Origin of the sequence: Collinsella aerofaciens (genome assembly GCF_902501475.1) — a bacterium.
Lineage (GTDB): Bacteria > Actinomycetota > Coriobacteriia > Coriobacteriales > Coriobacteriaceae > Collinsella > Collinsella aerofaciens_AL.
In genome coordinates this window covers 1-56911 of the sequence record NZ_CABWIF010000006.1, presented here as the reverse complement: position 1 = coordinate 56911, position 56911 = coordinate 1, and the positions used below count along the sequence as shown (strand labels likewise).

Here is a 56911-nt window from a genome sequence, read left to right as displayed (position 1 = left end):
GGCCGAGGCCTATCCCGATCTTAAGGCAAACACCAACTTTACGCAGCTGCAGGCATCGCTCGAGGATACCGAAAACAAGATTAGCTATGCACGCCAGAGCTACAACGACTGCGTGCTCAGCTACAACAACGCCATTCAGACGTTCCCGGCTGTCATCTTTGCTGGCATCTTCCAGTTTAAGGAGCGCCAGGGCTTCGAGGCCGCCGAAGCAGCCCGCCAGGCCCCGACCGTCAAGTTCTAGTAGTTTGGCAGCGCATCCTTAATCGGCCAAATGCATAAACCGCCCCGTCGAATGCATACTTCGACGGGGCGGTTTCCTTTTTCGCGAAGGTCCCCCTCTAAGCGCCGTGCATTTTTAGGAGTATTCAACATAACCAAGAGCTTCGGGCGCCACGATAAATGCCAAAGACCGCGAATATCCCTGCAAATCAAACGCTGTCAGCCCATAACCCCGCCCATCATCCGTAGAAAACATCGAGAAATCCCGATTTTTTGCCCGAGGTCGGTATGCAGGGGCCTTCGATTGCAGAATACTCGCAAAAATGCACGTCGCCACCACCCCCACATGGCGCGAAGCAAAGCAAAAGCGCGGCCTAAAAGGCCGCGCACCATCTTTATTCAGATTAATCATTGCCCGTTGTGACATCGCCGAACCCGCAGGGCAGAGAACAAGTTCCCTCCCGGCGCACTCCGCAGGACGCAAGAAGCCCTCGCCGCACGAAGTGCGCAGCGAGGGCTTCTTGCATGTCCGAGGACGCGCCGGGAGGGAACTTGTTCTCTGCCCGGATAGGTAAGACAAATTACGCGACGGTGTAAACCCAGTTGTGCTTATCCTCGACAGCACCGGACTGGATACCAGTCAGGGTCTCGCGAAGCTTCTTCATCACGGGGCCGATCTCGGTGTAGCCAGCCGGGAAGGTCACGGTCTCGTCGGCACCGTAAACCTTGTTGTCAATCTCGCCAACCGGGGAGATGACGGCAGCGGTGCCGCACAGGCCGCACTCGACAAAGGTACCGGCCTTGACCTCGGCCCACTCGACGGGACGTTGGTCAACGGTCATGCCCAGGTCCTGAGCAACCTGAACGAGCGAACGACGGGTGATGGAGGGCAGGATGGAGTCGGTGTGCGACTGCGGAACGACGAGCGTGCCGTCCTCCTTCACGAACAGGACGTTGGCGCCACCGGTCTCCTCGACATAGGTGCGGGACTCGGAGTCGAGATACAGGTTCTCGGCATAGCCCTCGCGATGGGCCTCCATCGTGGGCTTGAGGGACATGGCGTAGTTCAGGCCGGCCTTGATATTGCCGGTGCCGTGCGGTGCGGCGCGGTCATACTCGGAAACGCGCAGCTTAACGGGCTTGAGACCACCCTTAAAGTACGGACCGACCGGGGTCACGAGAATGCGGAACGTGTACTCAGGAGCGGGAGCCACGCCGATCACGTCACCGGAGCCGATCATAAACGGACGCACGTACAGGGTCGCGCCGGAACCGAAGGGCGGAACCCAGGCGGCGTTGGCAGAAACGACCTGCTTGACGGCCTCAACGAACTTGTCCTTGGGGAACGGGGGCATCTCGAGGCGCTGGGCAGAGTTATACATGCGCTCGGCGTTCATGTCGGGACGGAAGCAGACGATGCTGCCGTCCTCGGCGGTGTAGGCCTTCAGGCCCTCAAAGACCTCCTGGCAGTAATGGAAGATGCCGCCGCACTCGGAGACATGCAGGGTGTGATCGGTGGTCAGGCCACCCTCGTCCCACTCGCCGTCCTTCCAATGGGCCTCGTAGCTGTAATCGGTCTTCATGTAGCCAAAGCCGAGGCTACCCCAATCGATATCCTTCTTCTCGACAGTCATATGTCGCTCCTTACATACACAGTTGCAAACTCGCGAACCCGCACGCAAGGACCGAGGCCGACCGCGTCGCAACGTCGCACGCCCGGAGCGTAGAGCCGGACGGGACACGCGAGCAGCATCAAAGCCGATGGCACGTCGATTCGCATGCACGAGATTGTACTCCGCACGCGCGTCGGATAAAACGTTTTTCTTTAACTAACTAAAGTATTTTCATTTGACCGAAGCAAAAAGGCCCGCCACCGTAAGCGGTGACGGGCCTCAACTGCACGGTTTGCGCGCTGACTCGAGCTACGCGTTCTTTTTGCCCAGCTTAGCCTTAACCAGACCGACCACGGTCGGGATGATCGACACGGCAACGATGCCGACGATTAGCAGCTCAAAGTGCTCCTGCACAAAGGGGATGCCGCCAAAGAAGTAGCCCAGCAGTGTGAAGAGCGTCGACCAGGTAATGCCGCCCAGCACGTTAAAGATGACAAAATTGCGCCAGTGCATGCCGCCCATGCCGGCGATAAAGGGCACAAAAGTGCGGATAAACGGGAAGAAACGGCCCAGGAAAATAGCCAGGTGGCCCCACTTGTCCAAGAAGTCCTCGGACTTTTTAATGCGCTCGGGCGTCATGGCCTTGACCTTGCCCGAAGCGATGATCTTTTTGCCAAAGAAGTGACCGATCATAAAGTTGCACTGATCACCCAAGATGGCAGCCGCCCATGCGACGGCCAGCAGGGCCACGATGTTAAAGCCACCGTTGTGGGCAAAGAAGCCCGAAGCAAACAGCAGTGAATCGCCAGGAAGGAACGGGAAGAACACCACGCCCGTCTCGATAAAGATGATCAGGAACACGCAGCCGTAGGCCATAAGCGGGCCGGCGGCGATCCAGCTGGCGATCGCGGTGCGCGGATCCTTAAGCAGCTCGGCGATAAAATTGATGAAACCCATGAAGTAAAACCTCTCAGTTGTGGGCGCGGATACGTCCAAGTTGACCAGTATACGGTTGCGGTGCCCCCTCGTGCGCAACCCCACAAAAGCATGACTCCATTACCAGCAAGTTTGCATAACTGACATCTGTAGCGCAATGGCGCCAAGATTGTCCTTCCTAATCCCTAGCAAATCGCTATACTTTATTGAATCGCATTGCCATGGCGCTAAGGGAGGGCGGCCGGTGAGCTTTATCAATACCATTCGCGAGGATATCAAGACCGTCCAGGCGCAAGACCCCGCTGCACAAAACGGTCTGGTCATCTTCCTTTCCTATCCTGGCCTGCACGCCAAGTGGAACCACGTGCCCGAGCACTGGCTCTGGGAGCACGGTCATCGCTCGCTCGCCCGCGTGCTCTCGCAAATCACCCGCCACATCACCGGCGTCGAGATTCATCCCGCGGCACAGATCGGCAAGCATTTCTTTATCGACCATGCCATGGGCGTCGTCATCGGCGAGACCACCATTGTGGGCGACAACTGCGTGCTCTACCAGGGCGTTACGCTCGGCGGCACCGGCAACGAGACCGGCAAACGCCACCCAACGCTCGGCGATAACGTCACCGTGGGCACGGGCGCCAAGGTGCTCGGCAACATCCGCATCGGCAACAACGTCAAGATCGGCGGCAACTCGGTCGTCGTCAAGGACGTGCCCGACAACTGCACCGTCGTGGGCGTGCCGGGACGCATCATCAAGCGCAACGGCTGCCGCGTGTTCGAGGAGAGCTTCGACGCCAAGCAGCATCGCGAGTACATGCCCGATGACGCTGCCGAGCAGAGTGCCCTCAACCGCCAAGGCATCACCGAGAACGCCCGCCGCGTCAAAGAACTCGAGCGAGAGGTGGCCGAGCTCAAAGCCCTCGTCGCCAAGCTCGTGGACGAACGCTAGAGGCGGACGACCACCGACAACATTGACGCCAACGCAAAGGCGCGCCAGGGAATTCATCCCCGGCGCGCCTTATTTGTGATGTGGCAAAGAGACTGTCCCTTTGTCACATTATGCGAACTGGCTCAGATAGAGGTCGGCGTAGGCACCCTCGGCAGCCAGCAGCTCCTTATGCGTGCCCTGCTCGATAATGTTGCCGTGATCCATGACCAAGATCAGGTCGGCGTCCACGATCGTCGACAGGCGGTGTGCGATCACAAAGCTCGTGCGCCCGCGCATAAGCGCATCCATGGCACGGCCGATGGCAAGCTCGGTACGCGTGTCCACGCTTGAGGTCGCCTCGTCCAGGATGAGAATCGCCGGGTTGTTGAGCAGCACGCGTGCGATGGTCAGCAGCTGACGCTGGCCCTGGCTGATGCTTTCGGCATCGTTGGCCACGCGCGTGTCGTAGCCCTGCGGCATGGTGCGCACAAAGAAGTCGACCTGCGCGGCACGAGCCGCGGCCACAATTTCGTCGCGCGTTGCCTCGGGGCAGCCGTAGGCGATGTTTTCGGCAATCGTGCCGTCGAACAGCCAGGCGTCCTGCAGCACCATGCCAAACTGCTGCCGTAGCTCGCCGCGATCCATGCGGCTCGTATCCACGCCGTCGAGCGTAATACGCCCGCCGTCAATCTCGTAGAAGCGCATGAGCAGGTTGATGAGCGTCGTCTTGCCTGCGCCCGTGGTTCCCACCACGGCAATCTTCTGGCCCGGCTCGGCGGTAAACGACACGTCGCGCATAAGCGGCTTGTCGGGCGAATAACCAAAGCGCACATGCTCAAAGGAGACGCGGCCCTCCACGCGACCCGGCAGCTTGGCGGCCTTGTCCGGCAGCGGATCGGCCTCCATCTCGGGCTCATCGAGCAGGTCGAACACGCGCTCGGCGCTCGCCAGCGCGCTCTGCAGCGAGTTAAAGGTAAACGACAGCTGCGTCATGGGCTCGGACGCCTCATAGATAAACTGGAAGAACGCCTGGAACACGCCGACGGTCATATGCCCGGCAACCAACATGCTGCAGCCCACAAGCGCAATAACGATCTGCGCCAAACGGCCGATAAAGCGCACTGCGGGGCCGACAGCATTGATCATAAAGTCGGCCTTGGTGCTCACACGAGCCAGTTCCTTCGAAGCCTCGTGCACCTCAGCGGAGCTCTGACGTTCGCGGTTAAACGCGCGGATCACCAGACGGCCCGAATAGCCTTCCTCGACCGCACTCGTAATCTTGGACACCCACTCCTGGCGCTCGCCCGTCACATCGTGTGTGCGGCGCGAGACGACCTTCGTCACCAGCAGCGACAGTGCCGTAAAGAACAGAAAGACGAGCGTAAGCTGCACGCTGAACACGAACATCACGCTCACAGCACCAACAACCGTGCCGATCGACACGAGCAGCTGCAGCAATCCGCGCTGCATGCTCTCGGACATCTTGTCCAGGTCGTTGGTCGCGCGGCTGACGACCTCGCCGGGACGATGCGCGTCAAAATAGGCGAGCGGCAGACGGTTGAGCTTTTGCGCGATGCGGTTGCGCAGGCACAGATTGAGGCGTTCGGCCACGCTCGACATCAAAAAGCTCTGGAGCGCGTAGAACGAGGCAGCGGCTGTCCAAATCATAAAGTAGACGAAGATGGTCTTGCCGCAGTTCTCCCAAGTGATGTTGAAGGTGGTTCCGTTGGCAAACGCCACCTGAATGTGGCCCCACAGCTCATCGATCACGCGGGCGCTATATGCCGGCGCAGCGGTGTTAAAGATGGCGTAGAACACAATGCTCACGAACACGATATAGAAGCGCCAATGGTCGCCGGCAGCCTCGCTCCACAGGCGGCGCACCGTCGCCCAGGTGTCGTGGGGTTTCTCGTCCTCGTCCTCGTCGTCCACATCGCGCATGCGCTCTGCCTCGGCGCGGGCGCGCTCGTCCTCGGCGCGCTCGTTTTCCTCGTAGAGCGCTTGGCGGCGAGCCTCGCGCTCGGCTGCAGCCTTGGCGGCGTCATCCAGCTCGGGTGCCACGGCAGCCGTTTCCTCGACCAGTCTCGCGGCAACGGCGTCATCAAGGCCGCCCTGTTTCTTGAGCTCCTTGGTCATGCTACTCACCTCCCTTCATTTGCGATTCCGCGATGGCACGGTACACCTCGCAGGTTTCCATAAGCTCGCCATGCGTGCCCAGGCCCACAACCTCGCCATCCTTGAGCACGACGATCTGGTCGGCGTGCAAAATCGTCGAGATGCGCTGCGCGATGATGAGCACCGCGGCATCGCGCGTCTCGTCTTGCAACGCATGGCGCAGGGCGGCATCGGTCTTAAAGTCCAGGGCCGAGAAACTGTCATCGAAGATATACAGATCGGCATGCTTCATGAGCGCACGGGCGATGGCCAGACGCTGGCGCTGGCCGCCCGAAAAGTTCGTGCCACCCTGCGCCACCGGGGTATCGAGCCCCTGCGGCCGATCGAGCACAAAGGTGCTCTGGGCAACCTGGAGCGCATGAAGCATGTCGGCCTCAGTCGCGTCTTCGTTGCCAAAGCGCAGATTGCTTGCCACGGTGCCCGAGAACAGCCATGCTTTTTGCGGCACATAGGCAATGCGCCCGCGAATCTCACCTTGCGAAAGCTCGCGCAGATCGACGCCGTCCAGGCGAATGGCGCCCTTGGTGGCATCGTGGAAGCGCAACAAGAGCTTGGCCACCGTCGACTTGCCCGAGCCCGTCGAGCCCACAATCGCGGTCGTCTGACCGCGACGACAGGTAAAGTTCAGATCGCACAGCGTGTCCTCGTCGGCGTCGTCAAAGCGAAACGACATATGATCGAACACGGCGACCGCATCGGCCCCGTCCTTTGAGTCGGACGCGGCCGCATCAAGCGTACGCTGGCCATCGACGATGCTCGGCTCAATCTCCAGCACTTGCTGCGCACGGCTTAGGCATGCCGCGGCGCGTGGCAGCGTTAGCACCACCATCTGCGCCATCATCACAAAGAACAGGATCAGGATTGCATACTCCAGCACCGCAGAGATGCTCGCAATCTGCATCGCATGGGCGCCCACGCGGTTGCCGCCCACCCACAGCACCGCCACCTCGGCGATGTTCATCAAAAAGAAGCTGGAGCTGTCGAGGCCCACAAACAGGTGGTTGACCTTGATGGCGTTGGCGGCGTAATCGCTAAACACCTCGTCTAGGCGTTGCTCCTCATGGCGTTCCTTGTTAAACGCACGGATGACGCGCACGCCCACGATGTTTTCGCGCAGCACCACGTTCATGCGGTCGATAAAGCTCTGCAAGCGCATAAAGATCGGAGCCGCGTTGGCAACCGTAAAGACCGCCGCTACCAGCACAATCGCAACGACTACGCCCAGGAGCGTGCCCATGGCAGGATCGATAAACCAGGCGAAGATGATGCCTGCCACAGCCAAAAACGGCACGGGCAGCACCAGCTGAATCGTCTGCAGAATAGCCTGCTGAATCACGTTGATGTCGTTGAGCGAGCGCGTGATCATCGATCCGGTGCCAAAGCGCTCAAAATCGCTGGCCGCGAGCTCGAGCGATTTGTCGTACACGGCATTGCGGATATCGCAAGCCACGTTGGCGGCCAGGCGCGCCGAAAGATAGCAGCCCAGCACCGTGCCGCCGCTAGCCATGCTGGTCGCGATAAACATGTATAGGCCGTTGCGTAAAATGTAGTCGACATCGCCCGTGGTAATACCGGTGTTGACCATGTTCGCCAGCATCGTGGGAACCAGCAGCGTACCGACGTTATCCACCAGCAGCACCAGCAGCGTCACTGCGACAAGCCCTCGATAGGGCTTCAAAAACCTCATTAGCAGTCGCACGACTCCCCCTCACCTTGATTCTCGGCTTGGCTCTCGGCAGCGATATGCTGCTTAAATGTCTCGCACTCCTCGCCGAGCACCTGAGAGAATTTGCCGATCAAGCGCATAATCTCGCGCTGCTCACACGGCTCAAGCGCGCCAAAGGCTCGCTGCTCGGCCTTGAGTGCCGGCAGCGCATAACGCTCGGCAAATCGCCTGCCCTCTTCGGTCAGGCTCACAACCTTGTTCTTACGACTGCCTTCGGCAAACTCCAACGTTGCGAAGCCCCGCGCCGTCAAGGTTTTAATTGCCGAGTTGATGGTCTGCTTGCTGTAGAACCATTCGCTTGTCAGACGGCTTACGGCAATACTGCCGCCCGCCGTGCTGGTATCGACGAGCATCCAATAGGCGCAGTCCGAAAGGCCGCAGGCGCGCGAGAACTCCGAATAGATATGGTCGAGTCCATTGAGCAACCGATCGAAGTCGACCAGCGTAACCGCACTATTCATCTATCCCACCATTCAATTGTCCGATTTTTGACCAATTATGTGTCTCTAGATTAGTCCGAGTTTTGGCTATCGTCAACAGGCTCTCCGCAAATGCGTGCACTTTTATGGCCTGTCGGCAGAAAAAGACCGCCGGCGCGGGGGCGGCGCCAGCGGTCACGTGAAAATCGGGTTTTATTGCCTGTTAAGCGGCGACGGCCTCATAGACCGTAGCGCCCGAGAAGCTGTCATGCAGGCTTTTGCCGGCAATCCACGGCAGCTCGACGACCTCGCAGATCGTGTTGACCAGCTCGGAGCAGTCAGTAAAGTGGCCCTTGTCGTTGAGGGCCTCGCAATCCTGAACACGCCAATAGCCATCGGTGTGCGTGATGTAGTACTCGTGATCGTTAATCGACACGAAAGCGCGCGTCTTGGAACGCAGCAGCTTCAGAAATCCTTCGAAATCGGTCTCGACGACATCTCCAGCCTGGAACATGATGTTACCTCCTGCCCCGGCGCCACCACGGCGCATTGATAAACGTTGGTACTCCTTTAGTAAAACCTTTATCAGAGGTTATGCGTTCGTCATTTAGGCAAGTGGTAAAAAACCGCAGGGTAGACGGGATAAAACGTTTAACCATCCCATTTGTTTGTCACATTCTGAAGGTACTTTTATGCAAACCTACTTTCCCAATTGGAATCTATCCTTTTGGCCAGGCAATTGACCGTCTATCGTTTGAGCCCGACGGGTATGAACGGGGCATCTGCAACGCCACCGCAAGGAGACACCATGGAGACTATCGAAGCACTCATTCACCGCCGCAGCTGCCGCAACTACAGCGATCGTCCCGTCGAGGCCGAAAAGCTTGCACGTATTATCGAAGCCGGCCAATATGCACCGAGCGGCATGGGCCGCCAGCCGGTGACGTTTGTCGCCGTCACCGACCCCGCGACCGTCGAGCGTCTCTCACAGCTCAACGCCCAGGTCATGGGCAGCAACGGCGATCCCTTCTATGGCGCCAAGACCGTTGTGGTGGTGCTGGTTGACCGCAGCGTGCCCACACATCTGGAAGACGGCTCGCTCGCTATGGGCAACTTGCTCAACGCCGCCTATGCACTGGGTGTCGATTCGTGCTGGATTCACCGCGCGCATGAGGTCTTTGACTCGCCCGAGGGCCTGGAGCTGCTGGCCAGCTGGGGCCTGCCCGCCGATGGCAGCCTGCGCGGTGTCGGTCACTGCATTCTGGGCTATGCCGAGGACACGCTACCCGAGGCAAAGCCGCGCCGCAACAACGTGGTGTACGTGAAATAGTACAGGAACGTCAGCAGGGGTAGCTAATTTGGGACGGGGCTATTTTAGCTACCCCACTCGCAACTTATATTGACGTCGCCGTTGTCGTCGTTTCGTTCGTCTGGGTCGTTTCGGCGTCGTCGCCTTGCTTGTCTTCGTCCTTTTGTGCATCGGCGATGGTGGAGGCCGCCGCGACGATACCGCGCTGGGGCGCGACGCCCGTCTGGGTCTGAGCGCCCTCGACAACTTCTGTGCCTGCATGCGCGAGCTCGGGCGATTTAAACACTGCGTCCAAGTTGGCGCCACCGCCGGCGTAGCCAAGCGCAGCGAGTGCGATGACGATCACTGCAACGACGACCGCGATCGGAACATAACGATGCCAACCAGCCGGATTGAGTCCGCTGCGGCGAGCCGCCCCGCGGCTGATGTAACCGAGCGTTCCATCGTGCTTGAGCTTTGAGCCCACCACGCGTTTCCGGCCCCATAGCGAGGACTCTGCCTGCATTGCCAAGCGGGCGCTTGCCGAAGGGTAGCCGTATTTAGTACGCTTGAACGAGCCATCAAACCCCGAGGCGTGTTTGCCCCACGTCACCGATGTTGTGCGTCGGTTGACCGGCGCGGCACTCCGCCTTCTGCGGCTCGGTTTTGAAGTCTCAGCCATATGCCCTCGCACGCCGTAACCAAATCGAAACAATAACGCTTTGGACTGTAGCACACGCGTCGCGCGCGGTCACGGGCGCCTCGCTCAACGGTCATCGTCCTTCAGCAAGCGCCACAGCGTTGTACGGCTTATGCCCAGCACCTCCGCCGCACGGGTTCGGTTGCCGTGGAGATGATCTACAACCAGATGCGCGATATCTCGCTCGGTATCGGCCAGCGGTCGCAGGATATACAGGTCACTTTCGAGCGTCGGGGCGCCAAAGGTTGCGGTCTTAATCACGTCCTCTTGGGCGAGCACTTCCTCCGCCACAGCGCGGTCCACCGTGCCCGCCCCCACCAATATATACAGTCGTTCCGAGACCTCGCGGAGCTGCAGATAATTGCGCGGCCAGCGGTAAGCATCGAGCGTCTTCGCCGCGGCGGCGGACAGCGCGGGCGCTGCCGTCCCAAATGCATCAGCGAGATACTCCAAATAGCGCGCAACCTTCGTCGACGCGGCTCCCTGCTCGGCGATTGCCGGCGCCACGCTCACCGCACAGGCGAAGCGCTCGGTCACAAAGGCGGCTTGATCACTTTCGCCGCCGCCCGGCATGTCATTCGCTGTCAGCACCACATGGCAGCGCGTCGCCAACGCGGTGTCGGTCATCGTGGAGACCAGCTCGCGGAGGCGCTGGGGGCCAACCGCGTTCCAGCCCTCAATGCAAAGGGTCAGCCCCGTTTGGAACAACGGCGATTCGGCGCTTTTGAGCATATGGCGCCAACCGCGCTCGGTGAGCTCATCGAGCGCAACGGAAACAAAGGGCTGACCGACAAAAGGACCGTCCAGATAGAGGCGCTTGGCGATCTCGACCTGACCCGCTCCCAGCTCGCCCTCGAGCATAAGGGGCACACCGCGCGCGTAACTCTCTGCAACCGGCGCAGCCACCGAGGCCGCCCCCTCAACGATGCCGTACGCGCTCGATTCGTAGCGGGCCTCAACTTCGTCGGCGTTGAGCCACTCGATACCCGCATGCGCCGCGGCACCGCGCACCTCGCGGACCACGACGACCCAAAGGCCCCCGCCCTCTTTGTCGGTGGGGCGAACGGTCAGGCTCAGGCGCGCACCCGCACGTCCCATAACCAGACGCGCGCCGTCTCCTATACGGTCGAAGCGCTCAGCTACAAAAGCCGCCACATCCCGCTCAAGCGACGCGTCATTCATGGTTGAGATCGCGACGTCCCCATGCGCATCGATTGCCAATGCCGAGGCCCCAGCGGCAGCTAGGACATCGGTCAAGATGTTCAGTTTGGCATCGCTATCCATGATTTGCCCCTGTCCGCGGCGACGTGCAACCGCCGACGGTCGCACGACCGAGTGTTTCAAAATTGAACGATATTGCTCATCAAACACTATAGGGCAGAAAGCGCCGTCCTGCGAGTATAGGTGTTGCCCCGCATCGCCATCCTGGCGGGGCGATAAGAGCTCTTCGGGACTTATAAACCTGCGGACAAGCCATACCCGCAAGAGCTCCTATCGCTCCACCGCAGGCACGTGCTCACCAGCACGCAGCACGCAAATAAGCTACTTCTCTACCAGATTCCCAGCACGTGTTGCATTCCCAAACTCATGCACGCAATGCCAATCCAGCAGCAAAAGCCCAGCGCGATGGGCTTGCCGCCCTTTTTGACCAGCTCGACGATATCGGTATTAAAACCAATAGCCGCCATGGCCATCACAATAAAGAACTTCGACAGCTCCTTGATGGGCGCCGTAAAGGACGCGGGAAGCTGAAGCACCGTGGTGATCACGCTCGCCAGCACAAAGAACAGCACGAACATGGGAAACGCGCGTTTAAGCGAGAACGTGCTTTTGGCGTCGCCGCCGGCTTTGCGCGCCAGATGCATCTGCCAGCATGCGAGGACCAACGTGATGGGGATAATGGCCAGCGTCCTGGTGAGCTTGACCACCGTGGCGCTCTCGAGCACATTGGCGCCGGGATGCATGCTGTCCCAGGCACTCGCCGCAGCCGTTACGGACGAGGTGTCGTTGATGGCGGTGCCGGCAAACAGGCCAAAGCCCTCGTTGGTCAGCCCGAGCATGCCGCCGAGCGTCGGAAACACGAGCGCCGCGATAACGTTAAACAGGAAGATGACCGAAATGGCCTGGGCAATCTCGCGATCGTCGGCATCGATGACGGGTGCGGTCGCGGCAATGGCAGAACCGCCGCAAATCGACGAACCCACGCCCACAAGCGTCGCGATCTTGCCCGGCACGTTCATGACGCGGCAAAGCACGAAGGCGATGACAAGCGAGGTCGAGATCGTCGCCACGATAATCGGCAGCGACTGGGCGCCCTTGGACAGGATCTGGGAGAGGTTCATGCCAAAGCCAAGCAGGATAACCGCGTACTGCAAGACTTTTTTGGACGTATAGGTGACGCCGGCGGCGAGCTGTTCGCGACGATTCTTGGGAAAGACGAGCGCCAGGACCATGCCAAAGAGGATGGCAAACACCGGACCACCGACCACCTCAATTTGTTTGCCGAGCAACGTCGCGGGAATGGCGACGATCAGGCAGAACAAGACGCCTTTCCAGCGCTCGCGTACGATATTTGCCAGTTGCATATGGGATTCCTTCTTTCTATTTCACGTTTGCGACGGCTTATGATACGGCAACATTGAGCGCAGCCTTGCGCAAATACAGACTAAGATGCCGCAATCGTTCTTGAGCAACAGCCGAATTACCCACCGCGGAGAGCTGATTCGCGGCATAATTAACAACTGACATATGAGTTTGATAGAACAGTTGCGAGGCGCTATGGAAGAATCGATGCACGTCGGCGAGCAGGAAACGAGCCTACAGGACCAGTCCTACCACACCATTCGACGCAAAATCGTCTACCTGGACTACAAGCCGGGCGAAAAGCTGGGCGTCAAGCAGCTTTGCGATGACCTGGACATGGGTCGCACGCCCGTGCGCGAGGCTTTGGTTCGCTTGGCGCAGGAAGGCCTGGTGCGCACCGTGCCCCAGAGCGGCACCTACGTCTCACCCATCAACCTCACCCTTGCCGAGAGTGCCTGTTACATCCGCGAGCATCTGGAAAAGCAGGTGATCGTGGAGTGCTGTGCGCGCGCCACCTCGGCAGGCATCGAGCAGCTCGACCGCGCCATCGTGCTGCAGGAAAAGGCCATGGCCGAAGAGGATCGCATCGGCTTCTTTTTGAGCGACAACCTCATGCATCACATGATTTTTAGCATCGCATGTCGCAGCACCGTGTGGTCGTGGCTCGAAGAGACCAATGCCGACCTGGAGCGCTTCCGCTGGCTGCGCGCCGCAACGCAGGTTCTCGACAATCAGGACATCGTGAACGAGCACAAGCAGATTCGCCGCGCTATCGCCGGTCGCGACCCCATCGAAGCGAGCTTTTTGGTCAGCAAGCACCTGCACATGATGTTCCGCAACCAAACCGAGGTTCTGGACCAGTTCCCCGAGTACTTCGAGACCAGCAAGCTCCGCTAACCTGCCAAAAAGGGACAGGTTTATTTTGGCAGGTTTTATCTGGGCAAATGCTGAAAAGGCCCGGCTCCGTCTTGATGCGGAGCCGGGCCTTAGTCGCTAGAACGGCGGAACCAACTACTCTACCGTGACGCTCTTGGCGAGGTTGCGGGGCTGGTCAACGTCGCAACCGCGCAGGATGGCGACCTCGCGAGCGAGCAACTGCAGCGGGACGCTCGCCGTGATGGGGCTGAACACGTCACGGACTGCCGGCACACGGATGATGCAGTCGGCGATCTTGTTGATCTCCTCGTCGCCCTCGGTGGCAACGACGATGACCTTGGCGCCGCGCGCCTTGCACTCCATGAGGTTCGACACGGTCTTGTCGTAGGTGGCACTCTTGGTGGCCACAGCGATGACGGGGAAGCCCGGGTCGATCAGGGCAATGGGGCCGTGCTTCATCTCGCCGGCGGCGTAGGCCTCGGCGTGCAGGTAGCTGACCTCCTTGAGCTTGAGCGCGCCCTCGTAGGAAATAGCGGCACCCATGCCGCGACCCACGAACAGCGCCGACTGCGCGTCCTTGCACAGCAGGGCGGCCTCATGCACGGCCTCGGTCTGGGTATCCAAAATCCACTGGATCTGCTCGGCCGTATCGGAAAGCTCGCGGAACAGCATGCGCGCCTGCTTGGTGGTCAAGCGGTACTTGACCTGCGCCAGCAGCAAAGCCAAAAGCGTGAGGCTCACGACCTGGCCGATGAAGCTCTTGGTCGAGGCGACTGCGATCTCCTTGTTGGCCTTGGTGTAGATGACGCCGTCGCTCTCACGCGCCACGGGGCTGCCCACCACGTTGGTGATGCCGAAGACCTTGGCGCCCTTGATGCGCGCGTCGCGAATGGCGGCAAGGGTATCGGCCGTCTCGCCCGACTGGGACACGGCAACGACAAGCGTCGTCGGCGTAATGATGGGATTGCGATAACGGAACTCGCTGGCTGCCTCAACCTCAGTGGGGATGCGAGCCCAGCCCTCAATGAGATTCTTAGCAATGAGGCCAGCGTGATAGCTGGTGCCGCAAGCGATCACGTAGACGCGGTCGATGTCGTTGAGCTCCTCGAGCGAAAGGCCCAGTTCGTCGATGTCGAGCTCGCCGGCCGGCGTCATACGACCGACCAGCGTGTCGCGCACGACGCGCGGCTGCTCGTGGATTTCCTTGAGCATAAAGTCGGGGTAACCACCCTTTTCTGCCATGTCCAGGTCCCAGTCGATGTGGGTGACCTTGGGCTCGATAACGTTGCCGGCCTCGTCGGTATACTCGACGCCTGCGGGCGTGAGCTTGGCAAACTGGCCGTCCTCGAGCACCACGACGTCGCGGGTTGCGTCGATGAGCGCGATGACATCGGAGGCGACATAGGAGCCGGTTTCGCCCACGCCGACTACGATCGGGGAATCCTTGCGGGCCACGGCGATCACGCCGGGCTCGTCAGCGCACACGGCGGCCAGACCATAGGCACCGACCACGTGGGTGCACGCCTCGCGCACGGAGGCCATCAGGTCGTGCGTCTCGGCATAAGCCTCTTCGATCAGATGCGCGAAGACCTCGGTATCGGTCTCGCTCTTAAAGTGGTGGCCGCGACCCTCCAGCTCTTCGCGCAGCTCGGCGAAGTTCTCGATGATACCGTTGTGGACGATGGCGATACGACCGTCGCAGCTGGTGTGGGGGTGAGCGTTAACGACGGAGGGCTTGCCGTGGGTGGCCCAACGGGTATGGCCGATACCGCAGGTAGCGTCGCTGTCGATGTTGGAAAGCTCGCTCTCCAGGCCCGCGACCTTGCCCACGCGGCGGATGACGTCGAGGTGCGCCGCGGCGCCCTCGCCCACCTCGAGCGCGACGCCCGAGGAATCATAGCCGCGATACTCCATGCGCTTGAGGCCCGTGACCAGGATGTTCTTTGCAATATCAGAGCCGGTGTAGCCGACAATTCCGCACATAGGATAAATCCCTTCGTTCGCGTGACTGCAAGACGTCCACGCACAGGGGGCGCTGAGACGTATAACGTTCGAGTATTATACTCACGCAAGCGCAAGCTGATATACCAGAAGTGGTATCTCAACTTAGATACCACCCGATGCACACATGCCCAGCCGGTCCAAACCACCGCAAAGGTGCCTGTCCCCTTCGTGGTGGTCGCGCTGGCAACGGCGTTTCCCCAGATAAAACCTGCCAAAATAAACCTGTCCCTTTTTGGAAGGTTTGGGATGCTACAATCTGGCTTGTACTTGAAACGCATCAAAGGGGCCGCTATGGCAAAGGTAAAAATCAGCGACGTCGCGCGCGAGGCCGGGGTTTCGTTGGGCACGGTTTCCAACGCGCTCAACCATCCCGAAAAGTTGCGTCCCGAGACCCTCAAGCTCATTAACGAAACCATCAATCGACTGGGCTACCTGCCCAACCAAAGCGCTCGTCAGCTCGCGGGCGGCGCCACCAAGTCCTTTGGCCTGGTGCTCCCCCGTCTCGACCACGGCTTTTCACTCCAAATCGCCAGCGGTGCCCACAACGAGGCCCGCAAGCACGGCTACGACCTGCTCATCGCCAACGCCGATAACGACGATATTCTCGAGGACCATTACCTGCGCTACTTTATGGGCACCCAGATGTCCGGCGTCATGGTTCAGCCCATGGCATCCCCCGACTGGCACCCCGCCATGACCAAGATGCCCGTGCCGATCGTCCACCTGGACATCCATTGCTCCGAGCCCGGCTACTACGTAGCGGCCGACAACGAGGCCCAGGGTCGCATCATTGCCGAACTCGCCATCGCCCGCGGTGCACGCCATATCACCGTTGTGGGTAGAGCAGCATTTATGCAACTCACCCTGCGCGTCCTTGGCATTCATAAGGCACTCGCCCTACACCCCGATATCAAGATCGAAGTCATCGACGCCGGCGAATGGAATACCGCCGCCGACGGCTACGGCATCGGCGCCCAAATCGCCGCGCGCCCCGCCGACGAACGCCCCGATTTTGTCGTCGGCCTGACCGACGTGTTGGCCTCGGGCGTTATCTCGGCGCTGGTCGACAAGGGCATCTCTGTCCCCGGGCAAGTACGCGTAGCAGGTTGCGATGGCAACCCGCTCGCTTGGAGCGGATCGGTCCCGCTCACTACGGTAGCGCCCCCGGGCTACGAGATTGGGCGCAAGGGCGTTCAATTGCTCATGGAGCAAATCGAGAACAAGGCCCCGGCGAAGACCAAGCACGTCCACATCGGCTCTGCCGCGCGCACCGTCACCGCAGTCACCGCCGCCGAGGATATCAACCGCCAAGAACTGGTACGTCCGTTCCTACTGGAGCGCGCCAGCACCCAGGCAAGCACCCAGACCGACGCCACGGCCATCAACCTAGGCGCATATCTGTAGCACGCCCGCAAGTATGCTATGTCGCCGCTTAAGCAAAAGGGGCCCGACCATTGCCGGGCCCTTTTGCTTAAGCGCAAACGTGAGCAATTGCTCGTTTCAACGCCGCAATTGTCTAGCGCGCGGCTTTAACTGCCGCCGAAAGGTCGAACAACGTATCGAGCACGGCCTCGCAGCCATCCACCACGTCCTGCGGCAGCGGAACAATGTCAGGAACGGCAAAGACGTGGCAGCCGGCCGTAATGCCCGAGACGCAGCCGTTGCGCGAATCCTCGACCACGGCACATTCCTCGGGAGCAAAGCCCGCGCGCTCGCAGGCGAGCAGATACATCTCGGGGTCGGGCTTGCCGTGCACGACGTCCTCGCCGCAGGTCACGGTCTCAAACTTGTCAAAGAGACCGAATGCTTTAAGGTTGCGCTCGGCGGTAACGTGGCGCGACGACGTCGCTAGACCCACGTGATAGCCCGCAGCCAGCAGCTCGTCTAGGCACTCGGCGGCGCCGGCCTTAAGCTCCAGCTCGGTCTTGACCATCTCGTCGCGAATCTCCTTGTGGCGGACATAGATCGCCTCGGCGGTCTCGTGGCTGCCGTAATGCTTATCGAGGATGTCCATGACATCGGGTAGCGTGCGACCGATAAACTGATGGATCAGCGCATCGTCAATCGCGAGCCCCAGCTCAGCGGCGCCTGCCTTCCAGGCCCTAATCCCCAAACGCTCGGTATCGACCAGCGTTCCATCCATGTCAAAAATAACAGCCTTGATCATATCGGTCCCCCTCGCCGGATTGCATTACTGCCACTCTACCGCACTTTACAAGCTTGTATATAACGTATATAGCATATTGCACTTTCGTTACATAGCTGGAAGTCTTATGACAAGCAGCTCGGTGGGATTATAGTTTCATCCGAGCTTTAATATCTGTAAGGAACTTTCATGCTTTCAGACACCGCCGCACCCGCAGAGGAGCTTCAGGACAAACTCGCAGCACTCGAGCAGCTGCTTTTGGCATACGGACGCGTCGCCATCGGCTTTTCCGGTGGTGTCGACAGCAGCTTTTTGGCCGCGGTCTGCGCCCGCATCATGCCTACCAATACCCTCCTCGTCCATCTCACCACGCCGCTCATCGGCACGCCCGAACAGACTTCGTTTGAGCAGTCCGTTGATGGACAGGCCAATGAGGGGCCGCATTTTAAGCTCCCCGTGCTCAATCTTTCGGTGGATCAGCTGCAGCTCCCCCAAGTAGCCTGCAACGATGCTAATCGCTGCTACCACTGCAAGCACGCCGGCTTTACCGCCATCGTCAACCACGCCAAGTCGCTCGGCTTTCCCACCGTCATCGATGGCAGCAATGCAAGCGATCGCGGTGACTACCGTCCCGGCATGCGCGCGGCAGAAGAGCTCGGCGTACGATCCCCTCTCATGGAGGTCGGCTTTACCAAGGACGAAGAGCGCGAGCTGCTGCGCGCATGGGGTTATCCCGTTTGGAACCTGCCGGCGGGAGCATGTCTTGCCACGCGCGTCCCCACGGGCGAGGAGCTTACGCGCGAGAAGGTCGATTTAATCCGCGCCTGCGAGGATTACCTGTACGATCTTGATCTGGCACAGGTACGCGCGCGCTTGATCGGCGGTTGCATGCATATCGAGGCCGCACCCGCAGATGTCGCCAAGATTGCCGCCCTCGGCGGTGCCGCCGTCGACGACAAGGGCAAGACCCCGCTGCCCGCCGTTATCGAGTCCGCGCTGCGCGAGCTGGGCTGCGACCATATCTCCCCCGAGGTCACCCCCTACATCCACGGCAACATGAACCTTTAAGTTACGCCGTTTTACAAACGGCGTAACCGCTCGGCGCTGCGCAGGCCCCGGGCACGGCAATCTGACGTTCAACTGCACGGGCGCGACCAAAAGGTCAGCGCCCGCTTGTTTCACGTCACCTTGCCGCACCCGGAGCCCGCTCGCTCGCATATGCTCAACCTGGACTGCGTTAACTGACCTGCCAATAAGGGACAGGTTCATTTTGGCAGGTTTTATCTGGGGAAATATCGCAAGACAATCACCCCTCTAGCACCCATCCAACTTCGAGAGACGCTAGAGGGGCGACTCGGCTGCATCTACTTCTTCCGATATCGGCGATTGCGGCTCGTCGATGAGCCCATTACCTCAATGAGTCCTTTATCTGCCATTTTTGGCAGATAAAGGACGGATGAGATTTGGCATTCCGTCTCTCTAAAACAATAGATTTATCTCTCTAAAGTTTCGTATATCTCTCTAACTTTAGAGAGATAAGCACCTTGTTTTAGAGAGACATTTAGAGAGATGTATCGAATTCACTGCTAGATTACCTAAGACTATCTCTCTAGCCTACTTTCTCTTTAGAGAGACATTTAGAGAGACGAGCGTAATCTCTCTAACCATGGGTCCTGCTCTCAAAACGCATACACCCCCAACCGCACCCTAAGTTGCGGTGGAATAGTTCCTTTTTTGCAGCCTATCGGGCATAAACAGGAACTATTCCACCGCAACTTCGTTTGACGGGCATTGACCCGCAGGCCTGCCAAAAAGGGACAGGTTTATTTTGGTAGGTTTTATCTGGGGAAACGCAAACAGGGCCGCGACACCTATATGGCGTCGCGGCCCTTTTCCTTGGAGAAGGATCGATTGATTGAACGGGACGACCGTTCTAGTCTTCGAGTCCGCTATTGATGAGCTCCGCAATCTCAACGGGATCGGTGCTCGCGCGCACTTTGTCACGGAAGTCGGCATCCATCAGCATCACGGCAGCCTTGGAGAGCAGACGCAGGTGCGTAGTTCCAGCCTCGCCGGCGGGCACGTACAGCGCGAGCGCAACATCGACGGGCACCCCATCGAAGCTCGGCCATTCAACGGGCTCAACCAGCTTAAGCACGGCAACGCCCGGCGTGTGAATCGCGTCGCTTTTGGCATGTGGAACGGCAAAACCGGCGACAAGGCCGGTCTCGGCCTCGTTCTCGCGAGCAATAAAGGCAGCCTCTACGGCAGACGCGTCATCGGCAAAGCCGAGCTCGATGGCCTGCTCGGACAAATAATGCAGGGCGTCCTCGCGCGAGGCGGCGGTATACCCGATCGTCACTTGGTTGGCAGATACAAATCCCATGGAAACCTTCCTTACAACACAGACCTGACCGCAGCTTCGATGCCGTCGGCGTCCAAACCGTACTTGTGCAGCAAATCGACCGCAGGGCCGGATTCACCATACACATCGCGCACGCCGACGCGTCGCATCGGCACCGGATGCTGCTCCGCGAGCACCGAGGCCACAGCCTCGCCAAGACCACCGATAATCGAATGCTCCTCGGCGGTGACCACGCGACCGGTCTTCTTGGCGCTGGCAACCACCAGGCGCTCATCGAGCGGCTTGATCGTGTGCATGTTGATGACCTCGGCATCGATGCCATCGGCAGCGAGCGTCTCGGCAGCCTCAAGCGCCTCGGCGACCATAAGGCCGCATGCGACGATAGTCACATCGGACCCCTCGCGCACGACCACGCCGCGACCAATCTTGAACTCATAGTCCTCGTGATCGTTGATGACCGGTGTTGCCAGGCGGCCGAAGCGCATGTAAACCGGGCCCTCAAACTCATAGGCGGCGCGCACACAGGCGCGAGTCTCGACGTCGTCGGCGGGAACGACCACCGTCATACCCGGAATCGTGCGCATGAGTGCGATATCCTCGCAGCACTGGTGCGTGGCGCCGTCCTCGCCCACCGAAATGCCGGCATGGGTAGCGCCAATCTTGACGTTGAGGTGCGGGTAGCCAATGGAATTGCGGACCTGCTCGTAGGCGCGACCGGCGGCAAACATCGCAAAGGTGCTCGCAAAAGCAACGCGGCCCGTGGTCGCGATGCCGGCGGCAAGACCCATCAGGTTGCTCTCGGCAATGCCGGCGTCGTAGAAGCGCTCAGGGTGCGCAGCCTTAAACTTACCGGTCTGCGTGGCGGCGGCCAGGTCGGCATCGAGAACCACAAAGTCATCGCGCTCATTGCCCAGCTCGACAAGTGCCTCGCCATAGCTAACGCGCGTGGCGACTTTCTTGACGTCTGCCATTAGAGCTCCTCCCCTGCTGCTGCGAGCTCGGCCATGGCCTGCTCAAACTGTTCATCGTTGGGTGCCTTGCCGTGCCAGCCCACCTGGTTTTCCATAAAGGAGACGCCTTTGCCCTTCACCGTCTCGGCGATAATGGCCACGGGCGAGGCGCTCACCTTGCGAGCCTCGGCAAAGGCGGCGGCAATCTGCGCCATGTCGTTACCGTCGGCGAGCTCGATCACATGCCACTTAAAAGCGCGGAACTTGTCGGCAAGTGGCATAGCCGAGTTAACTTCGTCGATACTGCCGTCAATTTGCAAGCCATTATGATCGACGATAGCGACGAGGTTATCCAGGTCGTGGTTGCCGGCGAACATGGCCGCCTCCCACACCTGGCCTTCCTCGCACTCACCGTCGCCCAGCAACGTGTAGACACGGTAGCCGTCGCCCCAGTGCTTAGCGGCAAGCGCCATTCCAACTGCAGCAGAGATGCCCTGACCGAGCGATCCGGTGGACATATCGATGCCAGGGGCGTCGTTCATGTTGGGATGGCCCTGCAGTCGGCTGCCAATATGACGGAGCGTCTCGAGCTCTTCGACGGGAAAATAGCCGCGATTTGCCAACACCGAATACAGGCCCGGCGCCGCGTGACCCTTGGAGAGCACAAAGCGATCGCGATCGGCCTTGTGAGGGTCGGCAGGATCGATATTCATTTCCTCAAAGTACAGATACGTCATGATGTCGGCAGCACCGAGCGATCCACCCGGGTGTCCCGACTTGGCCGCGTGAACCGCAGTCACGACACCCTTCCTGACCTCATTGGCGACCTTCGCCAGCTCCTGGTTGGTCATACGAATTCCTCTCTTGAGAACAACCCCGGCACCGGATGACGCGATGCCGGGGCAATCCACTCGTTAAGCCTGAGCGACGACCTTCTGCCAGTCAGCCTCAAAAGAGGCGAGGCCCTGGTCGGTCAGCGGATGATGCAGGCACTTCTTGAGAGCGGCCATGGGCACGGTCGCAATATCGGCACCGAGTAGCGCGGCCTGGGTCACGTGGTTGGGCGTACGAACCGAGGCGGTGATGATCTCGACGGTGTCGTCGACGTTCTTGCCCGTCCAGTCGTAGTTCTTAATGCAGGTCACGACGTTGTCGAGCTGCGAGATACCGTCCTCGGCGATGTCATCGAAACGACCGACAAACGGGCTGATGTAGCGAGCACCGGCATTGGCGGCCATAAGGGCCTGCGTCGGCGAGAAGACGAGCGTCATGTTGACGCGCACGCCAGCATCGGCCAGCGCACGGCAGGCGGCAAGGCCGGCCTCGCACACGGGAAGCTTGACCACGATGTTGGGGGCGAGGGCGGCAAGGCGCTTGCCCTCCTCGATCATACCCTCGGCAGTGGTAGCGGTAGACTCGGCGGAAACGGGCAGGCCCTCGCAGAGCTCGGCAATCTTGAGCATATGCGGCTCAAAGTCGGCAAGCTTGCCGCCGGTCTTGGCGTACAGGGACGGGTTGGTGGTAACACCGGCCAGGCAGCCCCAGCTCTTGGCCTCGGCAATCTCGTCCAGATTGGCGGTATCGATAAAGAACTTCATGGTGAACCCCTTCAAAGGAAGCTAAAACTCAAAAGAATGGGACAAAGGGACTGCCCCTTTGTCCCATGTGCCGGGCCTGCAGCTGGGACATGCCCCAGGCCCGGCGTCGCGTAGGAAAAGCTACTTACTCGGCAAGAGCGGCCTCGATGCGGCTCGTGACGCCCTTGAGGTTAAGACCGACGACGTACTGCTTGATCGGGCGCTTGATGTGCTCGATCACAAAGCGCTTGCCGTCGATGTCCTGGGCAGCGAGGTTGCGATAGAGCTTCTCGACCTGCTCCTTGACCTCGGGATCGTTGAACGCATAGTGGCCGGAGACATCCAGGATCTTCAGGCTGAGCTCATCGTCGGCAAGGATGTCATCGACCTGCAGGTTGACGTCGTCGCCAGTCATCCACTTGCGCCAGCGCTCGGTCTTGATAGCCTTGACCAGCAGCGTGTGATACAGGTCGGAGGGGTCATCGCACAGACCGTTGTCGACCAGGATCTGCTCGGTGGCGCAGAGCTTGAGGTAGGCGCGGGTCTCCTCGGTGCCATACTGCGGAGCGACGTTGGAGGCGGTCACGTGTGCCGGGATGTGCTCGAGCAGCGTCGCGTCGTCCAGATAGTCGGCGTTGTGCTCCTTCAGGCCCACGCCATAGCGCTTGGCCATATCGGCAAGCTCGCGGGCGTTCTTGAAGTTGTAGTGACCGACCTGCTCCGTCCAGCGGGTAAGGGTGCCGGTCTGGCCGACGATAAAGGTGGGCATGGGGCAGCCGCGCTTCTCGAGCTCGGGCTGCAGCTGAGAAATGAACTCCTCGTACTTATCGGTAGAGGTCAAGCCGCCATTGGTCTCCTCGGTACCGACCTCATAGGCGACCTCGGGCAGGTTATGCTCGCGACGGTACTGCTCAAGGTAGTCGATAAGATCGATCGTGCGGCGAAGCACCACGTCGAGCGGAATAACCTTGCCGATCTGATAGGGATCCTTGGTGGGGTCGACCATCAGCAGGTCAAAGCCTGCCTCCATGTCGGCGACGAAGGACTTGCGGGCGAGCTCCATGGCCTCGTCCTCGGGCAGGTGGGCGTTACGCTCCTCGTCGCGCTGCCACGGACCGCCGTGATCTCGGCACAGGTAGTACGGACCGGTGTAACCCACCTCGTCGGCGACCTTCTTGATGTCGGCGGCAAAGCGCGTCTGGTCCCAACCGTTGACGTAGCCGGCGCCCATCTCGTCCATATCGACCTGGTTGCGGCTGGCGATAAACATGGGCGGGAAATCCTCGTCCTTGGCAAGCTCGAACACGGCCTGAATCAGGTTGGGGCTCATGGGGCCAATGCCGACCATGGTTGCGTGATCGCCGCTATCCTGCAGTTTGAGCATGCCCTGAACGGCCTGGCGGATGGTGAGGTTGGACATTTTGTTCTCCTTCTCCAGAGGATTTTTGACAAAAGTTCCCTGGGACCCAGATGTGGGCCCTATCAGTACGGATGGATTTTGTTGTGTAGGGGCGGTTGTGCGGAGTCAAATCCATCCCTCCGCACAACCGGAGTCCTTAAAGGTTTACTTGGCCTGCTTGTCGAGCGTGGGCTTCATGGCAATCAGGATTGCAGCGGCGACCACGGCGCCAATCACGATGTCCAGGCAGAACAGCGCGACGTTGTTGGTGGCAAGGGCGACGATAAAGCCACCGTGCGGGACGTAGCAGTCGATACCCTGGAAGGCGGCGAGCGCCGCGCCCACGGCAGAGCCGATGCAGATGCCGGGCAGGGTGTGGCCAAGGTCCTTGACCGCGAAGGGGATAGCGCCCTCGGTAATGCCGATGCAGCCCATGAACAGTGCGGAGATACCCATCTGGCGATCGGCGTCATCGAACTTGTTCTTGGCGATGAGCGCAGCAAGGCCGCAGGCAATCGGGGGAATGGCGACGGCGACGCGGAACATACCGTTGGGGCCATAGATGCCGGAGGCCATGATGGCCATGGTGAAGGTCGAGGCGGTCTTGTTGATGGGGCCGCCCATATCGAAGGCGGTCATAACGCCAATGACCAGACCCAGGACAACTGCGGAACCGCCCTGCAGGCTGCCGAGCACGCCGGTGAGCCAGTCCATCACAAAGCCAAGCGGCGTGGCCAGGATGTAGATATAGGCCATGCCCAGGACAAGCGAGGTCAGAATCGGGATGATCAGGATGGGCATGATGGTCTGGATGGTGTTGTTGACCTTCCAGGTCTTCATCCAGCGGACAAAGTAGCCGCAGATGACCGCCATGATCATGGCGCCCAAGAAGCCGGTCGAAACGCTGTTGCCGTTAGGGGTAACGACTGCGTTGTTGACCAGGTAGCCCAGGACAAAACCGGGGGCGAGCGCGGGCTTGCCAGCCATCGAGTAGGCGATGTATGCCGCAAGCACCGGGATCATCATGGAGATGCCGGCCATGCCGATGGTGTTAAGACTCACCATCAGCGGGTTCGTAACCTCCATGCCGTTGGCGCCGGCGGTACCGGATGCCAGCGAGAAGGCGAGGAACACGCCGCCGATAACGACGATGGGGATAAAATAGGAAACGCCGGTATTGAATGCATTGAGCAGCGTCTTGCCAGGATCGGCAAAGATAGACTGCTTGGACGCCGGTGTCGGGGCCTGCGGGGCAGCGGAGACGGCCTTCTTCTCTGCCTTGGCCTCGGCCTTGGGCGCGTCAACGGCGCCACCCGTCGCCTTGATGATCTCAATGGCCTGGTCGATGATCTTTACCGGATCGGCGATTACATCAGAGGTGCCGACCTTCAGGAACTTGCCCTCGGCCATCTTCTGCTCAAAACGGTCCTCGTTCTCGACACCCACGTCGACGGACTCCAGGACCAGGTCGGCGGAGTCCACGTCTTCCTGCGTGAGCTCATTCTCGATACCCAGGCCACCCTGAGCCTCGACCTTGCACTCGATGCCACGGGCGGCGCATTCATCCTGAATCGCCTTCTGGGCCATATACGTGTGGGCGATACCCACAGTACAGGCGGCAACGCCTACGATCTTCATTGCTTCCCTCTTTTCATAGAGTTGCGTGCGCAAGACACCGTTTGCGGAGGCCTCCGGAGCATCCCCTGCCGTTTGGACTTGCTGTCTTTTCGACAAGAACAATATAGGTGCTCGTTTTTCTTAATGCCAGCTTATTTCGGTAAACGCGCAGGTCAGAGCGTTGGTTATGCGATTTAGTTATGCGTTTAACCAAAAATGAATCCTGCGATTTTGCCCTCGATTTCAAAAGTCAAGAAGTATTTGATTTTCTCGGTAGACGGCAGATGCGCATGCCGGTCACAAATTTCGACCCCACCCGTATGCCGCATTTGTTGCATACTCATATGAAAGGAAAAAGCCGCTCACCGAAGCGTATCCTTCACCAAGACTCAAAGTCATCATGTTGGAAAATGCTCATCTGTCGGAAGGAGTCGCTGTGGCAAAACAGCGCGTTACGATCGCAGACGTCGCTCGAGAGGCGGGAACCTCGACGGCAAGCGTCTCGTATTACCTCAACGACAAACGAGAAAAGCTTAGCGAGAAGACGCAGAACAAAATCGCGCGCGTCATTAAGGAACTCGGATACGTTCCCAACGCCCAAGCGCAGACGCTCACCGGCAAGCAAACCCACGTCATTGCCATCATCATTTTGGATAACACCAACAAATGGGCGGGGCTCGTTCTCAATGGCATGGAGCAGGTCATGCTCCCCGCGGGCTACCAGACGGTCGTTTGCACGAGCAACTTTAACCCCGAGACCGAGCTCATGTACGTCGACAAGATGCTCTCGCTGGGCGTCGATGGCTTTATCATCCAGCCCACGGCAAACTTCAAAGCCGTGCATGACCGCATTAGACGCGCCGGCAAGCCGGTCGTCTTTTTCGATGCGGCCATCTATAGCCCAGGTACCAGCTGGATCAAAACCAACCTTTACGACGGCGTGTACAACGCCACACAGGCACTCCTCGACGCCGGCTACGAAGATTTCTTTTCCATTGCCGCCAACATGACCGAAATGCGCACCCGCATGGAGCGTTTTCAGGGGTATGCCGAGGCACTGGCAGCGAACGGGCAGCTCTACAAAGCGATTCCCATCGATCACAACAAGCCGTCAATCAACGAGCTCACTGAATACTTTAAATTCAAGTTCAATCCCGCCAAGCGAACCCTTATCTTCGTGCAAAATCAGTGGGCACTTCCCCGTGTCTACAAGGCCCTCCAGCCAATGGCCCATCTGCTTCCGCAGCAAATCGGCCTTTTGGGACTCAACTGCGAAGACTGGACTAATCTCACCACACCGACCGTCTCCACCATCATCGAGCCCGTCGACCAAGAAGGTCGCGAAGCAGCCGAGATGCTGCTCGCCCTACTTGACGGAAGCAGCGAACCCGGCGAGCAGCGCATTCTCGAGTGCAAGCTCAACTGGCTCGACTCCACCTCGATCTAGACCGCGGGACAAATGAATCAGTAGCGTTTGTCTCAAATCTTAAGTATTTGTTCGACAGAACGGCCCTTGCCGGCTCCTGCTAGACTGGTAGATTCCCAACCGTCCATCCAGGAGCCTCAATGTCGCGCAAGCCCGCCTACAAGCAAGCACTTTCCATCGGCACCGCCGTGGTGCTGGGGTTTGCGCTGTTTACGGGATCGCTCGACGGAGCGCCCAAGTTGCTGTCGCCGCAAGGCGATGAGCAGGCGGCGGCTCTGGCCGAAAAACAAAACGAGAGTCCCAGCCGCACCGACGACGAGGCAGACCTGGTCGCTCGGCTCGAATCGGGAACGGCGAGCGCGGCGGACCCTCAAAACAGCCAGGACTCTGGCGATGGCTCCGATTCCGCCGCGACCGACACCGATGACGACGTTTCCGCGGGCAGTGCCGCCACCCCCATCGACGAGGTCGAAAACCCCGACCTCAACCGCGCCCGCGGTGTTTATCTCAGCAGCATTCCCGACTACGCCGGCAACCCCTACGTTGCCCTTCGCGCCGACAGCACGCACCCGCTCGGCACACCATCATTCACGCTCGATGAATACGAGCGCGCTACAGAAGAGGGCTGCTTTAAGAAGTTCTCCAAGCTCGACAGCCTGGGCCGCACCCGCAAAGCGCTCGCCTGCGTGGGCCCCGAATCACTCGGTCAAGGCGAGCGCGGCGATATCTCGCGCATCCATCCTGCCGGTTGGCACCAGCAGCGCTACGACTTTATTCCGGGCCAGAGCCTCTACAACCGCTGCCACCTTATCGCCTGGTCGCTCTGCGGCGAAAACGCCAACCGCAAGAATCTCCTCACCGGCACGCGCTATCTCAACGAGACGGGCATGCTGCCGTTTGAAGAGCAGATTCTCAACTATATTCGCGATACGGGCAACCATGTGCTCTACCGCGTCACGCCTATGTATAACGAAGAGGAACTTGTCTGCCGTGGCATGCGCCTTGAGGCGCAATCGGTCGAGGACCACGGCAAGACCCTCTGCTTCCACGTATATTGCTACAACCTGCAGCCGCACGTGCAGATCGACTACACCACCGGCCGCAATCAGGCCTCGGGAGACTAGGACCGACCAAGCTGCCCCAAAGCCTAAATGATCCGTTTTCCTCCGTCCCCAAGGAATCAAAAAGAGCCGCCCCGGTTACCCAGGGCGGCCCTTTCGTCAGCACCTACATTGCAGACAAAATCACGCGCTACTTGGCACGGCCCTCCTCATAGCGCTCGACCAGCTTGGCCTGAACGTCATAAGGCACCTGCTCATAGCCTGCGGGCTTCATGGTAAAGTCACCCGTGCCGCGCGTGATAGAGCGCAGGCGCGTCGAATAATCCGTCAGCTCTGCCAGCGGCGCCTGGGCAATAACCACGGTATCGCCGCGCTCATCGGTCTCCATGCCCGTCACGCGACCGCGCGATGCCGAGATGTCGCCCATCACAGCGCCGGCGTAGCTCTCGGGGATGGTCACCGTAATTTCCTCAATGGGCTCCAGCACCACCGGGTCGGCATCGGCACATGCCTTGCGCAGGCCGATGCGAGCTGCCGCGCGGAACGCCATCTCGTTGGAGTCGACGCTGTGATACGAGCCGTCGTACACAGCCACGCGAATGCCCGTGAGCGGGTAGCCGGCAATGATGCCGTCCTTCATGGTCTCCTGGACACCCTTGTCCACGGCAGGGATCAGCGAGCGCGGAATACGGCCGCCCACGACCTCGTCCACAAACTCATAGCCATCGCTCGTGCCGTCGGGCCCAATGAGCGGCTCCACGCGCAGCCAGCAGTCGCCGTACTGACCGGCGCCGCCGGTCTGCTTCTTATGGCGGCCCTGGGCACTTGCCGTACGGCGAATGGTCTCGCGATACGGAATGCGGATCGGCACGCTCTTGGCCACGACTTTGGTGCGATCCTCCAAACGGTTGAGCAGCACCGAAACCTGCGCCTCACCAACGGCGGAGATAATGGTCTGGCCGGTCTCCTCGTCGCGGTCGATGCTCATGGTCGGATCGGCCTTGCAGGCCTTCTCGATAAACGTGTAGAGCTTCTCTTCGTCGCCGCGATTCTCGGCCTCGATGGCAATGCGGTACTGCGAGTTGGGGAACTTAAACGCCGCGGCCTCGACCTTACCGGTAATCGAGAGCGTGTCGCCCGTCTCGGCAGCCAGCTTGGGCGCCACGATGATGTCGCCGGCATAGGCGTGACCGACCTCGGTCATATCGCGGCCGCACATCACATACAGGTGAGCCAGACGGTCGCCCTTGCGGGTACGCGCGTTGATCAGCTCAAGACCCGGCTCAAGCGTACCCGTCAGCACCTTGATAAAGCTGATGCGACCCTGCTGCGGATCGGCCAGGGTCTTAAACACAAACGCCACCGGACGGTCATCGTCGCTCGAGATTTTGAGCGAATCACCGTCGATAAGCGGCATCTCGCCGTAGTCGGTCGGCGCCGGGAAGTATGTGGCGATGTCGTCCATCAGCGAGTTGACGCCCTGCTCCTTAATGCAATCGCCCGCAAAGACCGGCACAAAGATGCGCTCGGCGATCGCCTTCGACAGCAGGCCTTCAAGCTCCTCCTGCGTCAGCGTCTCCTCGCCTTCCAAGTACTTCATCATCAGTTCATCGTCAGCCTCGGCCACCAGCTCGCACAGATGGTCATGGGCTTCCTCGGCCTGGGCACGATACTCCTCGGGAATCTCCGACTCAACGGCTTCGGTGCCGTTGCAATGGCGCGCCTTCATGCGCACCAGGTCGATGATGCCGTCAAAGTCCTCGCCCTCGCCCCAGGGAAGGGTCACGGCGCCCAGGCGCGTGCCAAAGCGCTCTTGCAGCAGGTCCATCGTGGTCGCAAAGCTGGCCTCGGAGCGCGACAGGCGGTTTACGAACACCGCACGCGCCAGTCGCAGGTCCTCGGCGGCATACCAGAGCTTAACCGTCGTAGGCTGCGGGCCGGCCTCGGCGTCGACCGCAAACAGAGCCGTCTCGCAGACGCTCATCGCGGCAAAGGCGTCGCCGATAAAATCGGGGTAGCACGGGGCATCGAGAACATTGATGCGCGCGCCCTTCCAGTCGATCGGCGCGATGGTCGTCGAGATGGAAAATGCACGCTTGACCTCTTCGGGGTCATAGTCGAGCGTGGGCTTGGTGCCGTCGTGGCCGCCCAGGCGGGCGGTCTTGCCGGAAAGGTGGAGCATGGCCTCGGCGAGTGAAGTCTTGCCCACCCCGCCTTGGCCTACGAGCACCACGTTCCTTACGTTACCGGTCTTGGGAGCACCCATGATGACCTCCTTGCAGGGCCGCGCGCAATGCGCGACGCCAACGGGGAGAGTTCGCGGTCGGTGCCATCCCGGGAGCAGCATGGTCGGCAGCCGAGCCGACTCACCCTCCAAATGTCCTATGCCACCACCCTACCCTCACGGGCGGCTGTCCATGCATACCTTTCGGCGCACGTATGAATACAGGCGGCGAGAGGACAGAGCAAGTATGCCAGGCGATTATTAAACCCCATCGATACAAATAAAAGCCGCCGCAGTCCATAAGACCCGCGGCGGCTTCTTCTCAATACATAGCTGAGCTTAGCCCTCGATACGACTCAAGAACTCACGGGTACGTTGCTCACGCGGATGATCGATAACCTGCTCGGCCGGGCCCTCCTCGACAATGCGGCCTCCGTCCATAAAGACCACGCGATCGGCAACATCGCGCGCAAACTGCATCGCATGGGTCACGATCACCATCGTCATATTCTGCGCCGCCAGGTCTTTAATGACACGCAGCACCTCGGCCGTTAGCTCGGGATCGAGCGCCGAGGTCGGCTCGTCAAAGAATAAGATTTCCGGATCGAGCGCCAGGGCGCGGGCGATACTCACACGCTGTTGCTGACCGCCCGAAAGCTCACACGGCACCTTGTTCTCGTTGCCCGTCAGCCCCATTTGTGCAATCAGCTCGTGAGCGCGGGCTTCCGCCTGCTCGCGCGGACGCTTAAGCACGCGAATCGGCGCATCGGTGATGTTTTTCATCACCGTATAGTGCGGGAACAGGTTGTAATTTTGGAACACCAGGCCGAATCGCGAGCGCGCCTGCTTGGGCACATCGCCCTTCGCATAGACCGCGCCCGAACCCGCATCCGTCGCAACGGCAAGGTCGCCAAACGAGAGCGAGCCTCCGTCGAGTGTCTCGAGCAGCGTGGCACACCGCAGCAGCGTGGACTTGCCGCCACCCGAAGGCCCGATAATCGCCACGACCTCGCCACGCTTCACCTCAAGCGAGATATCCTTGAGCACCTCATTGCCGCCAAACGCCTTACGCGCGTTCGATATATTCATTACCGAATTAATCATGGTAGTAATCCAATTTTTTCTCGGCGGCGCCCAGCAGCATCTCGACGACGATATTAAAGACCCAGTAAATCAGCGCCGCGATCGCAAACGGCACCATGCTCACCTGCGAGGCGACCAGCGCCTTGGCCGTCGAGAACATCTCACCCACGCCAATGGCAAACGCCAGCGACGTGTCCTTGACCAGCGTGATGATCTCGTTGCCCATCGCCGGCAGAATACGCTTGGCGACCTGCGGCATCACGATATACAGAAACGTCTGCACGCGCGAATAGCCCAGCACCTCGGCAGCCTCGTATTGACCGCGCGGAATGGACTGCAAGCCCGAGCGATAGATCTCGGCAAAGTAACCGGCGTAGTTGATGATGAACGCCACGACGCACGCCGTCCACTTGGAATCGGGCGTGAGCGAAATGCCAAACACGTAGTACGGGGCAAAGTAGATGGCAAACATCTGCAGCATGAGCGGCGTACCGCGCATGACCGAAATGTAGATGCGCGCAATCCAGCGAAGCGGCGCGATTTTGCTCATGCGCATAAACGCCACGGGGATTCCCAGCGGAATCGACCCCAGCAGTGTCAGCACAAACAACTGCAAACTGACCAAGAAACCCTGGCCAAGCATCTGCATCATGACCTGAATAGACAACCTAAGCTCTCTTTCGCGACAACAGAACAGCAAACCCAATGCTAAAGCGGGTTTTCCAGGTGCTCGAGTTTGCCGTGAAAGAGGAGCGCCGCGTACTAAATGTACGCAAGCGACGGTTTGAACGGCAAAATCGGGTGCCTGGGAAAGCCGCTATTTCAGAACCCAGTTGTCGAAGGAAAGACCGTAATCTGCATACTTGTCGCACAGGTCCTTGACCGTGCCGTCCTCGTAGAGCGCCTTGAGCGACTCGGTCACGGCGTCGGCCGACTTGGTGTCGCCCTTCTTAAAGCCAACGGCGTAGTGCTCGCTGGACAGCGGCTCATCAAGCTGCGTATAGGCATCGGGCTTGGCGGCAAGCTGATACTGGGCAATCGAAAGATCGCACGCCACGGCATCGACCGCGCCGCTCTCGAGCTGCATAAAGGCCGTGTTGTACTCGCCGATCGTGTCGAGCGTGGCAAACGTCGCCGCCAGATCCTTCTGGTCACTCTCGAGCACATCCTGCGCAGCGGAATCGGTCTGGGTAATCACGGTCTTGCCGGCAAGATCGTCCCAGCTCTTGATGCCTGCATTCTTCTTTACCACCAGCACCTGCTCGTTGAGCATGTACGGCTCGGAGAACGTGTAGTCGTCCTCACGGCCCTCCATGGTAAAGCCGTTCCAGATGCAGTTGATGGCGCCCGAGTTAAGCAGCGTATCCTTGGCATCCCAGTCGATGGCCTCGTATTTGACCTCCCAGCCCTGCCTATCGGCAACAGCCTTGGCCAGATCGAGATCAAAGCCGGTGTACTCGCCATCGTCGCCCACAAAGCCGTACGGAGGATAGGACTTATCAAAGCCCACCACGAGCTTCTTGGACTCCGCAGCGCCCTTCACATCCTTGGCCGCGGCAGAGCCAGCAGCGGAGCCCTTGCCGGCACCACCGCCGCAACCGACAAGACCAAGGCCCAGCACCGTGGCGAGCGAGCCGGCTAGACCAACAAATTGACGACGAGACATATCGGTATTCATGGTATTCCCCCTTGATGGCACTTTAGTTAGGTAAAGTGAGTCATGTAACGTTCAGAATCATACACTCTACCTTGATAAAGTACAAGGGAGGGTTTGCCCGGCATGAAATGGGCGCTTGCATATCGCCCGTTGGCTTGGCAAGGTACAATGCTTGCAGCTTTTAATTCATGAATTAGTGGAGTTATTGATGGCAGAATCTCGTGCGGAGCGTAAGGCTCGTCGTGCTTTGATCGAGGCGGCTGAGGGCTCAGAGGAGAAAAAATCTTCTCAGAAATCCAAGTCGTCTCAGGACGCGAAGGGTAAGTCGGCCAAGGGCAAGGCTAAGGCCAAGCGTCCCGGCTCTCGTCGGAACGAGGATAAGGCATCTCAGACTCGCTCCAAGCGCTTGCATAAAGATCTGGCTTCGTCTGCGCGTAAGGCTGTGGACCCCAAGTCTCCTTGTTCCATCATGAAAGCTTGCGGTGGGTGTACGGCGCTCAATCGTCCTTATAAGAAGCAGCTCGCCGCCAAGCAGGCTGCTATGGAGGAGCTTTTTGCTTCGCTTTGTGAGCGTGAGGGCATTGCTGTAGATCCTATTCGTGGCATGGGTGTCACCCTGGGCGACCCGGGCAAATATCCTGCGCCGCGCGGTTTTCGCCATAAGGCCGCCACTCCCTTTGCTCCCGGTAAGGAGGGCGCTGTCCGTTGCGGTTTCTTTGAGCGCGGCACGCACAAGATCGTTGCCGTACCCGAATGCCCCGTCGAGGCACCGGGCGCCCGACAAATTCTTAACGGCATCGCGCGTGAAGCTGAGCGCCTGCACATTCCCGCCTTTAACGAGGACAAGCATCTGGGGCTGCTTCGCTATGCCGTCGTTCGCTGCGGCTGGCGCACCGACCAGATTATGGTCACCCTCGTGACCGCCCAGCGTGACTTACCGCATGCGCAGGAGTTCTTTGAGGCCGTCGCGGCGCTCGATCCGCATATCGTCACCGTTGCCCAAAATATCAATGGCCGTCCCGGTAACGCCATCTTGGGTGAGGAGACTCGTATCGCCTATGGCGCCGAATGCATGCGCGACCAGCTGCTCGGTTGCGAATTCGATATCTCCCCTACCGCGTTCTATCAGACCAATCCGCAGCAGACCGAGCTGCTCTATCAGCTCGCGATTGACGGCATGGATCTGCGCCAGGGCGATGTGCTTATGGACGCTTACTGCGGCAGCGGCACCATCGGCCTGTGCGCAGCCAAAGCCGCCCAGGACAAGGGCATCGGCATTATGCTGCTTGGCGTGGAGCGCAACCACGCCGGCATCGTTGACGCGCGTCGCAACGCCGAGCTCAACGGCCTCACCCGCAGCGCTTGGTTTATGGCCGACGATGCCACCGACTACATCCTAGATGCCGCCGACAACAACGAGCGGGTCGATGTCCTTTCCATCGATCCGCCGCGCGCCGGCTCTACCCCCGAGTTCCTCGAAGCTGCCTGCGCGCTTAAGCCGCGCCGCATCACCTATATCAGCTGCAACCCCGTGACTCAAGAGCGCGACCTGCATCAGCTCCTCGACGGAGGCTATCGCCTGCTCAAGATCACGCCGGTCGACATGTTCCCTCACACCGACCACACCGAGACGGTAGCAGTCTTAACCCGAGAAAAATCGGTCAAGAGCTATGCCTATGTGAACATCTCTCCGTCCGAGCTTGGTATGGGCGGCAAGGTAAAGGAGCCGACGTATAAGCAGATTCAAGAATACGTTCTGAAGAATCATGGCTTGAAGGTCTCGTCGCTGTACATCGCAAACCTCAAGGACGAGCTTGGCTTGGATAAGCAGTTCTCCTACGAAGAGGCGGAAATGTCAGCCGAGAAGAGACCGAAGTGCCCACCTGAAAAGCGCGAGGCGATTCTGGATGCGTTCCGTCATTTCGGACTTATAGGAGAAGACGAGACGGAGAAGTAGAACACTGTATTTTGCGTTCTAAGATGTTATAAGCCCGTTGGGGTACTCCGTGTACCCCAACGGGCTTTTTTCGTGCCTTAAAACGCCTCTGAAGCGGTTTGAGGGATGTTCGAGCGCCCATGTGCATCTCGCATCCGCTCGATGCAAGGGTGGCCGCCCTGCGGGCGGCGGTCGGATGTGGGTGGACGTACAGAAGGGATGCGGCATGGGCCTCGTTCATTAAAGCCTATTAACGTATAGAAGGTTTGTTCCAGTTTTGAAATTCGATTTAATGCTCATTTATGAGGGTTTTTTCCTGAAAACTGCCCATTTGTTCCAGTTGTTCCAATTCGCAAAATCGGAGTTGGAACAAGTTTTTCCTGTATTTACCAGGCATTTCTAGTGAATGTTCCATTTGTTCCAATTATTTTCAACCCAAAGCGCGAGAGAAAAGAATATAGGAAGGAGTCTTTGTATATGTATGTGTATATATAAGACTTGTTGAAAACTGGAACAATTGGAACAAATGAGCATAACCGCAGGTAAACACGGAAAAATCCTGTTCCAATTCGAAAAACGGAGTTGGAACAAGATTCAGCGAATCGCGCAAAATCGCAGGTAAATACGGAAAAATCTTGTTCCAACTTTTTTGGAACAAACTGGAACAGACCCCGCAATCCTTGGCGTACGTCCTCTTCCCCCGCCGATGCGTTCGGGGCGCGGGCAGAAGATTTTTTGAACCGATTTCTGCCCATAAATGAGCGGAAATAGGCTCTGACCTGCGGCGACGGGGAAATTGATATTGCTTTAATTGCCCTAATGGCGTATAATGTAATACATATAGATAAATGGCTCAGCACCCGTCCCGTCTTTGATGCGGGGTTGCTATCGGGAATAGGAGCCGAGCGCTCGGTCGAATAGGCCGTGCGTCACGGGCGAAACAACGAACACGAAGCTCCCGTGGAAACCGAGATAGGCAAGGCTTTGCGCCTCTGTCCTTCTTCGGTTTCCACGGGAGCTTTTTTTGTTTCGCGAAAAGGACTTTGAACATGGAGGTGGCTGGTTATGGCTAAAGGAAAGAAGCAGGTAAAAGAGGTGAATCCCCTGTACAAGACGACGCGTGAGGTGGCGGCGTTCCTCGGTTTGAGCGCGGGGACGCTCTGTGTCTGGCGCTCTCAGGGCAAGGGTCCGAGCTACTACAAGGTCGGAAACGCGGTTCGCTACAAGATTGACGACGTCGAGGCGTGGAAGAACGCGAACGTGAAGCACGTCGAGCTGACGAATTAAGGAGGTGAGAGCATGGAGGCAAAAGAAAACCGCCCCGATGCCTGCACAGCTTCCGGGACGGCCAACTCAATTTATAAAGATTTTAGCACGGATGCGCCTGATATTCAAGAGGAAAAGGGCTGGCTGTGCCTGCCCGAGGATTGCGTCGATATGGTCGCCGTTTGCGAAGAGCAGAGCATCGCGTACGACAATCTTCTCGCGTACGCCGCCCTGTCCTACCTTCAGGGCATCGACGCCGAGAATCCGCCCTCTCGTGACACTATCAAGTTCGAGCTTCTGACGCTGACGAACTGCTGCATCGACGCGTACAACCTGGGCAAGCGCGACCCGAACGCGGCACCCGGAGCGAAGCATAAGGATGCCTATCCTGACGAGAAGCAGGGCGCTGAGCGCTACAAGCGCCTGTCGGGTCTCCATTTCTTGCAGATTGCCATTGTCCTGCGCGAGCTGCATCACGCTATCGGGATACCCTGCAACAGGGCTGACGACGACGGCAACTTCGACATAGGCGTCTATCAGGAGAGCGGTCCGAACAAGGGGTGCTATGACACGACCGAAGAGGTCCTGACGCGCCTGATTCGCAGCTACAACATGGCAATCACCACGAAGGGCGTCACCGAGACGGTCGCCACCCTTCGCGACATCTGCGAGAAGAAGAGGGTGTGCACGGACAAAGACCTCGTTGCCGTGAACAATGGCATCTATGACTACGGGCACAAGATTCTGATGGATTTTGACCCCGAGCTGGTCTTTCTGGCGAAATCCCATATTGATTTCGTCGACCATGCGCCGAATCCCGTCATCCACAACGGTGAGGACGGCACCGATTGGGACGTCGTCTCTTGGATGAACGAGCTTTCCGACGACCCGGAAATCGTCAAGCTCCTATGGCAAATCATCGGAGCCGTCATCCGCCCGAACGTGAGCTGGAACAAGAGCGCATGGTTCTATTCGACGCTGGGCAACAACGGCAAGGGCACGCTGTGCGTCCTGCTGCGCAACCTATGCGGGTCGGGCGCTTGGGCATCCATTCCCCTGAAGAACTTCTCCGAACCGTTCATGTTGGAGCCTCTGACCCGCGTGTCCGCCGTCATCACCGACGAGAACGACACGGGTACGTTCGTGGACGACGCGGCGGCGCTCAAGAGCGTCATCACGGGCGACCCCTTCCAGCTGAATCGCAAGTTCAAGGCACCTCGCAACGTACTGTTTCGCGGGTTCATGATTCAGTGCGTCAACGAGCTGCCGAAGCTCCGCGACAAGTCCGAATCCATGTACCGCCGCCTGCTGGTGATTCCGTTCGACAAGCGATTTCAGGGATGCGAGCGCAAGTACATCAAGGACGACTACCTGAACCGTCAGGACGTTCTTGAGTACGTGCTCTACCGCGTGCTCGCCGAGACCGACTATTACGAGCTTGCCGAACCGGATGCCTGCTCGGCGCTTCTGGATGATTTCCGCGTGGCGAACGACCCCCTGCGCCAGTTCGCCGACGAGATTTTCCCTGCGGCGTCTTGGCATCTGCTCCCCTGCAAGTTCCTGTACGACCTGTACCGCCATTGGTTCCAGCGCAATCAGCCCTCCGGTCGCATGCTCGGCCGAAACGCTTTCTATGAATCAATCGGGGGCCTTGCCGAGGAACAGGGCTGGCAGTTGCAGGAGCGTGTCCGGAGCACCGGGCGTATGGATTTCCCCGAGCCGCTGATTCTCGAATACGAGGTCAAGGAGTGGATGAAATCGGGTTTTCGCGGGTCGAATCCCGACCATCTGTGTTCCCCGGACCTGAAAGACAGCTATCGCGGATACGTGCGTATCTCGACCGCCTTCTTCGACGGCGGTTATGACATAGACGATTCAACGAACAAGGAGGAATAGATTATGGCAACGAAGAGGTTTGATGACGTGGCCGAGAAGGCACGTGCGTTAGAGGCTCAGGCGAAGAAGCTGCGCCGCGAGGCGCAGGCCGCGAGGACGAAGGCTTACGCCGACGCGCTCGTGGCGGTTTTCCCTGAAGTGAAGGACATGGGTTCGGCGGAAGAGGTCCTTGACTTCGTCAAGGGGCTGAAGCCGGGCACCGGACACGGAATGCAGGATGCGCGCGCCGCTGGCGCTGCGGATTCCGCGTATGCCCAGACCGCAGAAGCTGGAGAGTCGTCGGAAGCGCACGGCGGTTTTTCCGGCGCGGCCTACCGGGGGTAGCCGTGCCGGGTTCCACCGAGGGATTCGGGTTCCATGTCGGACAGGGGGAGTCGTTCCCGTGTCCGACATGGACGGGCGAGGCTCGGTGGACAAAAGGCGGGGGGTTCGAAGGGGACGGCGCAGCCGCCCCCTCGCAAGCTGACGGAGTAGGGCAAATTGCGAGAATCGCAATTTGTACGTACGAAGTCAATGCTTGCTCTTTTCCCCTTTGCGCAGAGACGTTGTGGGATTAGCCGAAAACGGCATTTCGGATTGTCCGCCGCAGGCGGGCGTTTCGGATAGTAGCAAAGGAGGTGTTCCGCATGGCGGAAACGTATGAAAAAAGAAGCGGGAAGGCGACGCGCCAGAAGTACGTGAAAGACCGCCGCGACAAGGTGGTTCAGGTGCGTATGAACGACGCGGAGCTTTCCCTGCTGGACGAGCAGCGCGGGACGTGCTCGCGTTCCAATTTTCTTCGCGGTGAGCTGTACGCGAGTCGGTACGCGCCGCCCAGCCGCGAGGTGGTTCTGGACGTCCCGGCCCTGGACCGTGTCCGTGTCGAGCTGAACCGCATCGGCGTCAACATGAATCAGATTGCCCGCGCGCGCAACCGGCGCTTGAGCGGCATGGGAGTGCTCGACGCGGCGCGTGAGGAAATGAGGACGAAGGACGAGGCGGAAGCGTTCCGCGAGTTCCGCGATTCGGTGGACAAGCTCCGGGCGCAAGTCGATGGACTGCGTGCGGATTTGCAGGCGTACGTGGAGACGGGAGGTGGTGTCTGATGTCAACGACGCATGTGCAGTCGCTTCCGAACGTGCGCGGGCGCATGTCGTACACCGAGTTCGGCGAGGGAAAGCGCAGACGCGCTCATCTGGAAAACGGCACGGACCGCATCGCCGCGCAGATGGGTGACGCCGCCTCAAGAGGGGATTTCATTGTCTACTGCGAGGGGCAGAGGCATCGCCACCCGAACGCGGTCAACGAGGGCTACGAGCTGCGCATCTCATGGGCGACCGACGAGCTTGACCCAAGCAAGGCCGACGACATCCAGCGCGGCATGGAGTACGCGTACACGCTGTGCCACGAGCTTGCCCCCGACTCCATGTGCTGGGTCACCATGCACGTGGACGGCGAGGGAGGCTGCGTGCATGCGCACGCGACCATTGCGAACCACGACGCCCGTACCGGGCAGGTCATCAACAAGGGGGACACGAGCTTCTACGCTCCGCGTGTGAAGGCGGTCAATGATGAGCTGAGTCGTGCGTGCGGCTTTCAGGTGCTGGGAGCGGACAAGGAGATGTCCCTCTGGGAGCAGAAGCGCGAGACGTTCCCGCCCGGTTCTTTCGACCGGCGTCTCGGCGACAGGGTGGCGGATGCCCGCGACAGCTCCAGCACGCTGGACGAGTTCAGGCGCAATCTTGAGTTGAGCGGCGTGACGCTGAAGGAGACCACGAAGACCGACGGGAAGACCGGCGAGGTCACGACGGGATGGTCCTACAAGGCTGTGGACGAGTGGGGACCGAAGCGCCGCACCCGCAAGCGCCGTGCCTCCAACCTCGCCGACGACCTGACCCGCGAGGGCATCGAGGCGTACTTCGAGGCGAAGCAGCGCGAGCTTGAGGTACAGGAGCAGGACGCTCCGGCACCGGAAGTCCTTCCCGACGTGCCCGAGACGGCAGAACCGGCAGAACAGCCTTCTGCGGATTTCGCTCTCGACGTGTACGACCTCGACCGTGCGTACGTGTCGGAGATGGCGTCCGACCTCCAGAAGGCGCACATCCACCGCTCACGCGAGGAGGGCAAGCCCTTCATGGACGAGCGCTATCAGCAGATTGTCGAGGCGCGGAACCACCCGGACGAGCAGCTGGCGAAGTTGCGCGAGGACGTGGACGCCGCAAGGCGCGAGTTCCATGCCTCCAAGGAGGCGCGCGACACACTGCAAAGCCCGTGCCCGGGGCTTCTGGCCGGCATGCACGTGTTCGCCAAGGCGGGGTGCAACGCCAAGGACCCCGTGTCCCGCATGATGGCCGACATGACCGCCATGATGCTGCGCATGATGATTAAGGAGGCGCTTGACGAGGAGGCCCGCAGGCAGCGCGAGGAGGCGGAGAGGCGCGTGTACGAGTCCCGCAAGAACATGTGGGACGCCGAGAAGCGCCTCAAGGCGGCGGAGAAGGCGCTGTCCGACGAGGACGAGCGCGAGACCAAGGCACATGCCAAGACCATGCGGGCGCGCTATGCCAGGGCGCGAAGTGCCAGCCCAAGCGCGCCGAGGTCGGCGGACAAGGACACGCAGTTCGGCGAGTAGCCGAGAAGATAAGGGAGCAGCGTCAAGCTGCTCCCTTTCTCAATGGATTTCAGGTGCTGGCACGTAGTCCCAGCTGGTCCCGAAGTGCGTGATTCCCCACACGTACAGGTCAAGCTCCTCGTCGTGGAACACCGGCTCGTCGGTGTGCTCCATGATAAACGACGGGTCCTGCACGATGTACCACTGGAAAATCTCCTCCCACGGTGCCCAGTCCCCGCTCACGGGTTCGAGCGGGCGGCTGGCTATTTCGTTTGCGAGCACCATCCCGCCGCACGTCTCGGCAAGGTCGGCGTAGGTCTTGATGCCGTAGTCACTCATCGCCTTTCCCCTCCGCTTCCCGCTCCTCGATTCGCTTGAGGTATTCCGCCACGCAGTAGCGCATGGTGCGCAGGGCCTCGCAGTCGATGCTCTCCGCGAGGATGTCCCCGTCGAGCACGACCTCGCCCAGCGCGTTCACGAACCGCCACTCCATCACGTTGTCGATGCGCTTGAGCACGTCCTTTAGGGTGCCGCTGTCGCGCATGGGGGCGTTGCCGTCCACCTTCGCCATGCGCTCAAGCTCCTTGGCCTTCGCCGAGCAGATGCGGGCGGTGCGCCTGAGCACCTGCGCCCTCCACATGGCCTCCTCCTGCGGGCTGTTGGGTTCAAGACGCTCCTTGTCCATCGTGTACCTCCTTATCTTCGTTTCAGAGGCACCCGACGCCGCAGGCGTCTTTCACGCATGCCCATCCAAAGCCCAGCGCAAGACCTCCGAAAGACCTCCGAGGGGGCTTTGTTCGGGCAGGGGCGCGAAATGGGCTCAGCACAGCCCAGCGAAAGACCTTCGCAGGGGCTTTGTTCGGACAGGGGCGCGAAAAGGTCTCAGAACAGCCCACCGAAAGACCTCGAAAAGCCCTTCAAAGGTCGGTGCGCCGTGAGGCGCATTATCGTCTCAATCGGGTTTACGCGCAGTCAGTTGTCTGCATTCGCGTAAGCGTCTCGATGATTTGATGCTCGGATACCGGGCGAAGGCGCCATGCGTCGAGTCCGATGTTGACGCTCGTCCCGTCATGGAACTCGTCGGGCGATTTCCCGTGGGTGTGTCCGTAGAGGTGGACGATGCCGTCCGGCACGTCGGGGGCATATCTCAGTAACGCCTTGTCCATCGAGTTCGATGCGACATCCTTCAGCTCGATGCCCTGTTCGATGTACGCCCTGCGCGGCGTGTGCGAGACGATGGCGGGCATGCCGTTCTCGAGCGTCAGGAACAGGTTGGGCGATATGGAGCCGATGCAGACGGACGCGAAGTCGTACGCGTTGGTGTTTCGGATGTGGAACCCGTCGTGGTTCCCGAGTATCAGGTGGATGCGCGAATGAGGTACGGTCAGGTCGTCGAGCAGGTACAGGGCGCGGCGGAGGCTCTTGTGGCCGCCGGCGGACAGGTCGCCCGCGATGTAGAGGTCGTCGTTCTTCCCGCATACGGCGTTGATGCGTCGGATGATGAGCCTGTCATGGGCCTCCGTGTCGACCATCTCGTTGAATCGGTACTCCGACAGCTCGCGTCGCAATTGGTTGATGCCGTCAGGTGCCTCGATGATGTCGCGGTCGGGACGCATCCCAGGTTTCCAGAAACCTCGCGTCGCGGCGACGAACGGGTGTGCTAGATGCAGGTCGGATGTGAAGTAGCGCATAGTTCGTGTTCCTCCTTTCGTTATATGGTTTGTTGCGTTTTCGGCTCTCGCCGACGGGAGTCGGTTATATGGGATAGAGGCGTTTATTTATGCCTAGAAGCGATTTGATTTAGTTGTTGGTACGGGAATGCCAACACGTCTGTTTCGGGGTCTTAAATCGCCTCTCAGGTCGTTTGGGAACCGTCGGCTTGCGTTCGTTAAGTCGTGTTTACGATGGCGAGCCTCGTTTATGATTCCCTTGATGGTTCGCGGCAGCGCCGCGACATGCTATTGCCTTTCGCGTGAAAAATAAAGGGGAGCATCCGTTATGCGGATGCTCCCCTTGTTCGGGAAACGGACACCCGCACGCGACCGGAGGGAGCGCGCGGGTCTGTGAGGGCTATGCCCGAACACAGTACGTGCCGTGATGATGCCGTCATTGCTGATGGTTATGCCACCCGTTACTGACGAGCACTCGCATCCCGCTACGCGGGAGCGGTGCTACTGGCGAGCGCCACACGAACTGCAATACACGTAGTCCACGTAGGTTTCAGTCGTGTAGGAACCGTGGTCCTCCTTGTGGGAACCAATTTGAACCGTCTGGTTCTCGTAGATAGTTTCATTACGGTAGTTTTCAGGTAAACCTTGCTTGATGAGTGCTACAGCATGTGCCTTGGCATCATTGATGTCGGTAGTGGTATAGCCGTCATAAGCGAAGATGAACTTGGTGCCGACAGCGACCTGCTGAGTGCCGTAGTCGGGTACGTCAACCCAGTTGCTTACCCAGACTTGGCGGGTAGCCGTGTGGTTCACCCAAGTGTGCGTATGGGCAGGCTTGGAAGGCTTGTTGGACTGAGAAGGCTTGCTGGAAGCAGAACCCGCGTTCGAAGAACCGTTGTTGGAAGCCTGGGAACCAGCGTTGCTGTCGGCCTTGTTGTTGTTGTCATTCTTGGCAGACGGGGTCGTCTGGGCAGGCTTGTCGTTGACATCGACGTCCTTGTCGGCGTCAGTCGCCTCCTGCTTGGTCTCGTCGCTCGCGTTCGGGTTCTTGGCGACGTTGCCGTCGAGCTTGTCGAGGATGCCAGTGCCCGCATCGCCCTTCAAGGTCTCGTCACCCTTCTTGATGGCGTCCTTGGTCTTGTTGACGATGTCCGCGAGCATATCGTCGGTGACCTTGTCGGCGGGAATCTGCGCCATAGGGCAGTTGACGGCAGGCGCGGTCTTCGCGTCGGCGTCGACGGTGATGTCGACGGGAGCGCCCGTGTCGTAGATGTCGAAGGCGGAACCGTCGGAGTTGACGGGGCTGACGAAGCTCACGGTGTAGTCGCCCTCGGCGAGTTCGACCGTGGAAGTGCCCTTGTTGCCATCGGCATCGGGGGTCACCGCGTGGTAGAAGTCCACGTCGTTGCCCTCGATATGGGCGATGGCGGGCGTGGAGTTCTCGTCCCAGCCGTGGTCGGCCGTGACGCTGAGGGTCACATCGACGGTCTTTTGTTCGTCGGTATCGGTCTTGTCTTGCTGTGTGAAAGCGCCTGATGCTGCGGCAATCGACACGGCTATGACGGCAACGACTACGATTACGATGGCCGCTGTATGTGGCTTGTGGTTTTTAACCCATTCGATTGCCTTTTCCATTTAGTCCACCTCTATCCCTTTTGTGTCAGGGGTGTCCAACACGAAGCCGGCGTGGTTTTCGTTGACTGTTGTGGCAAGCCCGCTGAAGCCGGCGAATGTCATGTCGTAGACGGTCTGCTTATTGACAGGCGAAAAAAGTTCGATTCTCTCGTTGCGAATTGCCTTCCCGGCTTCGGTATAGCTTACGTTTATACCCCAAGTGAGTACATCGGCAGGGGTTTGCTCTTCGTCGTCTACCTGCCCTTTGCGGCCTGACTGCGCTTTGTAGAAGGAATACGAAGGGGCGTCGAAGGATATCGTCTCGCTCTGCGTGTTGTTTCCGCTGCCGTCTGTCTCAATGTGAAGCGTGTAAGGCTGAGCCTTCGGCTCCTGATACGTAGCCGACTTAGTTGCGGCCTGACCGTCTTTTGCTGCGTTCAGTTGAGCTTCCAAATCGTTGAGCACTTGGCTGTAAAGAGACTTCATCTCTTCTAAATCAGCGTCGGTTAGGTCTGACAGTGCGCTTCCGCCAAGCCCGGACGTGTACGTGCCGCTGTCGTACTCATCTTTCAGAGTATCGTAGGCGCTTTGAATGCGCTCAATAGCCGGAGCTGTACTGTCGAGGGCGTCCTGACGTTCTGTGTCGAACACCTTCTTGTCTTGCTCCTTTGCCATCTCAACGATTTCATCGTCAGACTTACCGTTCAAGTCTGCGAATGTCGCTCCGTCGCATTGGTATGCGGTGACGTTGCCGTTTCCGTCAAAGACAAGAATGCGGTCAATTTCTCCGTCTTTCTCTATTGCGTCATTCTTGTTGTACTGCACCCATACGCTTTTCTGCCCGAAAGCCTGAGATACAGCAAGCGGCTCACTCGCACTCTTTACATCGTTTGCACCCCCACAGCCTGCGAGTGTGAGTGTGAGCAGGCATGCAGTGGCTACCGCAGCTGCGGTAAGTCTTCTCTTCTTCATACTATGTACCTCCAAATGATTAAGATTTTTAGCCTCACCCGCCGCATCGAAGTGGATGCGGGTCTAATGATATGTCGGGGCCAGAAGAATATGAAGTGTATGGGCTGAAAATAGCCTATACAGATTATTATATTATCCACACATTCTCCATACGATTCAAAAGTAGATGAATTGTATGGGCGGTGAAGGGATGAAATATTACGAAATAGGACAGCGCATACGCCGCTATCGCAAGGCATGCGGTCTGTCGCAGGAGGCTCTTGCCGAGAAGGCTGGCATCTCTGCAACGCATATGAGCCACATCGAGACCGGGAACACCAAGCTGAGCCTTCCGGTTCTCGTAAACATTGCGGAGGCTCTTTCGGTGCAGACGGATGCTCTGCTTTACGACACCCCACGATTTTCCAAGACGGTTGCGTCGGAACACATACAGAATCTGCTTGATTCATGCACGACGGAGCAGCTCTATGTGATTATTGATACTCTCGAAGCTCTCAAGGTTTCACTGGATAAGCACGTGGGTGATTGAATTGATTTACAGCCTCGACTTGTGAAAGCCCGGTACGAATAGGTGCCGGGCTTTTTTCGTGCGCCCATAGGTCGCTGTTATTGCCTATATACACCCACAGGCTATTGATAAAATACACGTTTGGGCGCATAATATATACATAAATGAAGGTGATTTCAATGGATGAGAACACAGACAGCATGACTCCAGCCGAGGAGCTTAAACACATGCGCGAGCTGTACGGTATGAAGCGCTCCGAGTTCTGCGAGCATTTTGGAATCCCTCTACGCTCGCTGCAACATTGGGAGATTGGAGACCGCAAGCCGGCTCCGTTTCTGATTTTCCTTATTCGCAAGGTGTACGACCTCGAACAGGAGAATAAATACTTGCAAGAGTGCATCGACACACTCGACCGTCAAAACGATGAGCTGAAAGCACTTATTAAATCTCAGGCAGATACACAGTAACAAGTAGTCTTCCACGTTCTATGGGCGACGGGCTTTATGAATCAATAACCGAGGTGGATTTTAATGAGTACAAATAAAGAATTACGCGAGGGGGTGGCCGACAAGGCAAAAACCTGCTTCCTGTATGTTCGCGTCTCCACGAAGATGCAGGTGGAGAATGGAGAATCAATCGAGGCGCAGCTGTACGACCTGCGCGACTATGCAAAGCGCAATAACCTGCGCATCTTGCACGAATATATTGACGATGGATATTCGGGAAAGAACATCACCGGGCGTCCCCACTTCCAAGAGATGATGGAAGAGATAAAATCCGGCGTTCGCGCGGATTATGTTCTTGTGTTCAAGCTGAGCCGTTTCGGGCGTAACGCAGCAGACGCACTTTCGTCGCTTCAGCTTATGCAGGATTACGGAACAAACCTCGTCTGCATCAAGGATGGCATCAACAGCGAAGCCCAGATGGGCAAGATGATGATTGCGTTCATGTCGGCGTTCGCAGAAATGGAACGTGAAAACATCCTTGTTCAGACGATGGCTGGGCGCGAGCAGAAGGCCCGCGAGGGAAAGTGGAATGGCGGACAAGCCCCCTATGGCTATAAGCTCGTCAAGGACGAAAAGGGCAAGGGGCATCTGGAAATCGACGAAGACGAGGCGGAAATCGTTCGCATCATATTCCGCGAGTACACCAAGAACGGCAAGGGCGTTATGGCGCTCGCATCTTGGCTTAATGCGCAGGGATACCGTAAGAATGTCCGTGGGAACGGCAAGTACGAGCACTTTGTCCCGACGTTTCTAAAGAACGTACTGTGCAACCCTGTATATATTGGAAAAATTGCTTACGGACGTCGCAGGACGACACCCGTCAAGGGCAAGCGCAACGAATACCGCATGATTAAGCAGTCCGATTATGACGTGTACGATGGAGAGCACGAGGCCATCATTGACGAGGCTACATGGAACGCGGCACAGGAGCGCATGGCCGAGGAGTCCCATCCGTTCCCGGAAGCAAAGACTGGCGAGCACGTGCATCTTCTCACGGGAATGCTCATCTGCCCGGTATGCGGGCGCAAGATGATTGCCAATGTCTCACACGGAAAGCGAAAGAAGGACGGGACTGTAGGCAAGTCCACCTACGCGTACGCCTGCAAGTACAGCAAGAAACAGTTCGGGCCAAGTTGCACGTTTACCCGCCAGTTCAAGCAAGAGTACATCGACAGAGAAGTAATCGAGGTCATAGCACATGCCGCCTACTCCGATGTATTCGAAGAGCGTGTGCGCGACGAGCTTGATGCCGCTGTGGATATTGAGAAGCTGGAAGCGGACGTGGAACGCATAGGCAAGGCACTGGACAACAACAAGGCGGCAAGGCGCATGCTGTCCCGCAAGCTCGATTCTTTGGACGTGTCCGACCGTAGCTATGAGCGTAAGTACGAGGATATGCAGGCGCGGCTCGATAAGCTATATGACGAGTACGCAGACATCGAGACTGCGTTCGATGACGCAAACTCGAAGCTGGAGAGCGCCAAGGAGAAGCAAGTGACGACTGCTCGCATATACGAGATGCTTGACGAGTTTCGTGAGCATTTCGACGAGTATGACCCTGTGCGTAAGAAGGAGATTCTGCGGCAGGTAGTGGATAGCGTTGAGATAAATCCTGACGCAAACCCGAAGAAGGGTGACACGATTGTGACGCGTGTGCGCTTCAAGTGCCCCGTATCCTTTTATCCTACGTTGCCCGAAGAGGCTTATGATGCACTCGGCGTCAAGGAGTTCAACCGCTTGGAAACGACAGAATATGTTTCCGAGAAAAAATCTCGGGTTGACGAAGATACCGTTGAAACCGTAGCGGTCCTCGAACGCCGCTAACCAACCTCAGTAGATTTTTGGGACAAGAAAGGGGGCGACCCGCCTGGGCCGCCCCCTTCGCTTGGTTTATAAACTCCGCTACATCCCATTGCGCAGATCGCACACGCCGGCTGCCGCCATCTCGCGCAGCAGCGTCTCGCGGTCGCGCGTCACGATCAAATCCAGCGGGAAGTGAATCTCGTCGAGCATCTTGCGCGCGTGATCGAGCTTGCCAATGGCCATGCCAATGTGGGCATCGGTCGACACGCCAATGCCCACGCTCAGCTCGGCGCAGCGCTCGGCGATCTTGCGGCATACGGCCCAATGCTCAGTGTCGACACCGTGTTCAAGACTATGGTTGTTGATTTCGATAATCTTGTGCTTGGCCTTAGCCGCCAACAGCACCTCGTCGATATCGAACGGCACGCCCGAACGCCCCGTGTGACCCAGCATGAACACCTTGGGGTGCTCCAGGGCATTGATATACATCTCGGTCGTCTGGGCCAGCGTCGCGCCCTCAGCAATCTGCGGATTATGCACGCTTGCAACCAAATAATCCAAATTACGCGTAACCAAATCGAACAGCGAATGCTGACGGCTGTACGAATCGCCGGCAATATCGAGCGTGACAGGAGTGTCCTCGCCAAACAGGCTTCCGTCCAGCGAAACGATATCGGCCTCGGCACCACGCAGCACCAGCACGCCGCTCCAAATGCGCGGCCAGATATCCTGGTTGATAAAGAACTGATAACTGCGCAGGTCATTAGGGCAAGCCGTAACCATAGAGCTCAGATGGTCGGCAGATCCGAGCACCTGCAGGCCACGCTCTGCCGCCCAGTACACATTCTCCTCAATGGTCGAATATGCATGCGCAGAGAACATCGTATGGGTATGAATGTCACAAGAAAGCAGGTAGGGCATCAGGTCTCCTTATCTGGCACGGCCGTCGCTTATATTCATTGTACGCATAGCCTTCAATAGTCGTAAAACCACTCCATCCCAACGACACAACGTTCATGACAACGGGGCCTGGCTTAACACCAAACCCCGTTTCACGTAAAACATTGTAGGCAGAGCGCTTTACTTTTAACGATACTCGTCCGCCAACTGTTTCCAAGCGGGTAGCGAATTGACAATCGTTTCGTAACTCACGCAATAGCCCAGGCGGAACCAACCCGGCATACCAAAGCTGTCCGAGGGAACCGCAAGCAACTCATACTTCTTTGCGCGCTCGCAAAACGCATTCGCATCGGGCTCCAACGCTTTCACCCATAGGTAGAACGCGCCATCCGGCTCAACATAGGTGTAGCCATACTCCGCTAGTGCGTCGGTGAGCGCCGTGCGGTTGCGAGCATAGGCCTCGACATCACTCGGCTCATCGATGCAATCGATAATCACGCGCTGGAAGAGCGCCGGTGCACATACAAAACCCAGCGTACGGGCAGCACCCGCAACAGCCGGCATCAGACGCGCAACCTGCGGATTGGTGTTGGGAACCAAGATCCAGCCCACGCGCTCACCAGGCAGCGACAGCGACTTGGAATACGAGTAGCACACGATGGTGTGCTCGTAAATCGAGGGCACCCAAGGCACCTCGGCACCGTACACGATCTCGCGGTACGGCTCATCCGAGATGAGCATAATCGGATTCTCGGGATCGCGCTGAGCGTTGGCCTCGCGCAGAACATTGGCCAGTCGCGTCAGCGTGTCGCATGTATATACGGCACCGGTCGGATTGTTGGGAGAGTCGATGATGACGGCCGCCGTCTTATCGCTGATCGCCTTGAGCACGTTGTCCACGCTCAGCTGAAACGTATCTTCATCGGCGAGCGCCTCAACACACGTACAGCCGGCCTTCTCAATCCAAACGCGATACTCCGGAAAGTACGGGGCGATAACAATAACCTCGTCGCCCGGGTTCGTAACGGCGTTGAGCGTGCAGGTGAGCGAAGCCGCGGCACCCACCGTCATAAATACGTCTTTGCCCTCATAGCTCGTGCCAAAGCGGCGGTTGAGCGATTCGGCCACAGCGGCACGACATTGCGGCAGGCCCGGTGCGGGCGTGTAGCCGTGCAACTGGTCGCTCGGCAGCTCCAGGGCCTTCTTAATCGACTCAGCCACAGCAGCGGGCGACGGAACGCTCGGATTGCCCAGCGAAAAATCGAATACGTTTTCCGCACCGATCTGCGCCTTGCGCTCAAGGCCATAGCTAAAAATCTCACGGATGATGGAGCTTTCCGCACCGCGAGCATACATAGTTTCGTTGATCATCTGTTCCCCTTTCGCATAGGCGCTATTGTACGCTTTAGCCGAGCAAAGTGCCGCAGTAATGTTGATTGGGGACAGACTTAAATGCGTGAAAACGCTCATTTAAGTCTGTCCCCAATCAACAGACGGCCCCATATCGCTCAAAAGAAAAAGCCTCCGCAGGTTTCCCCGCGGAGGCTTTCGCCACAAAGGCTATTTGTCGGCGTCGGTGTCGGCACCAGCATTGACGGCACGGTCATCGGCGGCATCATCGGATGCGGCCTCGGCATCCTCCTGCATGGCCGCCTGCGCAAAGGCCGCGGCATCAGCCGCCAGCTCTTCCTCGCTCATACGAGGCGCGCGCTTCTTGGACGGCATGCCGGCCGCCTTGGCATTGCGCTCCTCCTTGGCTGCTAGGATATCGCCCTCGCGCTCAAGGTAGACATCCCACTCGTTGTCGAGCAGGGCATTCACGGCATCGCCCTCGACAGTCTCGCGCTCAAGCAGCACCTTCGCCATCAAATCGAGCTGATCGCGACGGGCATCCAAGATCTCGACCGCACGACGATGGGCCTCGCGCATGATGCGCTGAACCTCGATATCGATGCGGCGCGCCGTCTCCTCGGAGTAATCCTGGTGATCAGCGTAATCGCGGCCCAGGAATACCTGATGCTGCGCCTCACCAAACACCTGCGTTCCAAGCTCCTCGCTCATGCCCAGGCGCGTGACCATCTCACGCGCCATCTTGGTCGCGCGCTCCAGATCGTTGCTCGCGCCCGACGTGATGTCGTCGCACATGAGCTCCTCGGCAACGCGACCGCCCAAGAACACGGCAAGCTCGTCGAGCATCTCGTTCTTGGTCTTGAGGAAGTGGTCCTCCTGCGGAAGCTGCAGCGTGTAGCCCAGGGCCTGACCGCGGCTGACGATCGAGATCTTGTGGACCGGATCGGAGTGCTCCAGGATATGGCCCACCAAAGCGTGACCGCTCTCGTGGTAGGCAATCGTGGTGCGCTCGGCCTCGGTCATCACGCGACCCTTGCGCTGCGGTCCGGCAATCACGCGCTCCATCGATTCCTCGACCTCGTCCATCGAGATCACGGAACGATGGCGGCGGGCAGCCAACAGTGCAGACTCATTGAGCAAGTTCGCCAGGTCGGCGCCGGTAAAGCCAACGGTCATCTGGGCGAGCTTCTCAAACTTAACGTCCTCGTCCATCGGCTTGTTCTCGGCATGCACGCGCAAGATCTGCTCGCGGCCCTTCACATCCGGACGGTCGACCGTAACCTGACGGTCAAAACGACCGGGACGCAGCAGCGCCGGATCCAGAATGTCGGGGCGGTTGGTGGCGGCGATCAGGATGACCGACTCGCTCTCCTCAAAACCGTCCATCTCGACCAGCAGCTGGTTGAGCGTCTGCTCGCGCTCGTCGTGACCGCCGCCCAAGCCGGCTCCGCGCTGACGTCCCACGGCATCGATCTCATCGATGAAGATGATCGACGGGGCCTGGGACTTGGCCTCCTTAAAGAGGTCACGCACGCGGCTGGCGCCGACGCCCACGAACATCTCGACAAAGTCGGAACCCGAGATGCTAAAGAACGGCACGCCCGCCTCGCCGGCAACGGCCTTGGCCAGCAGGGTCTTACCAGTACCCGGAGGGCCCACCAGCAACACGCCGCGCGGAATCTTGGCGCCCAGCTTGCGATAGCGGTCCGGATCGCTCAAAAAGTCACGGATCTCCTCGAGCTCCTCGACTGCCTCGTCCACGCCGGCAACGTCTTCAAACTTGACCTTGGGGCGTGTGGCCTCGTTGGTCTTGGCGTTGGTCTTGCCAAACTGCATGTTCCTGTTGTTGGCGCCCATCATCTGGCGCATAAAGTAGAACATGATGGCGATAAGGGCGATCGTCGGAAGCACGCTCATCGCCAAGTCGCCCCAAAAATCGGGGTCATTGGTGTTGACGATGTACTTAGTGTCGGGGTGCTCCGCCATAAGCTCGGCAAGCGAATCGGAGCCGACATAGGTCGAAGAGAAGCTCTTGAGCTCGCTCGTATCGCCCTTGTCCTTTTTTGTCTTCCAGTAATGACCCGTCACGCTTCCGTCTTGAACCGTATAGGTCAGATCTTCGACGCGATCCTGCTTGATGGCGCTGACCATCTCGCTCGTCGCGAGCTTAACGGTATTGCTGGAGCTGGCAAAGCCGGAACCCATATTAAAGAAGGCATAGCCCAGGAGCGCGCAAGCCAAAAGAAAATACAGCCAGCCCGTACGCGTGGGCTTCTTGCCTCCGGGCATCCCCGAGATCTTTGGGTCCCGGGGAGTCTGGGAATTGTTGTCGTTACGGTCGTCGGGCATCTTACGAATAAACCTCCGGTTTCAAAATGCCCAGATACGGAAGGTTGCGATAGCGCTCGGCATAGTCGAGGCCGTAGCCCACCACAAAGGCATCGGGGCAATGGGTTCCAACATACTTGGGCGTGATGGCCGAGACGCGGTCCTCAACGTCCTTCCACAGGAAGGCGGCGACCTCCAGAGAAGCGGGCTTGCGGCTCTCGAGGTTCTTCATCAGATACTTGAGCGTCAGGCCCGAGTCCAGAATGTCCTCGACGATCAGCACGTCGCGACCGCGGATGTCGATATCCAGGTCCTTAATGATACGCACGATACCCGAGGACTTCACACCGTCGCCGTAGCTCGAAACAGCCATGAAATCGATGTTGGTCGGCAGCTCGATCTTACGCATCAGGTCGCCCATAAAGACCACGGCGCCGCGCAGGACCGCAATCAGCACCAGATCCTTACCCGCGTAGTCGCGCGTAATCTCCTCGCCCAGGCGAGAGACGATACCGTCGATATCCTCCTGCGTGAACAGAACCTTCTCGATATCCGGATGTTGAGAAGCCATGACAACCCTTTCTTGTGCTTATCGCCCACACACCGCCGTATGGACGCGAACTACACATTCTAGCAGCGCACGGGGTAAATTTACCAGCCCGTGCGCCATCAGCGCGGGAATACCGTCAACGTCGCACAGAATAGCAGGCGTGGGACGCTATTCCGCATCGACCACGCGGAGCAGATATGCCACGCGCGTTGCGGCCGTGCACTTAAAACGCTCGTCCGCGCGAACTCCGGCGACCCACACCACGGCACCCCCCGGCGCCGTCCTCACCATGGGCACGCCGGCGCGCTCGGAAACGGGAATGCGAGCCTCGCCTAGCAAATCGGATACTTTCTTGCTTCGGCCACTCATCCCTAACGGGCACATCACGTCTCCCGGCGCGGGACCGTCCACCCACAGGCGCGCCAATCGCGCCTCGGCAGGGATCTCGCCACGCGAGCCCGCCAGGATCCGCTCGCTATCGCTGTCGGCAAAACCCAGGGCAGCCGCGTCTACCAAAGCTGTCACTTCCCCGGCAGCCGCAAGCTCACGGGCGCGGCGCACGATATCGCATCCCGGCTCAACAGCCATCGGTTCTGTGACCAGCATACGTCCCCCGCCCAACGGCAAACGACCGGGTACGGTAACCCAGTCCGCGACCAGGCCCTCGCGAGCCGCCGGCGCCTTAAACGCCAGCATGCCAAACTCAATGCGTGCGTCAATCCCCGCCGGAAGCGTGACCGAGCCGGTGCCCTCGGCAACGCAGGAAAGGACTCGCTCCACATGTCGCATCTCGGGACGAGCGTCCGGATCGATGCGCTTAATCGCCAGTCGCACGATGCGCCGCGCGATTACCACCTCGGCCGCAGCCATGCGCCTGGCATCGAGCACCAGCGCACCCGCTGCCTCTTTGCGCAAACAGCTTCGAAACGCCTGTGCCGAAAGCTGAGACAAAAACGCGTCCTCATCGCCTAAGATCTCGCAGGCGGCGCCAATCGTCTTGCAGACGCTCGCGTTGCGCTGCGCCACCACTGGCATTACTCGATGGCGCACGTAGTTTCGCAGATACGAGATATCCTCATTGCTCTCGTCTTCACGCCACGGCTGACCATGTACCTGTAGATAGCCCACGAGCTCGCCATGAGTTAGGTCGAGCAAGGGACGTACCACGATATTCCTCCGGCGAGGAATGCTCGATAGGCCAGCGGGCCCCGAACCCTTAATCGCGTTCATCAAAAACGTTTCCGCGCGATCCGAAGACGTGTGCGCGGTGCAGATACGAGCCGCCGTTCGCGGTGCCCCCGTCTGGGCGCAGAGCTCGCGAACATACCTCCGCGCCGCGGCATAGCGCACTTCGCGGGCCGCGGCCTCAATATTGCCCGACTCCCCATCAAAATAAGCGTGCTCCACGCACAGCGGTAAACCATATTTCGCGCAGAGCTCACGCACAAAGGCCTCGTCGCCATCGGACGCCTTGCCGCGCAGATGATGGTTTACATGCAGCACATGCAGGCGCTCGCGAGCAATGGGGGCAACACCGCGCCCGTCTTGGATATCCAGCTTTGATGTGCACGCCATAAGAAGCAGTGCCGTCGAGTCCGCGCCGCCTGATACCATGAGCACGACAGGAGCAGCCTGCTGCCTCGTTCGGATCTCATCGACTGCCCCGGGCACGGCATGGTGTCCGTAATGCTGTGATACCGTAGGCATTTGCTTCCTCCTCTATTCGTCCGCACCCATTGTATCCTTTGGAATCTTATGTCTCGTCTGCACCTTCATATCCTTGGCAGCGGCTCAAAAGGCAACTGCGCGCTCATCGAAGGCCCCCGGGGGCTCATCATGATTGACGACGGTCTTTCTCGCCGCGAGACATTAAAGCGCATGGCAGAACTGGGACTCTCGGCAGACAACGTCTCGGCTCTTCTCATTACTCATGAGCATAGCGATCACATCAAGGGTCTCGATGTCTGGTGCAAGCACTGGCACGGTCCCCTCTTTGCCAGCAGGGGCACACTTTCGAGCAAAGAAAATCTTTCGCATCTGCCTGTCGAGGAATTCGACCCCGGTGACACCCTATCCATTGCCGGCATCCACGTGCAAACCTACTCAACATCACACGATGTCATAAATCCAATCGGCTTTCGATTCGACGCCCTCGATGATTCCATCGGCTTTGCTACCGACACCGGAGAGCTATCGAGCCAAGCCATGAACACCCTCAAAGATTGTCGAGTCCTCGCGCTCGAAAGCAACCATGATGTGACCATGCTGCGCGAGGGAGAATATCCCCGCTTTCTTCAGGAGCGCATCCTGTCTGCAAGGGGACACCTCTCCAATGGCCAAGCCGCCGAAGCCGCGCGCGAACTTGTTACCGATCGCACCGAACAACTCATTGCCATGCATATCAGCCAAGATAACAATCGTCCGAGCCTTACCGTCAAAAGCTATGCCAAAGCTCTGGCCGCAACCCTGGATGACGAGGTCGGCAGCTCCGCAACCCTTCTCCAAGGATCGCGAAAACTCTCGATACGCTCTGCGAGTCAGTATCGGCCAGCAACCATTCAATAGACTGTCCTAAACAGCAAAAGGGGCCGGGAATCGCTTCCCAGCCCCTTTTGTTGTCTTTTAATAGCGAAGAACACCAACGAAGTTATTCGATGGAGATCTTCGTAACGTTCTTCTTCTCGACGATCTTGGGAACCGTAACGGTCAGGATGCCGTCAGCGTACTTAGCCGAGAGGCCCTCGCTCGAAGCGTCCTTAAGATACACGCCACGCGTCGCGCTGTACGAGCTGAACTCCTTCTGCAGGAAGTTCTTGCCCTCGTTCTCCTCGTCTTCCTCGACATTCACGCTAATGGACAGACGGCCCTCGTTAAGCTCGACATCGATATCGTCCTTGGCGACGCCGGTCAGATAAGCCTTGACCTCATAGCCATCGCCCTTATCCTCAACGTCAACGGGGAACGCCTTAGAGGCAATCGAGCTGTTCGCTAGGTCGCTCATATCATCAAACAGATCGAACAGCGAGCTTGCAGAGGGACGAACGCCAAAAACCGAACGATAAGGAACCATGCTTGCCATGTTTACCACTCCTTTATAGGACTGCCGAGTCATCTTCCAGGTGACTGGGACTTCTTTTGACGCTCTTATATATGCCCACCCAGTGCTCATATATACATCGACTATAAAGTTTTTTGAGTCCAGTACTATAAGCATATCTAAGTGCGTATGACTCAGGTTTTAGGAAGGTTAAGGTTCTTTGAACCAGAGCTTAAATACCGAGTATGTCCCCAGCTACAAATAACAAGGGGCTTACAATGAGCGCGTACACGTTGTTGGTAACGAGCTAAAGGGCATCATGGACGACCAAAACCAGAACAATATGTTTATGCCGACGCAGGGGGAAGATACTTCCACGCAGCCGCCACGGTTCCATCGCCCCCACATCTCGCAAGAGCCCATTAATGATCCGGAGCCCGAGTATGTGACGAGAAATCGATATCAAACGCTCGAGGATGCCCAAACGGGACGTAAACATATGGGCGTCGCCTCGGGAGACCCCGTATATCTGAAAGACGCACCATTATCTAAAAACAGCGCAGCTAGTGATGAGCCGATGAAAGCATCCGCCACTCATCAACAAAGAGGTCCTCGACCAAAGCAAACCTTGACGAATTCGGCTCGCTATCTCGAAACGCCAAAACAGGGAAAATCAATCTTCGTTTCGTCAAGTAAACGACGCAAGCAGCATCGACTGACAATCCTGCTTTTGATCATTGTGGCCATAGCAGTTGCCCTTGTTATTCGATTTATCTTCTTTAAATAAAGGCTCAATACCAAAAACGATAAGATCGTCTGGTGTAATTGAGTCATTTACGCCCCATAAACGCAAAAAAGGGGGAGGCCGCGAGGCCTCCCCCTTCTAAGTTCAAGCGTACGGCTCGGTGCCGTCCACCGGTCAGCGGCGCCCTGGCCTCCCACGGGCTGACCCCGCAGTACTCTCGGCGCGATGGGGCTTAGCTTCCGGGTTCGGAACGGGACCGGGCGTGCCC

The 56911-nt window shown here is 58.8% G+C and carries 51 protein-coding genes and 1 rRNA gene (1 of these 52 cut by a window edge); 19 read left to right on the top strand and 33 right to left on the bottom strand.

What is annotated here, in order from left to right:
* Positions 1–241, top strand: the 3' portion of a protein-coding gene (locus tag GDJ93_RS02040) for a LemA family protein (RefSeq protein ID WP_082421874.1). The gene continues 311 nt to the left of window position 1, outside the view; only the last 241 of its 552 coding nucleotides appear in the window; its start codon lies off the left edge, out of view; its stop codon occupies positions 239–241.
* A gap of 559 nt (positions 242–800) precedes the next feature.
* Here the strand turns inward: GDJ93_RS02040 and GDJ93_RS02035 are convergent.
* On the bottom strand, positions 801–1853 hold the full coding sequence (locus GDJ93_RS02035; RefSeq protein ID WP_035138743.1) for a branched-chain amino acid aminotransferase: 1053 nt from the start codon (positions 1851–1853) through the stop codon (positions 801–803).
* A 288-nt stretch (positions 1854–2141) separates the two neighbouring features.
* Positions 2142–2789 (bottom strand): VTT domain-containing protein, encoded by a 648-nt coding sequence (locus GDJ93_RS02030; RefSeq protein WP_117800261.1) that lies wholly within the window; start codon positions 2787–2789, stop codon positions 2142–2144.
* 223 nt (positions 2790–3012) lie between these two features.
* Here GDJ93_RS02030 and cysE point away from each other — a divergent pair, with 223 nt between their 5' ends.
* Positions 3013–3717: a serine O-acetyltransferase gene (gene cysE / locus GDJ93_RS02025; RefSeq protein WP_124786624.1), complete on the top strand. Its 705-nt coding sequence runs from the start codon at positions 3013–3015 to the stop codon at positions 3715–3717.
* A gap of 108 nt (positions 3718–3825) precedes the next feature.
* Here the strand turns inward: cysE and GDJ93_RS02020 are convergent, their stop codons facing one another.
* The 4 genes from GDJ93_RS02020 to GDJ93_RS02005 form a co-directional block, all read right to left on the bottom strand.
* Complete coding sequence (locus GDJ93_RS02020) at positions 3826–5832, bottom strand: ABC transporter ATP-binding protein (RefSeq protein ID WP_152067569.1); 2007 nt, start codon at positions 5830–5832, stop codon at positions 3826–3828.
* 1 nt (position 5833) lies between these two features.
* The gene (locus GDJ93_RS02015; RefSeq protein ID WP_152067568.1) at positions 5834–7558 is read right to left on the bottom strand and encodes an ABC transporter ATP-binding protein; all 1725 of its coding nucleotides are present in this window, start codon (positions 7556–7558) and stop codon (positions 5834–5836) included.
* On the bottom strand, positions 7558–8058 hold the full coding sequence (locus tag GDJ93_RS02010; RefSeq protein ID WP_152067567.1) for a MarR family winged helix-turn-helix transcriptional regulator: 501 nt from the start codon (positions 8056–8058) through the stop codon (positions 7558–7560). Before GDJ93_RS02010 ends, GDJ93_RS02015 begins: the two co-directional genes overlap by 1 nt.
* A 181-nt stretch (positions 8059–8239) precedes the next feature.
* Positions 8240–8530 (bottom strand): CDP-alcohol phosphatidyltransferase, encoded by a 291-nt coding sequence (locus tag GDJ93_RS02005; RefSeq protein WP_193221416.1) that lies wholly within the window; start codon positions 8528–8530, stop codon positions 8240–8242.
* 294 nt (positions 8531–8824) lie between these two features.
* Between GDJ93_RS02005 and GDJ93_RS02000 the strand changes: the two genes are divergently transcribed.
* Entirely contained in the window at positions 8825–9346 is a 522-nt protein-coding gene (locus GDJ93_RS02000) for a nitroreductase family protein (protein WP_152067566.1), read from the top strand.
* A 64-nt stretch (positions 9347–9410) separates the two neighbouring features.
* On the opposite strand, the gene GDJ93_RS01995 is transcribed toward GDJ93_RS02000, so the two are convergent.
* From GDJ93_RS01995 to GDJ93_RS01985, 3 genes are all read right to left on the bottom strand, one after another.
* Positions 9411–9986 carry a hypothetical protein gene (locus GDJ93_RS01995; RefSeq protein ID WP_152067565.1) on the bottom strand — a complete coding sequence of 192 codons (576 nt, stop codon included), beginning with the start codon at positions 9984–9986 and terminating at the stop codon, positions 9411–9413.
* An 84-nt stretch (positions 9987–10070) separates the two neighbouring features.
* Positions 10071–11288: a helix-turn-helix domain-containing protein gene (locus GDJ93_RS01990; protein WP_152067564.1), complete on the bottom strand. Its 1218-nt coding sequence runs from the start codon at positions 11286–11288 to the stop codon at positions 10071–10073.
* 266 nt (positions 11289–11554) lie between these two features.
* A complete protein-coding gene (locus tag GDJ93_RS01985; protein ID WP_152067563.1) occupies positions 11555–12589 on the bottom strand; it encodes a YeiH family protein in 1035 nt (344 codons plus the stop codon).
* Positions 12590–12782: 193 nt separating this feature from the next.
* Between GDJ93_RS01985 and GDJ93_RS01980 the strand changes: the two genes are divergently transcribed.
* Entirely contained in the window at positions 12783–13484 is a 702-nt protein-coding gene (locus GDJ93_RS01980) for a GntR family transcriptional regulator (protein WP_050766156.1), read from the top strand.
* A 114-nt stretch (positions 13485–13598) separates the two neighbouring features.
* On the opposite strand, the gene glmS is transcribed toward GDJ93_RS01980, so the two are convergent.
* Entirely contained in the window at positions 13599–15446 is a 1848-nt protein-coding gene (gene glmS, locus GDJ93_RS01975; RefSeq protein WP_117582939.1) for a glutamine--fructose-6-phosphate transaminase (isomerizing), read from the bottom strand.
* Between the two features lie 312 nt (positions 15447–15758).
* Between glmS and GDJ93_RS01970 the strand changes: the two genes are divergently transcribed.
* A complete protein-coding gene (locus tag GDJ93_RS01970; RefSeq protein WP_226812417.1) occupies positions 15759–16871 on the top strand; it encodes a LacI family DNA-binding transcriptional regulator in 1113 nt (370 codons plus the stop codon).
* Between the two features lie 112 nt (positions 16872–16983).
* Here the strand turns inward: GDJ93_RS01970 and GDJ93_RS01965 are convergent, their stop codons facing one another.
* Complete coding sequence (locus GDJ93_RS01965) at positions 16984–17634, bottom strand: HAD family hydrolase (RefSeq protein ID WP_152067561.1); 651 nt, start codon at positions 17632–17634, stop codon at positions 16984–16986.
* Positions 17635–17802: 168 nt separating this feature from the next.
* Between GDJ93_RS01965 and larE the strand changes: the two genes are divergently transcribed.
* Positions 17803–18681 carry an ATP-dependent sacrificial sulfur transferase LarE gene (larE, locus tag GDJ93_RS01960; RefSeq protein ID WP_152067560.1) on the top strand — a complete coding sequence of 293 codons (879 nt, stop codon included), beginning with the start codon at positions 17803–17805 and terminating at the stop codon, positions 18679–18681.
* An 865-nt stretch (positions 18682–19546) separates the two neighbouring features.
* Here larE and GDJ93_RS01955 read toward each other — a convergent pair.
* The 6 genes from GDJ93_RS01955 to GDJ93_RS01930 all read right to left on the bottom strand — a co-directional run bounded on the left by GDJ93_RS01955 (position 19547) and on the right by GDJ93_RS01930 (position 25542).
* Positions 19547–19999 (bottom strand): PTS sugar transporter subunit IIA, encoded by a 453-nt coding sequence (locus tag GDJ93_RS01955; protein WP_152067559.1) that lies wholly within the window; start codon positions 19997–19999, stop codon positions 19547–19549.
* An 11-nt stretch (positions 20000–20010) separates the two neighbouring features.
* On the bottom strand, positions 20011–20949 hold the full coding sequence (locus tag GDJ93_RS01950) for a transketolase family protein (protein ID WP_152067558.1): 939 nt from the start codon (positions 20947–20949) through the stop codon (positions 20011–20013).
* Positions 20949–21779, bottom strand: a complete 831-nt coding sequence (locus GDJ93_RS01945; RefSeq protein WP_152067557.1) for a transketolase — start codon at positions 21777–21779, stop codon at positions 20949–20951. Before GDJ93_RS01945 ends, GDJ93_RS01950 begins: the two co-directional genes overlap by 1 nt.
* A 63-nt stretch (positions 21780–21842) precedes the next feature.
* Positions 21843–22526: a fructose-6-phosphate aldolase gene (fsa, locus tag GDJ93_RS01940; protein WP_006235616.1), complete on the bottom strand. Its 684-nt coding sequence runs from the start codon at positions 22524–22526 to the stop codon at positions 21843–21845.
* 124 nt (positions 22527–22650) lie between these two features.
* A complete protein-coding gene (locus tag GDJ93_RS01935) occupies positions 22651–23925 on the bottom strand; it encodes a class II D-tagatose-bisphosphate aldolase non-catalytic subunit (RefSeq protein WP_138375049.1) in 1275 nt (424 codons plus the stop codon).
* Between the two features lie 144 nt (positions 23926–24069).
* On the bottom strand, positions 24070–25542 hold the full coding sequence (locus tag GDJ93_RS01930) for a PTS fructose transporter subunit IIC (protein ID WP_152067556.1): 1473 nt from the start codon (positions 25540–25542) through the stop codon (positions 24070–24072).
* 415 nt (positions 25543–25957) lie between these two features.
* Between GDJ93_RS01930 and GDJ93_RS01925 the strand changes: the two genes are divergently transcribed.
* Together GDJ93_RS01925 and GDJ93_RS01920 are read left to right on the top strand one after the other, a co-directional pair.
* Entirely contained in the window at positions 25958–26968 is a 1011-nt protein-coding gene (locus GDJ93_RS01925; RefSeq protein WP_040359542.1) for a LacI family DNA-binding transcriptional regulator, read from the top strand.
* A gap of 119 nt (positions 26969–27087) precedes the next feature.
* Complete coding sequence (locus tag GDJ93_RS01920; RefSeq protein WP_152067555.1) at positions 27088–28071, top strand: DNA/RNA non-specific endonuclease; 984 nt, start codon at positions 27088–27090, stop codon at positions 28069–28071.
* 127 nt (positions 28072–28198) lie between these two features.
* Here GDJ93_RS01920 and GDJ93_RS01915 read toward each other — a convergent pair whose 3' ends face one another.
* From GDJ93_RS01915 to GDJ93_RS01900, 4 genes are all read right to left on the bottom strand, one after another.
* Positions 28199–30274, bottom strand: a complete 2076-nt coding sequence (locus GDJ93_RS01915; RefSeq protein ID WP_152067554.1) for an elongation factor G — start codon at positions 30272–30274, stop codon at positions 28199–28201.
* A 297-nt stretch (positions 30275–30571) separates the two neighbouring features.
* Positions 30572–31336 carry an amino acid ABC transporter ATP-binding protein gene (locus GDJ93_RS01910; protein ID WP_055310177.1) on the bottom strand — a complete coding sequence of 255 codons (765 nt, stop codon included), beginning with the start codon at positions 31334–31336 and terminating at the stop codon, positions 30572–30574.
* Entirely contained in the window at positions 31329–31982 is a 654-nt protein-coding gene (locus GDJ93_RS01905; protein ID WP_226812416.1) for an amino acid ABC transporter permease, read from the bottom strand. The genes GDJ93_RS01910 and GDJ93_RS01905 overlap by 8 nt, the downstream gene beginning before the upstream one ends.
* Positions 31983–32132: 150 nt before the next feature.
* Entirely contained in the window at positions 32133–32993 is an 861-nt protein-coding gene (locus GDJ93_RS01900; RefSeq protein ID WP_152067553.1) for a transporter substrate-binding domain-containing protein, read from the bottom strand.
* A 187-nt stretch (positions 32994–33180) separates the two neighbouring features.
* Here GDJ93_RS01900 and rlmD point away from each other — a divergent pair, with 187 nt between their 5' ends.
* The 6 genes from rlmD (at position 33181) to GDJ93_RS01870 (ending at position 40681) form a co-directional block, all read left to right on the top strand.
* Positions 33181–34929, top strand: a complete 1749-nt coding sequence (gene rlmD / locus GDJ93_RS01895) for a 23S rRNA (uracil(1939)-C(5))-methyltransferase RlmD (RefSeq protein ID WP_306421706.1) — start codon at positions 33181–33183, stop codon at positions 34927–34929.
* Positions 34930–35973: 1044 nt separating this feature from the next.
* Positions 35974–36195 (top strand): helix-turn-helix transcriptional regulator, encoded by a 222-nt coding sequence (locus GDJ93_RS01890; RefSeq protein ID WP_152067552.1) that lies wholly within the window; start codon positions 35974–35976, stop codon positions 36193–36195.
* A 12-nt stretch (positions 36196–36207) separates the two neighbouring features.
* Complete coding sequence (locus tag GDJ93_RS01885; RefSeq protein ID WP_152067551.1) at positions 36208–38070, top strand: DNA primase family protein; 1863 nt, start codon at positions 36208–36210, stop codon at positions 38068–38070.
* Positions 38071–38073: 3 nt separating this feature from the next.
* The gene (locus GDJ93_RS10080; protein ID WP_226812415.1) at positions 38074–38394 is read left to right on the top strand and encodes a hypothetical protein; all 321 of its coding nucleotides are present in this window, start codon (positions 38074–38076) and stop codon (positions 38392–38394) included.
* 302 nt (positions 38395–38696) lie between these two features.
* Positions 38697–39155 (top strand): plasmid mobilization relaxosome protein MobC, encoded by a 459-nt coding sequence (mobC, locus tag GDJ93_RS01875; protein ID WP_152067550.1) that lies wholly within the window; start codon positions 38697–38699, stop codon positions 39153–39155.
* Positions 39155–40681, top strand: a complete 1527-nt coding sequence (locus tag GDJ93_RS01870; RefSeq protein ID WP_152067549.1) for a relaxase/mobilization nuclease domain-containing protein — start codon at positions 39155–39157, stop codon at positions 40679–40681. The genes mobC and GDJ93_RS01870 overlap by 1 nt, the downstream gene beginning before the upstream one ends.
* 39 nt (positions 40682–40720) lie before the next feature.
* Here the strand turns inward: GDJ93_RS01870 and GDJ93_RS01865 are convergent, their stop codons facing one another.
* The 5 genes from GDJ93_RS01865 to GDJ93_RS01845 form a co-directional block, all read right to left on the bottom strand.
* Entirely contained in the window at positions 40721–40999 is a 279-nt protein-coding gene (locus tag GDJ93_RS01865; RefSeq protein WP_152067548.1) for a hypothetical protein, read from the bottom strand.
* Positions 40992–41345 (bottom strand): cAMP-binding protein, encoded by a 354-nt coding sequence (locus GDJ93_RS01860; protein WP_152067547.1) that lies wholly within the window; start codon positions 41343–41345, stop codon positions 40992–40994. The genes GDJ93_RS01865 and GDJ93_RS01860 overlap by 8 nt, the downstream gene beginning before the upstream one ends.
* 277 nt (positions 41346–41622) lie before the next feature.
* Positions 41623–42351: a metallophosphoesterase gene (locus tag GDJ93_RS01855; RefSeq protein ID WP_152067546.1), complete on the bottom strand. Its 729-nt coding sequence runs from the start codon at positions 42349–42351 to the stop codon at positions 41623–41625.
* A 480-nt stretch (positions 42352–42831) separates the two neighbouring features.
* Positions 42832–43965 carry a hypothetical protein gene (locus GDJ93_RS01850; protein WP_152067545.1) on the bottom strand — a complete coding sequence of 378 codons (1134 nt, stop codon included), beginning with the start codon at positions 43963–43965 and terminating at the stop codon, positions 42832–42834.
* Positions 43966–44916, bottom strand: coding sequence for a hypothetical protein (locus GDJ93_RS01845; RefSeq protein WP_152067544.1), 951 nt, complete (start codon positions 44914–44916; stop codon positions 43966–43968).
* Positions 44917–45106: 190 nt separating this feature from the next.
* On the opposite strand from GDJ93_RS01845, the gene GDJ93_RS01840 reads away from it, so the two are divergent.
* The 3 genes from GDJ93_RS01840 (at position 45107) to GDJ93_RS01830 (ending at position 47754) form a co-directional block, all read left to right on the top strand.
* Positions 45107–45445 (top strand): helix-turn-helix domain-containing protein, encoded by a 339-nt coding sequence (locus GDJ93_RS01840; protein WP_152067543.1) that lies wholly within the window; start codon positions 45107–45109, stop codon positions 45443–45445.
* 158 nt (positions 45446–45603) lie between these two features.
* Entirely contained in the window at positions 45604–45891 is a 288-nt protein-coding gene (locus GDJ93_RS01835; protein WP_193221415.1) for a helix-turn-helix domain-containing protein, read from the top strand.
* Positions 45892–45954: 63 nt separating this feature from the next.
* Positions 45955–47754, top strand: coding sequence for a recombinase family protein (locus GDJ93_RS01830; protein WP_152067541.1), 1800 nt, complete (start codon positions 45955–45957; stop codon positions 47752–47754).
* 78 nt (positions 47755–47832) lie between these two features.
* Here GDJ93_RS01830 and GDJ93_RS01825 read toward each other — a convergent pair whose 3' ends face one another.
* The 5 genes from GDJ93_RS01825 to tilS all read right to left on the bottom strand — a co-directional run bounded on the left by GDJ93_RS01825 (position 47833) and on the right by tilS (position 54568).
* A complete protein-coding gene (locus GDJ93_RS01825; protein WP_152067540.1) occupies positions 47833–48654 on the bottom strand; it encodes a phosphatase in 822 nt (273 codons plus the stop codon).
* Between the two features lie 165 nt (positions 48655–48819).
* Positions 48820–50004, bottom strand: a complete 1185-nt coding sequence (locus GDJ93_RS01820; RefSeq protein WP_152067539.1) for a pyridoxal phosphate-dependent aminotransferase — start codon at positions 50002–50004, stop codon at positions 48820–48822.
* A 189-nt stretch (positions 50005–50193) separates the two neighbouring features.
* Positions 50194–52272, bottom strand: a complete 2079-nt coding sequence (gene ftsH / locus GDJ93_RS01815; protein WP_264297876.1) for an ATP-dependent zinc metalloprotease FtsH — start codon at positions 52270–52272, stop codon at positions 50194–50196.
* Positions 52273–52333: 61 nt separating this feature from the next.
* The gene (gene hpt, locus GDJ93_RS01810; RefSeq protein WP_022093938.1) at positions 52334–52882 is read right to left on the bottom strand and encodes a hypoxanthine phosphoribosyltransferase; all 549 of its coding nucleotides are present in this window, start codon (positions 52880–52882) and stop codon (positions 52334–52336) included.
* Positions 52883–53029: 147 nt separating this feature from the next.
* Positions 53030–54568, bottom strand: a complete 1539-nt coding sequence (gene tilS, locus GDJ93_RS01805; RefSeq protein ID WP_193221414.1) for a tRNA lysidine(34) synthetase TilS — start codon at positions 54566–54568, stop codon at positions 53030–53032.
* A gap of 48 nt (positions 54569–54616) precedes the next feature.
* On the opposite strand from tilS, the gene GDJ93_RS01800 reads away from it, so the two are divergent.
* The gene (locus tag GDJ93_RS01800; RefSeq protein ID WP_152067537.1) at positions 54617–55426 is read left to right on the top strand and encodes an MBL fold metallo-hydrolase; all 810 of its coding nucleotides are present in this window, start codon (positions 54617–54619) and stop codon (positions 55424–55426) included.
* Between the two features lie 82 nt (positions 55427–55508).
* Here the strand turns inward: GDJ93_RS01800 and GDJ93_RS01795 are convergent, their stop codons facing one another.
* Positions 55509–55940: an Hsp20/alpha crystallin family protein gene (locus GDJ93_RS01795; RefSeq protein WP_055310182.1), complete on the bottom strand. Its 432-nt coding sequence runs from the start codon at positions 55938–55940 to the stop codon at positions 55509–55511.
* 277 nt (positions 55941–56217) lie between these two features.
* On the opposite strand from GDJ93_RS01795, the gene GDJ93_RS01790 reads away from it, so the two are divergent.
* On the top strand, positions 56218–56685 hold the full coding sequence (locus GDJ93_RS01790; RefSeq protein WP_152067536.1) for a hypothetical protein: 468 nt from the start codon (positions 56218–56220) through the stop codon (positions 56683–56685).
* Between the two features lie 130 nt (positions 56686–56815).
* Here the strand turns inward: GDJ93_RS01790 and rrf are convergent.
* A 5S ribosomal RNA gene (rrf, locus tag GDJ93_RS01785) occupies positions 56816–56911 on the bottom strand; the annotation flags it as partial.

What these genes read in the sequence shown, in the direction of transcription:
- GDJ93_RS02035 (WP_035138743.1), bottom strand. Translation starts at nt 1,853, where the DNA reads ATGACTGTCGAGAAGAAGGATATCGATTGGGGTAGCCTCGGCTTTGGC.
- GDJ93_RS01840 (WP_152067543.1), top strand. Translation starts at nt 45,107, where the DNA reads ATGAAATATTACGAAATAGGACAGCGCATACGCCGCTATCGCAAGGCA.
- GDJ93_RS02015 (WP_152067568.1), bottom strand. Translation starts at nt 7,558, where the DNA reads ATGAGGTTTTTGAAGCCCTATCGAGGGCTTGTCGCAGTGACGCTGCTG.
- GDJ93_RS02030 (WP_117800261.1), bottom strand. Translation starts at nt 2,789, where the DNA reads ATGGGTTTCATCAATTTTATCGCCGAGCTGCTTAAGGATCCGCGCACC.
- GDJ93_RS01850 (WP_152067545.1), bottom strand. Translation starts at nt 43,965, where the DNA reads ATGGAAAAGGCAATCGAATGGGTTAAAAACCACAAGCCACATACAGCG.
- tilS (WP_193221414.1), bottom strand. Translation starts at nt 54,568, where the DNA reads ATGCCTACGGTATCACAGCATTACGGACACCATGCCGTGCCCGGGGCA.
- GDJ93_RS01995 (WP_152067565.1), bottom strand. Translation starts at nt 9,986, where the DNA reads ATGGCTGAGACTTCAAAACCGAGCCGCAGAAGGCGGAGTGCCGCGCCG.
- GDJ93_RS01980 (WP_050766156.1), top strand. Translation starts at nt 12,783, where the DNA reads ATGGAAGAATCGATGCACGTCGGCGAGCAGGAAACGAGCCTACAGGAC.
- GDJ93_RS01845 (WP_152067544.1), bottom strand. Translation starts at nt 44,916, where the DNA reads ATGAAGAAGAGAAGACTTACCGCAGCTGCGGTAGCCACTGCATGCCTG.
- GDJ93_RS01800 (WP_152067537.1), top strand. Translation starts at nt 54,617, where the DNA reads ATGTCTCGTCTGCACCTTCATATCCTTGGCAGCGGCTCAAAAGGCAAC.
- GDJ93_RS01955 (WP_152067559.1), bottom strand. Translation starts at nt 19,999, where the DNA reads ATGGGATTTGTATCTGCCAACCAAGTGACGATCGGGTATACCGCCGCC.
- GDJ93_RS02000 (WP_152067566.1), top strand. Translation starts at nt 8,825, where the DNA reads ATGGAGACTATCGAAGCACTCATTCACCGCCGCAGCTGCCGCAACTAC.
- GDJ93_RS01920 (WP_152067555.1), top strand. Translation starts at nt 27,088, where the DNA reads ATGTCGCGCAAGCCCGCCTACAAGCAAGCACTTTCCATCGGCACCGCC.
- GDJ93_RS01825 (WP_152067540.1), bottom strand. Translation starts at nt 48,654, where the DNA reads ATGCCCTACCTGCTTTCTTGTGACATTCATACCCATACGATGTTCTCT.
- hpt (WP_022093938.1), bottom strand. Translation starts at nt 52,882, where the DNA reads ATGGCTTCTCAACATCCGGATATCGAGAAGGTTCTGTTCACGCAGGAG.
- GDJ93_RS01990 (WP_152067564.1), bottom strand. Translation starts at nt 11,288, where the DNA reads ATGGATAGCGATGCCAAACTGAACATCTTGACCGATGTCCTAGCTGCC.
- GDJ93_RS01830 (WP_152067541.1), top strand. Translation starts at nt 45,955, where the DNA reads ATGAGTACAAATAAAGAATTACGCGAGGGGGTGGCCGACAAGGCAAAA.
- GDJ93_RS01915 (WP_152067554.1), bottom strand. Translation starts at nt 30,274, where the DNA reads ATGGGTGCTCCCAAGACCGGTAACGTAAGGAACGTGGTGCTCGTAGGC.
- GDJ93_RS01950 (WP_152067558.1), bottom strand. Translation starts at nt 20,949, where the DNA reads ATGGCAGACGTCAAGAAAGTCGCCACGCGCGTTAGCTATGGCGAGGCA.
- GDJ93_RS01965 (WP_152067561.1), bottom strand. Translation starts at nt 17,634, where the DNA reads ATGATCAAGGCTGTTATTTTTGACATGGATGGAACGCTGGTCGATACC.
- GDJ93_RS10080 (WP_226812415.1), top strand. Translation starts at nt 38,074, where the DNA reads ATGGCAACGAAGAGGTTTGATGACGTGGCCGAGAAGGCACGTGCGTTA.
- glmS (WP_117582939.1), bottom strand. Translation starts at nt 15,446, where the DNA reads ATGTGCGGAATTGTCGGCTACACCGGCTCTGATATTGCAAAGAACATC.
- fsa (WP_006235616.1), bottom strand. Translation starts at nt 22,526, where the DNA reads ATGAAGTTCTTTATCGATACCGCCAATCTGGACGAGATTGCCGAGGCC.
- GDJ93_RS01865 (WP_152067548.1), bottom strand. Translation starts at nt 40,999, where the DNA reads ATGAGTGACTACGGCATCAAGACCTACGCCGACCTTGCCGAGACGTGC.
- GDJ93_RS01885 (WP_152067551.1), top strand. Translation starts at nt 36,208, where the DNA reads ATGGAGGCAAAAGAAAACCGCCCCGATGCCTGCACAGCTTCCGGGACG.
- GDJ93_RS02020 (WP_152067569.1), bottom strand. Translation starts at nt 5,832, where the DNA reads ATGACCAAGGAGCTCAAGAAACAGGGCGGCCTTGATGACGCCGTTGCC.
- GDJ93_RS01900 (WP_152067553.1), bottom strand. Translation starts at nt 32,993, where the DNA reads ATGAATACCGATATGTCTCGTCGTCAATTTGTTGGTCTAGCCGGCTCG.
- GDJ93_RS01930 (WP_152067556.1), bottom strand. Translation starts at nt 25,542, where the DNA reads ATGAAGATCGTAGGCGTTGCCGCCTGTACTGTGGGTATCGCCCACACG.
- ftsH (WP_264297876.1), bottom strand. Translation starts at nt 52,272, where the DNA reads ATGCCCGGAGGCAAGAAGCCCACGCGTACGGGCTGGCTGTATTTTCTT.
- GDJ93_RS01795 (WP_055310182.1), bottom strand. Translation starts at nt 55,940, where the DNA reads ATGGCAAGCATGGTTCCTTATCGTTCGGTTTTTGGCGTTCGTCCCTCT.
- GDJ93_RS02005 (WP_193221416.1), bottom strand. Translation starts at nt 8,530, where the DNA reads ATGTTCCAGGCTGGAGATGTCGTCGAGACCGATTTCGAAGGATTTCTG.
- GDJ93_RS01985 (WP_152067563.1), bottom strand. Translation starts at nt 12,589, where the DNA reads ATGCAACTGGCAAATATCGTACGCGAGCGCTGGAAAGGCGTCTTGTTC.
- larE (WP_152067560.1), top strand. Translation starts at nt 17,803, where the DNA reads ATGCTTTCAGACACCGCCGCACCCGCAGAGGAGCTTCAGGACAAACTC.
- GDJ93_RS01935 (WP_138375049.1), bottom strand. Translation starts at nt 23,925, where the DNA reads ATGTCCAACCTCACCATCCGCCAGGCCGTTCAGGGCATGCTCAAACTG.
- mobC (WP_152067550.1), top strand. Translation starts at nt 38,697, where the DNA reads ATGGCGGAAACGTATGAAAAAAGAAGCGGGAAGGCGACGCGCCAGAAG.
- GDJ93_RS01890 (WP_152067552.1), top strand. Translation starts at nt 35,974, where the DNA reads ATGGCTAAAGGAAAGAAGCAGGTAAAAGAGGTGAATCCCCTGTACAAG.
- GDJ93_RS01870 (WP_152067549.1), top strand. Translation starts at nt 39,155, where the DNA reads ATGTCAACGACGCATGTGCAGTCGCTTCCGAACGTGCGCGGGCGCATG.
- GDJ93_RS01790 (WP_152067536.1), top strand. Translation starts at nt 56,218, where the DNA reads ATGGACGACCAAAACCAGAACAATATGTTTATGCCGACGCAGGGGGAA.
- GDJ93_RS01835 (WP_193221415.1), top strand. Translation starts at nt 45,604, where the DNA reads ATGGATGAGAACACAGACAGCATGACTCCAGCCGAGGAGCTTAAACAC.
- GDJ93_RS01860 (WP_152067547.1), bottom strand. Translation starts at nt 41,345, where the DNA reads ATGGACAAGGAGCGTCTTGAACCCAACAGCCCGCAGGAGGAGGCCATG.
- rlmD (WP_306421706.1), top strand. Translation starts at nt 33,181, where the DNA reads ATGGCAGAATCTCGTGCGGAGCGTAAGGCTCGTCGTGCTTTGATCGAG.
- GDJ93_RS02010 (WP_152067567.1), bottom strand. Translation starts at nt 8,058, where the DNA reads ATGAATAGTGCGGTTACGCTGGTCGACTTCGATCGGTTGCTCAATGGA.
- GDJ93_RS01910 (WP_055310177.1), bottom strand. Translation starts at nt 31,336, where the DNA reads ATGATTAATTCGGTAATGAATATATCGAACGCGCGTAAGGCGTTTGGC.
- GDJ93_RS01945 (WP_152067557.1), bottom strand. Translation starts at nt 21,779, where the DNA reads ATGACCAACCAGGAGCTGGCGAAGGTCGCCAATGAGGTCAGGAAGGGT.
- GDJ93_RS01820 (WP_152067539.1), bottom strand. Translation starts at nt 50,004, where the DNA reads ATGATCAACGAAACTATGTATGCTCGCGGTGCGGAAAGCTCCATCATC.
- GDJ93_RS01970 (WP_226812417.1), top strand. Translation starts at nt 15,759, where the DNA reads ATGGCAAAGGTAAAAATCAGCGACGTCGCGCGCGAGGCCGGGGTTTCG.
- GDJ93_RS01855 (WP_152067546.1), bottom strand. Translation starts at nt 42,351, where the DNA reads ATGCGCTACTTCACATCCGACCTGCATCTAGCACACCCGTTCGTCGCC.